The sequence below is a fragment of the Microcoleus sp. SVA1B4 genome, from assembly GCF_036700545.1.
GTDB lineage: Bacteria > Cyanobacteriota > Cyanobacteriia > Cyanobacteriales > Microcoleaceae > Microcoleus.
The window spans coordinates 1-45635 of the sequence record NZ_JAUBPB010000058.1; the positions used below are offsets into that span (position 1 = coordinate 1).

At 46.9% G+C, this 45635-nt stretch carries 30 protein-coding genes, 1 pseudogene and 1 riboswitch; of the genes and pseudogenes, 11 read left to right on the forward strand and 20 right to left on the reverse strand.

Going from position 1 to position 45635, the window contains the following annotated elements:
* Positions 1-9 precede the first annotated feature (9 nt).
* Positions 10-7746 (forward strand): Calx-beta domain-containing protein, encoded by a 7737-nt coding sequence (locus tag QT987_RS22335; RefSeq protein WP_333244477.1) that lies wholly within the window; start codon positions 10-12, stop codon positions 7744-7746.
* Between the two features lie 267 nt (positions 7747-8013).
* On the opposite strand, the gene dprA is transcribed toward QT987_RS22335, so the two are convergent.
* The 3 genes from dprA to QT987_RS22350 form a co-directional block, all read right to left on the reverse strand.
* Positions 8014-9165: a DNA-processing protein DprA gene (gene dprA / locus QT987_RS22340; protein ID WP_333244480.1), complete on the reverse strand. Its 1152-nt coding sequence runs from the start codon at positions 9163-9165 to the stop codon at positions 8014-8016.
* A 366-nt stretch (positions 9166-9531) separates the two neighbouring features.
* Positions 9532-10185 (reverse strand): YdcF family protein, encoded by a 654-nt coding sequence (locus QT987_RS22345; RefSeq protein WP_333244485.1) that lies wholly within the window; start codon positions 10183-10185, stop codon positions 9532-9534.
* 111 nt (positions 10186-10296) lie between these two features.
* Positions 10297-10944 (reverse strand): DUF2301 domain-containing membrane protein, encoded by a 648-nt coding sequence (locus tag QT987_RS22350; protein WP_333244488.1) that lies wholly within the window; start codon positions 10942-10944, stop codon positions 10297-10299.
* Positions 10945-11023: 79 nt separating this feature from the next.
* Here QT987_RS22350 and QT987_RS22355 point away from each other — a divergent pair, with 79 nt between their 5' ends.
* On the forward strand, positions 11024-11701 hold the full coding sequence (locus QT987_RS22355) for a calcium-binding protein (RefSeq protein ID WP_333244491.1): 678 nt from the start codon (positions 11024-11026) through the stop codon (positions 11699-11701).
* A 142-nt stretch (positions 11702-11843) separates the two neighbouring features.
* Here QT987_RS22355 and QT987_RS22360 read toward each other — a convergent pair whose 3' ends face one another.
* Both QT987_RS22360 and QT987_RS22365 read right to left on the reverse strand, forming a co-directional pair.
* On the reverse strand, positions 11844-12599 hold the full coding sequence (locus tag QT987_RS22360) for a DUF561 domain-containing protein (RefSeq protein WP_333244494.1): 756 nt from the start codon (positions 12597-12599) through the stop codon (positions 11844-11846).
* A gap of 81 nt (positions 12600-12680) precedes the next feature.
* Entirely contained in the window at positions 12681-13484 is an 804-nt protein-coding gene (locus QT987_RS22365) for a creatininase family protein (RefSeq protein WP_333244496.1), read from the reverse strand.
* 182 nt (positions 13485-13666) lie between these two features.
* Between QT987_RS22365 and QT987_RS22370 the strand changes: the two genes are divergently transcribed.
* Positions 13667-19024: a PAS domain S-box protein gene (locus tag QT987_RS22370; RefSeq protein ID WP_333244499.1), complete on the forward strand. Its 5358-nt coding sequence runs from the start codon at positions 13667-13669 to the stop codon at positions 19022-19024.
* A 385-nt stretch (positions 19025-19409) separates the two neighbouring features.
* Here QT987_RS22370 and QT987_RS22375 read toward each other — a convergent pair whose 3' ends face one another.
* A complete protein-coding gene (locus tag QT987_RS22375) occupies positions 19410-19721 on the reverse strand; it encodes a WGxxGxxG family protein (protein ID WP_333244502.1) in 312 nt (103 codons plus the stop codon).
* A gap of 322 nt (positions 19722-20043) precedes the next feature.
* Here QT987_RS22375 and QT987_RS22380 point away from each other — a divergent pair, with 322 nt between their 5' ends.
* The gene (locus QT987_RS22380; RefSeq protein WP_333084286.1) at positions 20044-20688 is read left to right on the forward strand and encodes a hypothetical protein; all 645 of its coding nucleotides are present in this window, start codon (positions 20044-20046) and stop codon (positions 20686-20688) included.
* A gap of 20 nt (positions 20689-20708) precedes the next feature.
* The gene (locus QT987_RS22385; RefSeq protein ID WP_333244505.1) at positions 20709-21458 is read left to right on the forward strand and encodes a pentapeptide repeat-containing protein; all 750 of its coding nucleotides are present in this window, start codon (positions 20709-20711) and stop codon (positions 21456-21458) included.
* 388 nt (positions 21459-21846) lie between these two features.
* On the opposite strand, the gene QT987_RS22390 is transcribed toward QT987_RS22385, so the two are convergent.
* Positions 21847-22374 (reverse strand): hypothetical protein, encoded by a 528-nt coding sequence (locus QT987_RS22390; protein ID WP_333244507.1) that lies wholly within the window; start codon positions 22372-22374, stop codon positions 21847-21849.
* A gap of 662 nt (positions 22375-23036) precedes the next feature.
* Between QT987_RS22390 and pyrE the strand changes: the two genes are divergently transcribed.
* From pyrE to QT987_RS22415, 5 genes are all read left to right on the forward strand, one after another.
* Positions 23037-23612 carry an orotate phosphoribosyltransferase gene (gene pyrE / locus QT987_RS22395; RefSeq protein ID WP_333244510.1) on the forward strand — a complete coding sequence of 192 codons (576 nt, stop codon included), beginning with the start codon at positions 23037-23039 and terminating at the stop codon, positions 23610-23612.
* A 124-nt stretch (positions 23613-23736) separates the two neighbouring features.
* The gene (locus QT987_RS22400) at positions 23737-24789 is read left to right on the forward strand and encodes a restriction endonuclease (RefSeq protein ID WP_333244513.1); all 1053 of its coding nucleotides are present in this window, start codon (positions 23737-23739) and stop codon (positions 24787-24789) included.
* A gap of 53 nt (positions 24790-24842) precedes the next feature.
* The gene (gene dcm / locus QT987_RS22405) at positions 24843-26129 is read left to right on the forward strand and encodes a DNA (cytosine-5-)-methyltransferase (RefSeq protein ID WP_333244516.1); all 1287 of its coding nucleotides are present in this window, start codon (positions 24843-24845) and stop codon (positions 26127-26129) included.
* Between the two features lie 326 nt (positions 26130-26455).
* The gene (locus tag QT987_RS22410; RefSeq protein ID WP_333244519.1) at positions 26456-26932 is read left to right on the forward strand and encodes a hypothetical protein; all 477 of its coding nucleotides are present in this window, start codon (positions 26456-26458) and stop codon (positions 26930-26932) included.
* Positions 26933-27109: 177 nt separating this feature from the next.
* On the forward strand, positions 27110-27277 hold the full coding sequence (locus tag QT987_RS22415; RefSeq protein ID WP_333244522.1) for a DNA cytosine methyltransferase: 168 nt from the start codon (positions 27110-27112) through the stop codon (positions 27275-27277).
* A gap of 497 nt (positions 27278-27774) precedes the next feature.
* Here the strand turns inward: QT987_RS22415 and thiC are convergent, their stop codons facing one another.
* From thiC to QT987_RS22445, 6 genes are all read right to left on the reverse strand, one after another.
* Positions 27775-29148 carry a phosphomethylpyrimidine synthase ThiC gene (thiC, locus tag QT987_RS22420; RefSeq protein ID WP_190741580.1) on the reverse strand — a complete coding sequence of 458 codons (1374 nt, stop codon included), beginning with the start codon at positions 29146-29148 and terminating at the stop codon, positions 27775-27777.
* A 7-nt stretch (positions 29149-29155) separates the two neighbouring features.
* A riboswitch (TPP riboswitch) is annotated at positions 29156-29252 on the reverse strand.
* 154 nt (positions 29253-29406) lie between these two features.
* The gene (locus QT987_RS22425; protein ID WP_333244524.1) at positions 29407-30225 is read right to left on the reverse strand and encodes a Uma2 family endonuclease; all 819 of its coding nucleotides are present in this window, start codon (positions 30223-30225) and stop codon (positions 29407-29409) included.
* Between the two features lie 115 nt (positions 30226-30340).
* Positions 30341-30901 carry a Uma2 family endonuclease gene (locus tag QT987_RS22430; RefSeq protein WP_333244527.1) on the reverse strand — a complete coding sequence of 187 codons (561 nt, stop codon included), beginning with the start codon at positions 30899-30901 and terminating at the stop codon, positions 30341-30343.
* Between the two features lie 319 nt (positions 30902-31220).
* Complete coding sequence (locus QT987_RS22435; protein WP_333244530.1) at positions 31221-33404, reverse strand: tetratricopeptide repeat protein; 2184 nt, start codon at positions 33402-33404, stop codon at positions 31221-31223.
* Positions 33405-33656: 252 nt separating this feature from the next.
* On the reverse strand, positions 33657-34529 hold the full coding sequence (locus tag QT987_RS22440) for a 6-carboxytetrahydropterin synthase (protein ID WP_333244533.1): 873 nt from the start codon (positions 34527-34529) through the stop codon (positions 33657-33659).
* 110 nt (positions 34530-34639) lie between these two features.
* The gene (locus QT987_RS22445) at positions 34640-34900 is read right to left on the reverse strand and encodes a hypothetical protein (RefSeq protein WP_333244536.1); all 261 of its coding nucleotides are present in this window, start codon (positions 34898-34900) and stop codon (positions 34640-34642) included.
* A gap of 65 nt (positions 34901-34965) precedes the next feature.
* On the opposite strand from QT987_RS22445, the gene QT987_RS22450 reads away from it, so the two are divergent.
* Entirely contained in the window at positions 34966-36465 is a 1500-nt protein-coding gene (locus QT987_RS22450; RefSeq protein ID WP_333244540.1) for a cyclic nucleotide-binding domain-containing protein, read from the forward strand.
* 152 nt (positions 36466-36617) lie between these two features.
* On the opposite strand, the gene QT987_RS22455 is transcribed toward QT987_RS22450, so the two are convergent.
* The 7 genes and pseudogenes from QT987_RS22455 to QT987_RS22485 form a co-directional block, all read right to left on the reverse strand.
* On the reverse strand, positions 36618-37298 hold the full coding sequence (locus QT987_RS22455; RefSeq protein WP_333244543.1) for a J domain-containing protein: 681 nt from the start codon (positions 37296-37298) through the stop codon (positions 36618-36620).
* 559 nt (positions 37299-37857) lie between these two features.
* A complete protein-coding gene (gene cysK / locus QT987_RS22460) occupies positions 37858-38820 on the reverse strand; it encodes a cysteine synthase A (protein WP_333244546.1) in 963 nt (320 codons plus the stop codon).
* Positions 38821-38878: 58 nt separating this feature from the next.
* A complete protein-coding gene (locus QT987_RS22465; protein ID WP_015176708.1) occupies positions 38879-39319 on the reverse strand; it encodes an RrF2 family transcriptional regulator in 441 nt (146 codons plus the stop codon).
* Between the two features lie 401 nt (positions 39320-39720).
* Positions 39721-41982 (reverse strand): iron uptake porin, encoded by a 2262-nt coding sequence (locus tag QT987_RS22470; protein WP_333244550.1) that lies wholly within the window; start codon positions 41980-41982, stop codon positions 39721-39723.
* 292 nt (positions 41983-42274) lie between these two features.
* On the reverse strand, positions 42275-43927 hold the full coding sequence (locus QT987_RS22475; RefSeq protein ID WP_333244553.1) for an HD domain-containing phosphohydrolase: 1653 nt from the start codon (positions 43925-43927) through the stop codon (positions 42275-42277).
* A gap of 141 nt (positions 43928-44068) precedes the next feature.
* Positions 44069-44350: a 4a-hydroxytetrahydrobiopterin dehydratase gene (locus QT987_RS22480; RefSeq protein ID WP_333055205.1), complete on the reverse strand. Its 282-nt coding sequence runs from the start codon at positions 44348-44350 to the stop codon at positions 44069-44071.
* A gap of 901 nt (positions 44351-45251) precedes the next feature.
* Positions 45252-45635 (reverse strand): annotated as a pseudogene (locus QT987_RS22485) (photosystem II D2 protein (photosystem q(a) protein)); the annotation flags it as partial.

Consider the following 45635-nt stretch of genomic DNA (forward strand, 5'->3'; position numbering starts at 1 on the left):
CAAAGTTTGATGGCCGGGGTAAAACCGGGTACGGAAGTAGTTGTTTTGGATGGGAACCGAGATGCGATCGACCAAATCACTCAAATTTTAGCTCTTCGTACCAATATTGACAGCATTCACATAGTTTCTCACGGTGCTCCGGGTAGCTTGCAATTGGGTAATGGCTGCTTGAGTTTAGATAATGTGGAAACTTATTCCGAGAAATTGCAGCAGTGGCGGAGTGCTTTAACTGTTGATGCGGACATTCTGATTTACGGTTGCAATGTCGCATCAGCCTCTGGCGCTTACCCGAAAGTCCGCCAGGGAATGAATTCCCTTTCTCAAAGCTCAAGTCGGTTGAAACCGACTGCTTACCCGAAAGTCCGCCAGGGAATGAATTCCCTTTCTCAAAGCTCAAGTCGGTTGAAACCGACTGGGAACAACCTCAATAAACAGTCCCTGAGCGAGGACTTTCGCTATGAGACGGGGGTTGAAACGAACGGCGGAACCGACGAACACGCTGTAGATGTCGCATCAGCCTCTGGCGCTTACCCGAAAGTCCGCCAGGGAATGAATTCCCAGGCTCAAAGCTCAAGTCGGTTGAAACCGACTGAAAACAACCTCAATAAACAGTCCCTGAGCGAGGACTTTCGCTATGAGACGGGGGTTTCAACCCCTGGCGGATCTGATGAATACGCCATAGATGATCAACACGCCAGAGATGATCAACACGCCAGAGATATAGACGGTGTAGCCTTCATCCAACGAATTGCCCAACTCACAAATTCAAACGTTGCGGCTTCCCAAAACCTCACCGGAAGTGTAGCCAAAGGAGGCGACTGGGAATTAGAAGTGACCACCGGGAAAATAGAAACGCCGCTGGTATTTGAACCCGAAGTATTAGCGGGTTACGAGTATGTTTTGAACACCTTCGGTGCGGCCACAAATATTGGCGCGGGGACAAATCCCTACGGTATTGCTACGGGAGATTTTGACCTGGATGGCCAACCCGATCTAGCTGTAACAAACCAAGGATCTGACACCGTTTCTATCCTGTTAGGCAATGGCACTGGTGGCTTCGATCCTGCGCCTATTCCTACCTTGGCGGTGTCATATCCCACATCGATCGCGATCGGCAATTTTAACAACGATAATTTCCCCGACTTGGCAGTAGTGGGTAGCGGCACTGGTGGCGCCCTCTCAATTTTCTTAGGAAATGGTACGGGCGGTTTTGGCAGCCCGACTCCATATCCTACAGGAGTATCTCCTATCTCGGTTGCAGTTGGGAAGTTTAACGACGACAACTTTTCAGACGTAGCAGTAGTCAATTCAAGCCCTGGCAGTGCCTCTGGTGGTGTCACAATTTTGCTGGCAAATAGCAGTGGCAGCGGGGCATTGAATTTCAACACTAACTTGAGCGCGCAGTCACTTCCCGCTTTCATGACAGTGGGGGACTTTAACGGAGATACTTTTTCCGATTTAGCTGTGCCGAACAGTGTCTCTAACACCATTTCTGTTTTTTTAGCGAATGGCACTGGCGGTTTTGGTGCAGCTACTAATTTGGGGGCTGGGCAAAATCCAAATTCGATCGCCAATGGGGACTTTAACGGAGACAATTTCCTCGACTTAGCCGTAGTTAACACCGGCTCTAACAATGTGTCAATTCTATTGGGAAATGGCACGGGCAGCTTTGGGGCGGTCACTAATTTTAGCGCGGGGACAGGGCTGCAAGGCATTGTTGCAAATGACTTTAGCGGAGACGGCAAACTTGACTTAGCAGTAGGAGGCACCAACGGCGCTGCAATTTTAGTAGGCAATGGCAGTGGCGGTTTTAGTGCACCCATTAACTTTGCTGCGGGGACAGATCCAAACTCCATTATTGCCGGCAACTTTAATGCTGACACTCTCCCGGATTTGGCCGTAGCGAACAGCGGTTCAGGCAACGTTTCGATTCTGCTGAATACACCCACTAAGGTATCCTTCGTTACTCCCAAAATAGGTAACACTTACAACGTTAATGAAGGCACGACCGACACAGTAATTACGGTTCCCGTTACTATCAGCGGTGGCACATTAAGTGATGTAAATGTACCAATTGTCATCGATCCCAGCAGCACGGCTACTCTAGGTGCAGACTACACTCTTTCAACTACATCCCTTACTTTTTCTGCTGGCACTACGACTTTAACGCAGGATATTTCAGTTACCATCAAGGCTGACAATATCGTTGACAGTAACGAACAGTTAGTTCTCAATTTGGGTGCGATTACAGGCGGTGTTGCCGACGGTACGAGTCAAGTGAAAGTGGCTATATTGGACAGGAATAGTTCTTACTCAATTGTCGCCGACAATCCCACCGTTACCGAAGGGAATTCGGGCGCTACTCCTGCCACATTTACTATTACTCGTAATGGCAGCACTGAACTTTGGAGTACCGTAGATTATGCCATTACCGGCACTGCGACAAACGGCACTGATTACAACAATATTGGCGGCACTTCTGGCGCAACTGCTGCCACTGGCAAAATCAGTTTTGCTGCGGGAGAAACATCCAAGACTATTACTTTGGATGTGTTGGGAGATGGCAATATAGAACCGGATGAAACTGTTGCCATTACTTTATCAAATTCAGTTTCACCGGGTGGCGCACCGACTATTGCGACGGCTACCGCTACCACAACTATTACTAATGATGATACTGCCGGCATCACTGTCAGTCCAAAAGCAATATCAACAACCGAAGCTGGTGGCAAGGCAGAATTTACAGTCAAACTCAACGCTCAACCCACTGCTGACGTTACCATCGGTTTGAGGAGTGACAATGTTGAAGAAGGAACAGTTTCAACTAATAGCTTAACTTTCACTCCTGCTAACTACAATCAACCGCAACCAATAACAATCAGTGGTGTTGACGATTTAGTAGCTGATGGCCCTCAACCTTACAAAATTGTCACGGCTGCTGCTGTCAGCACCGATCCTAATTACAATAACCTCGATCCTGATGATGTCGATGTCACCAACAGTGACGATGAAACTCCGGGAATTACGGTGAATCCGACGGCGGGATTAACTACTGGTGAAGATGGCACTAAGGCTAACTTTACTGTGGTTTTGAATACTAAGCCGACTGCTAATGTGACTATCGGTTTGAACAGTGACAATGTTGCAGAGGGAACAGTTTCGGTTAATAGCTTAACTTTCACTCCGGTTAACTGGGATACACCGCAGCCGGTGACAGTAACAGGGGTTAATGATAGTATTGCTGACGGCGATATTAACTACAAAATTGTCACAGCGCTTGCTGTTAGCGACGATCCGAATTATAAGCTAGATGCAGCGGATGTTAGCCTTAGCAATAAGGACAATGATACGGCTGGTATTTCTATTACTCCCACGGCAACAACTGCTACAGAAGGCGGCGCAAATGGCAGTTATGCGCTCAAGTTAACGTCGGAGCCGATCGCTCCTGTTACCATTAACTTTAATGCCGGAAGTGAAATAAATGCGATCGCGCCTATTATCTTTGACAGCACGAATTGGAATGTTGCCAAAACAGTCACTGTCACCGCTACCGACGATAGCAAAGCCGAAGGTACGCACAGCGGGACGATCGCTCACACTGTTACCAGTACCGACACTAAGTATAGCGGCACAACAATTCAGGATGTAAATGTAGCGATTACCGACAACGACACAGTAGGTGTCAGCATTTCTCCCACGCAAACAACTGCTACAGAAGGCGGCGCGGATGGCAATTATGGGATCAAGTTAACGTCGCAGCCTTACGCCCCTGTTACTATCACTCTCACAACAGGTAATCAGATTCAGGCGATCGCCCCTGTGAATTTCACTACCGATAATTGGAATGTCGTTCAACCCGTTACGGTGAAAGCTGTTGATGATACCGTTGTCGAAGGCGCGCACAGCGGTACTATCACTCACAGTGTGAGTGGTGGTGATGCTAAGTATAATGTGGTTGTGGTTCCAGGGGTGACAGTGGCGATTACGGATAACGATGTAGCGCCAACTCCGCCGCCGACAACTGGTACGACAACGCCGACGCCGACAACTGGTACGACAACGCCGACGCCGACAACTGAGACTCCAACTCCGACGCCGACAACTGGTACGACAACGCCGACGCCGACAACTGGTACGACAACTCCGACGCCGACAACTGAGACTCCAACTCCGACGCCGACAACTGAGACTCCAACTCCGACGCCGACAACTGAGACTCCAACTCCGACGCCGACAACTGGTACGACAACGCCGACGCCGACAACTGGTACGACAACTCCGACGCCGACAACTGAGACTCCAACTCCGACGCCGACAACTGAGACTCCAACTCCGACGCCGACAACTGAGACTCCAACTCCGACGCCACTCACTACAGGAACAGGCGGCACAAACAAATTCCCGATCGGATTACCGAAATCTAATGAAACTCCTTTGGGAATAACGGAACCTAACAATCAGATTCTTAGTATTCCCACGGTAAATTTTTCCCCAGCTACTTACCAAGTCAATGAAAGTCGCACAGGAACCGTTCAGAAACAAATTACCATCACTCGCACTGGGGATCTAAGCAACTTTTCCACGGTGTGGCTAGAACCTCCTACTGGTTCAGCGAGTGGGGGAATAGATTGGAACTTTGGCCCCAATTTCTCTCCTCAACTCACCTTTAACCCAGGCGAAAATAGCAAAACTTTGACAATTGACATCTTACCGGATGGTCAATTTGAGGGAACAGAAGAAATCGTGTTTCGGATCGCCAGTGGGGATAATAATGTCAATATCGGCACCCAAAACACTGCTACCTTGCAAATTTTGGATGCTGAGGGGCCTCCTACAATTAATTTTTCCCCAGCTACTTACCAAGTCAATGAAAGTCCCACAGGAATGGTTCAGAGGCAAATTACCCTCACTCGCACTGGGAATCTAAACAACTTTTCCACGGTGTACCTAGAACCTCCTACGGGTTCAGCGACTTTCGGAACAGATTGGAATACCCCCAATTTCTCTCCTCAACTCACATTTAACCCAGGCGAAAACCGCAAAACTTTCACAATTGACATTTTTGGGGATGGTCAATTTGAGGGAACAGAAGAAATTGCGTTTCGGATCACCAATGGGGATAATGCCATTATTGGTCTCCAAAATACTGCTACCTTGCAAATTTTGGATGCTCAGGGGCCTCCTACAATTAATTTTTCCGAAGCTACTTACCAGGTCAATGAAAGTCCCACAGGAATGGTTCAGAGGCAAATTACCCTCACTCGCACTGGGAATCTAAACAACTTTTCCACGGTGTACCTAGAACCTCCTACGGGTTCAGCGACTTTCGGAACAGATTGGAATACCCCCAATTTCTCTCCTCAACTCACATTTAACCCAGGCGAAAACCGCAAAACTTTCACAATTGACATTTTTGGGGATGGTCAATTTGAGGGAACAGAAGAAATTGCGTTTCGGATCACCAATGGGGATAATGCCATTATTGGTCTCCAAAATACTGCTACCTTGCAAATTTTGGATGCTCAGGGGCCTCCTACAATTAATTTTTCCGAAGCTACTTACCAGGTCAATGAAAGTCGCACAGGAATCGTTCAGAAACAAATTACCCTCACTCGCACTGGGAATCTAAACAACTTTTCCAGGGTGTACCTAGAACTTCCTACTGGTTCAGCGACTTTCAGAACTGATTGGGACGTTCCGCCCAATTTCTCTGGTGAACTCACCTTTAACCCAGGCGAAAATACCAAAACTTTCACAATTGACATTTTTCCGGATGCTCAATTTGAGGGAACAGAAGAAATTGCGTTTCGGATCACCAATCGGGATAATTCCATTATTGGCACCCAAAACACTGCCACTCTGAAAATTATCGATGCTGAATCTACACTCAACAACCGCCCGCCGGTGGTGACTAATTCCATCAGGAATCAAGGTCTTGGCATTTTCCGCAGCGACTTCAATTTGACTCTTTCTCCAGACACCTTTACTGATTATGATCCAGGTGACAGCCTCACTTACTCGTACTCCATAACTCCAGACCCGAACTTCCTCCCCATCGGGCTGACTCTCGACCCCAATACCGGCACCATCATTCCACCCGATTGGCTTAAGTTCGACCCGAATACGCTGACCTTTAGCGTGGATTTCGATGTGGCAAATGTCCCCTCAAACATCTATTTCCCAATTAAGGTGACAGCAACGGACAATGCTGGTGCCAGTGTCAGCGACGAATTTATCCTGGCATTCAATGCCATTCAGGGCCTTGCAATTGACGGTTATATCTCCGGTGCTACTGTGTTCCTAGACGCCAACAAAAACGGCATACTCGACACCAACGAACCATCCACCACCACTAACAGCAAGGGTGAGTTCAATCTCAACATCCCCTTCGACATTTTCGACACCAACAAAAACGGAGAAATCGACCCATCAGAAGGCAATTTAGTTGTCACAGGAGGCACTGACACCGCCACCGGCTTACCCCTAGAAACACCACTCACCGCACCACCAGATGCAAGTGTAGTAACACTCCTAACCAGTTTAGTCGCCGACTTAACCGACAAAGAAATTGCACCCGAAGAAGCTCAATCTTTAGTCAAAGCCGCCCTTTCTCTCCCCGCTGAAGTTGACCTAACTAGCTTAGATCCAATAGCAGCGACCAACAACAACCAACCAGGGGGAGTCGAAGTCTTATCCGCAATGGTGAAAGTCCAAAACTTCATCACCCAAACTAGCGGTTTGATTGACGGTGCATCCAGTGCAGCTAACAACGATATTGTCAAAGCTGTTGTCAGCTCAATTACCAATCAAATTCAATCCGGTACAGTCTTAAACCTGAGTAATGCAGCAGCCTTAGAACCAATCATTCAGCAAGCTGCCGCGAAAATCCAGCAAATAGACCCCAGTTTCAACTCTCAACAAGTCACCCAAATTACATCGCAATCCGCGACAGTAATGGCAACAGCCAATCAGCGCATTGATGCGGCTGTCTCCAACCCAACAGCAACATCAATTCCTGAATCACTTGCCCGCCTCCAACAAGTAGCCTTGGGCCCAACCACTCAAGAATTCAAAGAAGTTGGTACCGGAAATAAACCTATTTCCCAGCTAGTTGCTGACAATACTGGTACTGCTTTAGATAGCCGAATTGAAGCTGTAATCTTGCCTGTTGGGATTGCAACTCCGGTTGTCAGCGGTGATGCTGATTTGGGCAGCAATTCCCCGAATGCAATTCTCGGTACAAATGGCGACGATATCCTGAGTGGCGACAGCGGGAATAATGTCTTGATGGGCATGAGGGGCAATGATTCCCTCGATGGAAGTCTGGGGAATGATACTATTTTTGGTGGCAAAGGTAGCGATACAATCCTGGGAAGTAGCGGTGATGATGTCTTATTTGGCAACCGTGGTGCTGACATTTTGAATGGTGATGAGGGTAATGATATTCTTTACGGAGGTAAGGGAGATGATTTACTGACTGGCGGTTTGGGAATTGATACTTTGGTAGGAGGGATGGGAGTAGATAAGTTCCTACTCTCTACCAATTCCGGTACTGATACGATTACTGATTTTGAAGTCGGTCAAGACTTGTTAGTATTGGGTAACGGGTTGAGTTTCTCGCAATTGGCGATTGCTCAAGATAGCGGTGCAACATTAATCCGGTTTGCTCAAACAGGGGAGATTTTAGCTTCTCTCAGTGGTGTTTCTGCTAGCAGTATCAGTGCTGCTAATTTCGGATTGATTTAAGAGCGATTTCGGATCAAACAATTGTTCTAATAGTTCGCTCGATCCCCCCTAGCCAAGGGCGGGCACGGGGAGTAGGGGTCGCACCGCCCCTACTAAGGGGGGGACAAGAGTATTCAAAGTCAACCCCTACTCCCCTTATTAAGGGGGATTTAGGGGGCTCGAAACTTAAACAACAATGAAAAATACAGAGTCTTCTCTTCAATCCGCGCAGGCGGATTTTGTCTGTGTAGACGCGGTTTCAACCGCCGAATAACCTAACTTTTCACATCAGCAGCGCTGATATCGCATTCCTGGTAACTGCGAAACTAATCCCAACAATTCCAACTGCAAAAGTATACTAGAAACTCTTCCCGCTTCTAATCCCGCTGCTTCCACAATTGTATCAAAAGAAATCGGCTCAGATACGATCGCACTTAACACCTTAGCCAATTCCGGCTCCAACGGCGGCCCTTGCTTCTCAACCGTCGGATTTGGGGGAAACAACGACAACTGCTCGGCTCTATCCAATTTTGGCATAGCTCCGAGCATTTCCAACAACCTGTCTTCGCTTAACATTCGATCGCTACCCGGCAGAATCGGATGAGCACCTTTACTCAGCAACTCCAAACATCCAAAAGAACGCTCATCATCCAATCTGCCCGTCAAAACATACACATCCCGGCAAAAATCATTCGCTTGATAAGCCGTAATTAAAGCACCAGATTTATGCGGAGCTTCTATCACGATTGTAGCGCGACTTAAGCCAGCAATTATGCGATTTCGACGCGGAAAATTAGTTTTATTCGGTTGAGTACCCGCCGGATATTCGCTAATTACCAATCCCTGCTGCAAAATGCGATCGCACAACCTCTCATTTTGTTTAGGATATACAATATCTACTCCCGTCCCCACTACTGCGAAAGTCCTTCCTCCCGCCTCCAAACAGCCTGTATGAGCCTCTGTATCAATACCAGCAGCCAATCCCGAAACCACAGTAAAATCACTTTTAGCCAAAGCCGTACTAATTTTGCGAGTCCACCTTCTGCCGTATTCCGTAGGGCTGCGAGTACCAACTATTGCCACTGTCGGCGTAATTCCTTGATTCTCTTTTACATCTACTAAACCACGATAATACAACACTGGTGGCGGATTGGGAATTTCCAATAATAAGCGGGGATAATCTGGATCGGCAGGCGTCCAAAAACAGGGATTTTTTATAAGATGTTTTTCGATAAATTCTTCTGGATTCAGTTTAGTGCGTTCTTGCACAATGGTTTCAATTATCTGCTTGCCGAACCCTTCGATTCGCATTAAATCTACTGGTTTTGCCGTCCAAGCTTCTGCCAAACTATTGAAATTTTGCTGCAATCTTTGCAACAAAATCGGCCCGATACCGTTAATTTGCGACCATGCTAACCAGTAAGCGCGTTCTTCTAACAAGGAGTTACCCTCAACTTATCTGAGAATAATTTTATCATCTTCGGTGGAATGAATATAGTAGGGAAACGCCACTGCCGTCTCCTGTATTCCTTGGGTAGGGAAATGGCACTGCCGTGTCCTGTATTTTCACAGATGCCCGAGTAAAGAAATGGCACTGCCGTGTCCTGTATTTCCACAGATGTAAAACTTTTATATAGCAATCCTAAATCATTTGTGAATTTCTTACTCCCTCCCCTTACCAAGGGGAGGGTTGGGGTGGGGTTAAAAATTTACGACTCCTGCAAGAATTGCTATATAGATTTTTTTGCGAACCGCGAAGGCGCTAATAACGCGAAGAAAATTAAGAGGGAAGTTGACAATTACTGGCTAAGCTTTCCAATCTACAAAACGGGCATAAATATAAGCAATGATTTCTCCGATTACTGTCCGAAAACCTTCGCTAGATTTCCACCATTCTTGGGAATTGTAATCTTGCGGTTCCGCCGCTATAATCCCGACTTTAATCTCAGGATTCAGCACTTCTTTAAATACAATCCAACTTCTGCGGGCGTGAGGGCCAAAAGAATAAAGATTAATTGAGTTAACTTTTAAATCGGAAGTAGAAAACCAATCCCGAAGTGCGATCGCAGAAGCAGCAGTGCGGTGTTTCACAACACTCGCGGCTGGTACTGCTATTACTTGGTTTTGATCAAATCCTAGCGCAATACAAGTCGCGGCAGTTAGTGCGGCATAATTTTTATATTCAGCGAGATAGTAGCCTTTACTTAAAGGAACTCCTGTGGTAATTAATTGGCTGTATTCGCCTTTTTTGAATTCGGCGATCGCACTTTCGATCGCATAATCCGGCAACCAGCCTTCGACAACCAATATATCTGCTTTAATCGGCGCATTTACAGCCAAAAATGGATGGATATTTGTAATAATTAAGAGCATTAAAATTATCAACCCCGCGCTTGCAATTACCCAACCTTCCCTAGTAATTGCCCAGATTTCTCGACGACGGATTAAACGAATTCTCATTTTAGAGCATAAGGAAGTTCGGCAAAGGATTATGTAACGGATGTAACGGATGAAAGGGAAAGGGATCAGTAAAAGTGTCCAATTCCCTATGCCCCATGCCCCATTCCCAAATTATTGGTGTTTGAGATACTCAAAAACGCTTTTATCCCCGATATCCTGCGGCATTGGTTGAAAGAACTTACGCACAGCAAAGATGATAAACAAAGCCGCCCAAATAGCCAGCAAAAACTGTTCATTTTCGGTAGACAAAAAACCGAAAATATGTCCTAAAATTAAGAGAGGAACTCCAGGAGTCAAAAACTTAGTTTCTAGGCGATTAAAGCAGAATGCTTCCTTAAAATAAATGCCATTTAAGGCGGCAAAAGTAAAGCCAATTCCCCACAACGTGGCGGGATGTTCGTACACTGCTAAAGCTAGAGGTTGGCTGCTTTGTAGGGCCACAAACAATGCTGCCGCGCCGCCGATCGCCCAAAACGCCTGTAGTGTTCGATGCAGCGCGATCATGTAAATGTGAATAGTTGCCAAGCTGACGCCTAAAGCTATCCAGAAACAAGCAAAAACAGGCGTTACAGCTTGGATTGCCATCGGGTTGTCGCCCTGTTGCAGCACCAGAGTAGTGCCGATCGCAAAACACAGCGCCGCCACCCCCAATCCGGCGCGGTAAATCAACACTCCCGTGCGATCGTTTTGAGTAATCGTAAACTCGCCGAATTGTCCTTGATAGACTGGCGATTCATCAGGTGATTTCAGTAGTTGCATTACAGCTTCCTCCTATCAGACACAATGTACTTCTGCCAAGATATACTTTATTGATAAACCGAGCCAGCGAGACCGAGCGATGCCTAAATTTAACAAGCCTAAACTTAACCAGCCTAAAGTTAACAAATCTAAAGTTAACAAATCTAAAGTGGACGATCGCCCAGAGCAAAGCCAATCCCTTCCTTCACAATCCGAACTTCCTCCAGTTCAGCTTGATGAAACCATTGTAGCAGGCAGAAGACCGAAACCGGTCAACGACTTTCAGAGGCTGCTGGAGGAATTATCCGAATTGAGAGCGGGGTTCGATCCAGAAATGTTAGCGCATCTCGATGAAAATCTCCCATTTAATACCAAGCAATTTGAAACTAAAATCAGTAAGATTTTGGGGTCAAAAAATATTGATTTCAGCCTAAAAAATTCCGTCAAATATCTAGACTACATCAAGCAAAATATTCAACTCCCCTGCCACGTTACCGGCATAGAAGAGTTTGAATGGGAAGAAGAATATACAATGGGTTCGGGCAGCAAAAAAGAATATGCACGGCTCAAAAAAACTCAACCTTCTTATACTGATAGATTCACAATTAATCAGTTGGATGATTTGGTGATTCAGGAAGAAGGCATATTTGTGGAAGTGCAGCGCCTCAGCGATCGCCAAAAGTTTATGTTGCCTTTATCTGAGTTAGAATCAGTTGATGTAATCTCCCGCAACAATCAGTTATTAGATGATTATGCCGTGTGGTTTATCAATTATTAAGGAAGAGTGGAAAAGTGAAAGAGTGGGGGAGTGGAAGAGGCGAAGACTGGGAGAAGGGGAAGAGCGAGGGATGGGAAAAATCTTCCTTCTTCCTTCTTCCTTCTTCCTTCTTCCTTCTTCCTTCTTCCTTCTTCCTTCTTAATTAAATGGAAGCCGGCAAGTGCGATCGCGAAACCAAAGCCAAAGCTTCAACCAAACTGCGAACAGCCGCAATCATCGCCACTTCGCTATTAAGTTGGCTGACAGCAGAACCGACACCAACACCAGCAGCACCGGCTCCAATAGCGAGCGGTGCGGTGACGCTGGAGATGCCGGAAGCGCAGAGTACGGGGACGGATACGGCGCGGGAAATTTCAAAGGCTGCGGCCAAAGTAGGCGCTGCTTTTTCAATTAATCCCAAGGTGCCAGCGTGAATTGGTTGAGCGCTGGTGCCACCTTCGGTTTGGATGATATTAGCCCCAGCTTTGACTAATTCAATTGCTAATTGCACTTGTTTGTCGAGGGTCAAAATGTGGGGAACTGTCACAGAAAGAGTGATGTTTGGAAATAGCGATCGAGTTTCGCGAGTCAACTGCAAAACTTCCTCAGCTTCAAAGCGGCGGCCTTCTGCGTAGAAAGCATCAAAGTTACCAATTTCAATCAAATCAGCGCCAGCTTCTACCGCAGGCACAAACTTTTCCGGTTCCACGGCAGATACACAAATTGGCAAACTTGTCAACTGTTTTGCCATCAATACCAAATCGCGATCGGCAGCAATATCAACAAAGGAAGCACCGCCGAGATCCGCTGCTTTGACGACAGCAGCAACGTTGGCGGCATCAAAATTATTTAAACCGCTGATAATTTTCAGGGCGCGACCTTGCTCAAAAGCGCGCTGCAATTTAGAATTTACACTCATCGTTAGTTTTCCAACTCAAAAAATTTCTTAGACTCATTTTGACACAAATTAGAAGAATTTTTGATTTTTAATTCTTAATTTTTAGTTACTACGAGGCTGTCGAAATTTGTAAACATCTTTGATAACTTGTGCCCAGCCGTCAGAGAGAGATTCGAGAATACGAGCTCCCTTTTCTTTCGTCGCCACCGTCGCATCGCCCAACACACCGCTTTCAGTCAACTCTCGCGTCAGCCAAGCAAAAGGCAAATTCCCTTCCATACTCAGCAAACTGTCTGTTGGTAAACCCTGCGGGTACTCGCAAACGGCCAGTTCCATTTTCACCTGTTCGGGCAAAATTGCCAACATCAAACTCGTTTCTGCATCACCCGCGTGAATCCCCAACTCCAACTCCTTGGCAGTTAATAATTCAGCAGCCACATTAGGAACGCGCCAAACAAACAGCGGAAAAACCGAAAAATCCTGATATTTTTGATGAATATCCCGCGCCGCAATTTCCATCACCTGTGGCTGTCCGCCGTGACCATTCATTAACACTAATTTCCGAAAGCCAGCCTGATAAATACTGTCTGCAATTTCACTGATTACTACTAAAAGCGTCTGAGCATTGAGCATAATTGTACCGGGAAAATGGCAGTGTTCGTTCGACTTGCCATAGTACAAAGGTGGCAAAGCATAGGCGGGAATATTTGCCTCTAACTTTGCCAGGGCTTTGCCTGTAACTGCCGCGCTAATTGCCGCATCTACAATTAAAGGCAAATGAGGGCCGTGCTGTTCGATCGCACCTAGCGGCAGAATTATCACAGTATTTTCCTTATCCGGCATAGACTGAATTTCTCTCCAAGTCAGATATGGAAAAAAGCGCGATTCTGGAATGAAATTGTGCATAAGGCGGCGACAAGAGTAAAGGCAACTAAGGCAATCCACTAGCCTGAAAAATAAAAAGTAATTACCAAGATAGATAACTAATTTTGTCTCTGGGTAAATGCTATAATTTGTAGCAGATGGTTGAAGAGGGCGCTGATATACGCTCGCCAGCTCAGACCGAAAGACATAGAGACCACTAATTGATGGAAGCTTGGCACACCCCACAAACTAATTTAACCGACATTCCGATCGCCGATGAACTGTCGCGCCGCATCCCTCGATCGCACGATCAAAAAGCAGAAAACCGAGCGCTGCAAACGCTGGCTCGACAATTGGCAACCTCACCCCACACGCTGCTCAAAACACTGGTGGCGATCGCTCAAGATTTGTGCGACGCAGGAAGCGTCGGAGTCTGCTTGCTAGAAGAAAATGCAACTTCCGAACAAATCTTTCGGTGGGAGGCCTTAGCGGGAGCGTGGGAAGCAGCAGAACATAGAAACACACCCCGCAAATTGCGTTTGTCGGGAACCCCGATCGATCGCCAAACTCCTCAGCTTTACTTCGCTCCAGAACAATACTTCACCGACTTACAGCAGCTAGTAGAATTGCCGATCGCCGAAGCGTTAGTCGTGCCACTGCAAGCAGAAAATCAATCGCTGGGGGCAATATGGATTGTATCTCACGATTCCGATCGCCAATTCGATGCCGAAGACTTGCAGATCGCGATCGCCCTAGCAGACTTTGCCGTTGCCGCCATACAAATCGATCGCGCCAATCAAACCAAAGAAGCTTTGCGAGAAAGCCAAGAACGCTGGCAGCTAGCCTGTGCCGGCAACAACGACGGCATTTGGGATCACAACCTGCAAACAAATTGCCAGATTCTGAGCGATCGGTGTTTAGAGATTTTGGAACGTCAGCCCGAAGAAGTCAAGGAGTTCAGCCAATTTTTGAGCTACATTCATCCCGATGATTTGGAGATAATGCAAATCAATTGGCAGCAGCACTTGCGTCGAGAAACCTCACATTACTGCTGCGAGTACCGGGTTCGCTGTCCAGACGGCCGCTACAAATGGGTTTTAGCAAGAGGGCGAGCAATTTGGGACGAGTCAGGCAATCCCCTGCGGGCTGTGGGTTCCGTGACAGATATCACGGATCGCAAACAAACTGAAATTGCCTTGAAACAAAGCGAAGAACGTTTGAGCGTCGCCATCGAAGGCTCAGGCATGGCAACCTGGGATTTTGACGTGCGAACACATCGAGTAATTTGGTCGGCGACCCATTTCAGCATTTTGGGCTGCGAACAGACACCGGGCGGCGAAGCAAGCGCGGCTGTTTGGCAAAACTGCGTGCATCCAGATGACTTCAAGCAAGTCATGCAAGCAGCCAAAACAGCTCGCCAAACGCGATCGCTCTACTCCCCCGAATACCGGATCATCCGCGCCGACAACGGAGAAATCCGCTGGTTGAGCGCGTTCGGGCGCTATCTCTACGACGCAGCAGGCGAAGCAGTGCGGTTTATCGGAGTATTATTTGATGCTACCGATCGCAAAAAAGCCGAGCTCGCCCTACAAGAGAGCGAACAAACCGTGCGGCGTCAACTTGTAGAGATAGAGTCGCTCTACCAAACAACTCCCGTGGGTTTAGCCGTTTTAGACACAGATTTGCGGTTCGTGCGGATCAACCAGCGGTTTGCCCAAATGAACGGCTTGGCCGTACAAAGGCACATCGGCCATACCCTGCGCGAAATTGTCCCCGACTGGGCAGACACAGCCGAACCTTTGTTGGGACACCTTCTAGACACCGGAGAACCGATCCGGAATTATGAACTCACCGGTGCAACTAGGGATCAACCCACAGTTGTTCGCACTTGGCTCCAGAATTGGTGGCCGCTCAGAGACAGGGGCCCAGAGATTGTGGGGATTCATATCGTGGTACAGGAAATTACCGCTCGCAAAATGGCCGAACTCGCCTTGCAAGAAAGCTACAACCGTTTCCAATTAGCTACAAGGGCGATCGACGGCATGGTGTTTGAGTGGGATTTGGCAGCAAACTCAGTTTACCGTTCCGAGGGACTGTGCTCGATCGTCGGTGTCTACCCAGAGGATGCAACGGCAACACCAGAGTGGTGGAGAGAACGCATCCATCCGGTCGATTTGGCACGCATCCAAGCCGGGGGGCAATCAATCTTGACTATTCCCGATCGCTATGAAATCGAGTACCGAGTCCGGCACGAAGATGGGCGCTGGATCGATGTTTCGGAACGCGGCTGTTTGATCCGCAACCAGCAAGGTGAAGCGACCAAAATAGTCGGCTTCACCAGCAACATTACCCCGCGCAAACAAGCAGAAGCAGCACTGTGCGATCGTGAAACCCACCTGCAGTTGATTCTCGACAGCGCCAAAGACTACGCCATCTTCACCCTCGACATCGGCGGACAGGTTACCAGTTGGAACGCAGGGGCCCAGAGATTGCTGGGCTATTCCGAAACTGAAATCGTCGGGCAGCACGGACGCATCATCTTTACTCCAGAAGACTCTGCTGCCCGAAAGCCGGAAGCAGAAATGCACATCGCCCTGACTCAGGGAAAGGCAGAAAACGAGCGCTGGCACCTCCGCAAAGACGGCAGCAGCTTGTGGGGCAGCGGGCTGGTGATGCCCCTGCGCGACGCAGACGGCGAGGTGCAAGGTTTCCTGAAAATTATGCAGGACAAAACCGAGCGCCGGCAAATAGAAGAAGCACTGCGGCACAGCGAAAATCTCTATCGCACCCTCGCCGATGGTGTCCCGGAATTAATGTGGATCAACACCGCCGACGGCAGGTTAGAGTTTTGCAACCAACACTGGAAAACCTATACCGGCATGAGGCCAGAATTGCCGATGCTTGCGCCGGTGCTGCAATTATTTCATCCTGATGATCTGCCAGCAGTTGTCGCCACGCGCACTCCTGCGATTGCAGCCGGGGAAGCCTACGAATTCGAGTGTCGGGTACGCAGGTTTGATGGTAATTACCGCTGGCATCTAGCGCGACTTGTACCCGTCAAAGACAGGAAGGGAAAGGTGGTGCAATGGGCTGGTATCGGCATTGATATTGACGATCGCAAACGAGCAGAAGAAAGCTTAGCAGAAAGCGACCGCCGCTTTCGCTTCCTAGCTGAGTCGCTGCCCCACCTGCTTTGGAACGTAAGTTCCGGCGGGGAAATTCGCTTTACCAATCAACAACAATGGTTGGAATATCTGGGAATGTCTTACGAGGAAGCGGCTCAAAGCAATTGGCAATCCCTAGTCCCGCCCTCGGATTTGGCAGAATCTTGGGCCCGCTGGGAAGAATGTCAAATCACCGGAGAAGTTTATCAAATTGAGCTGCGCCTGCGGCGGGCAGTAGACCAGATGGAACGCTGGCATTTGTCCCGCGCCGTGCCAATTCGCGACGCAGCGGGCCAGATTGTCGAGTGGATCGGCACAAACACCGATATTCACGATCGCAAACAAGCCCAACTCAACGAGCAGTTTCTCTCCGATCTCGAAGCCCGCTTGCGACAGCGCTTCAACCCCACAGAAATGTTGTGGGAAGCCATGAAAAGTCTGGGAGAATATTTAAAGGTCGATCGCTGCATCTGGCACGAAATCGATTTAGAAGCCGATCGGGCAATTGTCCACCAAGACTGGCACCAGTCCGACCTGGCCAGCACCGTCGGCACCTATCAAATCTCAGACTTTAAGACGCCAGAACTGAAAGCTCTCTCTATGGCAGGTCAAACCCTTGTCATCTCAGATATCGCTAATGACCCGCATACAGGGCATTTATTCGATAACTACGGTGCCGTGTCGATTCGTGCTTTGGTCGATGTTCCCTGCCTTCAGGAAGGGCGCTGGGTGGCTCTTTTGCTGGTGACATCAAGGGTGGTTCGGCACTGGCGGCCCGATGAAGTTTGGCTGATGCAAGAAGTGGTGGCTCGCCTCTGGACGGTGATCCTGCACGCGCGAGCTCTGCATGAGCTGCACGAAAGCGAGGCTCGGTTCCGCGCTCTAGCTGACAACATCGCTCAGTTGGCTTGGATGACAGATGCTGCTGGGGGGATTTTCTGGTATAACAAACGCTGGTTTGACTACACAGGCACCACCCTAGAAGAAATGCTAGGCTGGGGCTGGCAAAAGGTACACCACCCGGAACACCTCGATCGCGTTGTGGAAAAATTTAGGCGCTGCCTTGAAACAGGCGAACTCTGGGAAGATACTTTCCCCTTGCGCGGCAAAGACGGATCGTACCGCTGGTTTCTCTCCCGCGCCGTGCCGATTCACGACGAGCAAAACAATCTGCTGCGCTGGTGTGGCACTAACACCGATATTACCGATCGCAAAGTTGCAGAAGCGGAACGGGAACGCCTTCTAGCCCGCGAAAAGGCAGCGCGGGAAGAGGCAGAACGCGCTAACCGCGTCAAAGACGAATTTTTGGCTGTTTTGTCCCACGAATTGCGGACTCCCTTAAACCCGATTATGGGCTGGGCGAAGCTGCTGCAATCGAATCTTCTGACACCCCAAAAGCAGCGTTATGCCTTAGAGACGATCGAGCGCAACGCCAAACTGCAAACCCAGCTTATCGAAGATTTGCTCGACGTGTCGGGGATTCTGCAAGGCAAGGTTAGCTTGAATATTGCACCTGTGGATTTAGCCGAGGTCATCGGCGCTGCTATTGAAACGGTGCGTCTGGCGGCCCAAGTCAAGTCGATTCAAATCACCACTCAATTTGCACCGGATCTGGGCCCGGTGTTGGGCGATGCGGGCAGACTTCAGCAGGTAGTCTGGAATTTGCTGTCAAATGCCGTCAAGTTCACCCCGCCGTCGGGCAAAATCCAAGTCGTTCTCGATCGGGTTGACACTAAGGCCCAAATTACTGTAACTGATACTGGAAAAGGTATCGAACCTGATTTTCTGCCCTATGTATTCGACTACTTCCGGCAAGCTGACAGCTCGATGACGCGCAAGTTTGGCGGATTGGGTTTAGGATTGGCGATCGTCCGCCATCTCGTCGAACTCCACGGCGGCACGGTGAAATCAGACAGTCCCGGCGAAGGACAAGGTGCAACCTTGACTGTCAGGATACCTCTGATGCCGATCCAGTCTCAGACAAGTCCTGCGGGAACTGCGTCGCCGGATCAATCCTTCAATTTGAGCGGTGTCAAGGTGTTAGCGGTGGATGATGAGGCCGATGCGCTAGATTTAGTGGTTTTTCTGCTTGAGGAGTGTGGGGCAAGTGTTACAGCAGTTGCTAACGCGGCCGATGCCTTGGCGGTTTTAACTGAGTCTGTGCCGGATTTGCTGTTGAGCGATATTGGAATGCCCGATACCGACGGTTATATGTTGATGCGACAGGTTCGGGCTCTGGCGCCCGACAAAGGGGGACGGATTCCGGCGATCGCCCTCACGGCTTATGCTGGAGAAATTGACTATCAGCAGGCCCTGGCTGCGGGGTTCCAGCGACACATTTGTAAGCCTTTAGACCCCGAAAAGTTGGTGCAGGCGGTTTGGGAGGTACTCGATCGATCGGGCAAAAACCTTATTTAAAGTCTTTTTGTGTCTGAAAAGTCTTTATTTAATGAACCGCGAAGACGCAAAGAACGCAAAGGAAGAAGGGAAGAAGATAGGAAGAAGTTAATAATCTCAATTCCGCTTATATCTGAGATATTGCACCATTGTCAGGAACAGGCTTTCCGGCCTGTTCCACAAAAAGTGAATTTTCTTGTGGAACAGGCCGGAAAGCCTGTTCATAAAAATCTGATTGACAATGGTACAATATTTCAGATGTAACCAATTTTATTGTCGATCGATCGCGCATCATCTCCAATAAAAAAACCCCACAGATGGAGGTTTTTTGATGATTATTGGTACTGATCGGACAGGTTAAAACATCCTGTCCCTGCATGATGCCCACAGCCCTAAGACTCAATTCTTAGCGGTAGTCAGTACGCACGGCGGGCTCGCGTTCACTCGTTGTACTTGTATAGCGGACATTTTCTTCACGTTTGCGGGGAATCAAACCCAACAAACCAGACAAGCCTAGCAGTCCCAACCATCCCCAATCAAAATCGCGATCTGTTTCAGCATTGTAGACATCGGAGCGAGGAGTGGTGGTGGTTGTAGTGTTGTTAGTACCGCCAGTTGTATCTGTCTGAGCTGAAGCAGGCAGATGAGCTGGTGCTAGGGCTAAACCAGCAGCTATAATACCTGCACCGATTGCTTTGGATAAATCAGAACGTTTCATAATTCAAATGCTCTCTGTTGGCTAAAATCTTTAACTATCAAAACTATATCGATTGGCTTTTAAAGTTAAATCCACCTCTAGCAGTAAAGATGGTTATGTTCCACCTATAACTACAGATTGATATCAAATTTTTAGCAGGCACACAAAATGAAATATTGCTCGCGGAGGCACTCCGGTACTAGAAATAGGGGGTCTGGCACCTCACTCGGTTATGACGCACTCCGGCAGTCCCGACAATAGACAAGGTGTTGTTTACAAAAAAAGGTAAACTCAGATATTGCACAGACAACTGTTGGAAGTCGATCGACGGAGATAGAAACTTTTGGGTATAGAGCTACGCAGCTACGTATTTCTAGACAACTTGCAGCCACAGCACGCAGCATACATCGGCACAGTCGCCGCCGGATTCTTGCCGCTGCCAGGGGATGCGTCGCTGTGGATAGAAATCTCGCCCGGTATCGAAATTAACCGAATTACCGATGTCGCCCTCAAATCTGCCTCCGTGCGCCCCGGAGTACAGATAGTCGAACGCTTGTACGGACTTCTGGAAGTACACTCGAGTCAGCAGGGGGAAACGCGGGCCGCAGGTAAAGCAATTCTAGAATTCATCGGAGTCCGCAGAGAAGAATGTATCAAACCACGAGTGATTTCCAGTCAAATTATTCGCAATATTGATGCCCACCAAACACAATTAATCAACCGCACCCGGCGCGGACAGTTGCTGCTGGCGGGACAAACGCTTTACGTCTTGGAAGTAGAACCCGCGGCCTATGCAGCGCTGGCGGCTAATGAAGCAGAAAAAGGCGCATCTATTAACATCTTAGAGGTTCAGGCTGTAGGCAGTTTCGGACGGCTTTACCTCGGCGGCGCAGAACGAGATATTATAGCAGGTTCCCAGGCAGCAATTGCGGCGGTGGAAAGCGTGACGGGTCGAGAAAATCCAGCAATTTTTGGTCGCAAGGAATAGCCGTTTAAGGAGAGGCAATTATGGCAAACACACAGCATTTAGCGCTGTTAAAAAAAGGTGCAGTTAGTTGGATTGAATGGAGAAATCTCAACCCAAATATAGAACCGGATCTCAGTGAAGCTAACCTCGCCGAAGCAAATCTCAGAGGTGCGTATCTTTGGCGATCGAACCTTTTTAAAACAGATTTGTTTAAGGCTAAATTAATTGCGGCAAACCTTGCTGAATCTAATCTTAGTTTAGCAAATCTTGCCGGAGCGCAACTGCTGGAAGCTAATTTAATTAAAGCTAATTTAACTGGAACCAACCTCCAAGCGGCTGACTTCAGAGGATCTGATTTGAGCGGTGCTAATTTAATTGGCGCGGACATTAGCGGTGCCAATCTCCAACAAACCGATTTTGGAGAGGCGAATTTAATCGGTGCGGTGATGTTTCGAGTTAATGCGATGGGCGCGAACCTCAACTGTGCTAATCTCAGTCAAGCCAATCTGACTCAAGCCGAATTGATTGAAGCACATTGCTATGCAGCCAATTTCTCTAAAGCTAACCTCGCAGAAGCTCACTTCACTGCAGCATATCTTTTCCGGGCAAATCTCTGTTTTGCACAGTTGAGCGCGGCAGATTTCCGGTGGACAAACCTTGGCAAAGCTGATTTGAGAGGGGCTAATTTGACTGGGGCAAATCTCCGAGGAGCGAACTTGGCGGGAGCTAATTTGGGCGAAGCTATTTTGAAAGGAACAATCATGCCTGATGGCAGCATTGTTTCATCATAAGTTTGAGCAACGGAGGACACGGCATTGCCGTTTCCCTACCCCAAAATAATCGATGGCGCTCGCGAGAGATGTAACTATCGCCCGATTAATTGCAGGAAACGGCATTGCCCATTGGTGTCAACAAACACGTTAAACCGATATTCCGACAGGGGTTGAAACCCCTGCCTCAAAGCTGAAGTCCTCGCTTCAGAGGACTAAGGAATTATTCAGTCCTCTTTGAGAGGACTTTCGCTATAAGCCCCGTGGAATTCATTCCCTGGCGGACTGCCGGGTAGGCGGGAGGACTAGCGGACGAAAAGCTTAATTTGACACGCCTGGGGCATTGCCGTGTCCTGACTGTGGGTAATATTAATTAGGATGCAACCGGAAACTTATACCGAACTGGCAGTTAATTTCTACCAGGGGGCGATACTTGATAAAGTCCTCTAACGGGCCCTGGATCAGTCGGTGAATCTTGCTGCTGTCTTGGAAGTGTAAACTGATCTTGGAGTCCGGCGGGAGTAGGGAAACAGCCGCTTGGTTGAGGTCCTAGCTGGCAAGCAGCAGGGAGTGCCATGATTGAGGCATCGAAGGGATTGACTGCATCTGGGACGCGGAGAATCGGGTCGCTGGAAACTTGTCGCTGCATGACTCGTCGGTAAAGGCCGCTGAGGCGACTGGCATCCCGCTCGATTTCTTTTTCGGGAAAGGCAACGACGCCGCTGGGGGAACCGATGCCTAAATAGTCGCCCAAGTAACCTTGCAAGCTGACGTTGTGGTAAAAGTCTCCTGAAGCTTCAAAGTATTGTCGGTTGAAGTCGTCGGCAATCGGGTGAAATCGCTCTGTTTGTGCTTGAGCTGGTTTGACGTATGCCATTGCGGCAGAGGCGACAGCGAGAATCAACGCGCCGCTTAGGCTTTTTAACTTTTGACTCATATATTTGGGCCTCCTTAATTAATTCCGATTCCAATTTGACACTCCCTGACCTAAAGGACAGGGATTCTTAATTCAGCGACTGACCTTAAAATGTTGCGTCCTTTCGGCAATCCTTAAACTTTTCAACCGTGCAATTGCACCAATTGACGAGCTTAACTCACAACCACCCCAGAGGGTCTATCTCCAAAAGCGTACTAGGATACGAACCTAGAGTTCGGGTGTGCCCCACCCTACTTGATTGAAACAAATTATTGATTTTCTGGTGGGTGAGAATGCGTTGATTCCCCAGCTCTATTTTACAAGGTTTTCGCTACCCTTCTTTTTGCTTTTAAAAAGCTTTCAGGTTCGAGGGTGCCGACTAAAAGCCGCTTCACAACCGCCCACCTTGGGAATTACAACCATGTGTATTCTATCAAAAAGCCGTCAATCGATTTTAGATTTTAGATTTTAGAATTGAAGCATTGACCGCACGGATAAATACGTTCGGCAAGTTTCATCGGAGACAGGTTTTTTATTTCTGGGTCCTGAGTTGGCGCGTTGGAATGAATCCGGGGGCTTTTATCCTGGATGCCTTCGGTCAAGCGAAAGACGGGATTTTCAACCCAATTTTTTGATAAACTGATTATCGGCGGATTATTTGTGTTTTTTATAGGGTGTGAGTTATGGATGCTGCGGATTTAAAGGTGTTGCGCGATCGACTTCTAGATTTGCTGTGCGAGTTTGCCTATCGCGAAGGCGATTTTGTGCTGTCTTCAGGGCAGAAAAGTTCTTATTACATTAACTGCAAACCGGTGACGCTGCACGCTGAAGGTGCTTTGGCAACGGGACGTTTGCTGTTGTCGATGCTGTCGTCGGATGTGCAAGCTGTGGGCGGTTTGACTTTGGGTGCTGACCCGATTGTAACTGCTGTGAGTGTGGTTTCGGCTTTGGAAGGTCGATCGATTCCGGCGCTAATTGTCAGAAAGGAGACGAAGGGACACGGGACAATGGCGTACATTGAGGGGCCGCTGTTGCCAGAGGGGACGAATGTGGCGGTTTTGGAGGATGTGGTGACGACGGGTAAGTCGGCGATGCAGGCGGTGGAAAGGCTGCGGGCGGCTGGTTATAAAGTCGATCGCGTTTTGTCGCTGATTGACAGGGAGCAAGGTGGTGCGGAGTTTTATCAATCTGTTGGATTGGACTTTGAAACAGTTTTTACGATTAATGATCTTCAAAAGTGGATGGCTAGCAAAAAATAGGGACAAGTGCGATCGCCAGCCTCCTCCCCAGAAGAATCGCGTCAACGGCCGCCGAACATTTAATAGCGAGAAGGGGGGGCGATCTCATCAAACTCACAGCACTTAGTATCACACCAAACCAAAAATGTCAACTCAAAATTACAGAAGAACAGTTGAAGAAATCCGTGAGTTAGCTTCTATGTTTTGGCCTTCCGACTTATCTCAAAAGGAAGCCGAACTCAGTGTCATACCAAAATTGATAGAAACTCAAGAGCAATTTATTGCTATTCTTAGCGTCCCTGTTTCGGAGTTAAGCGGATTATTTCAAATAGTAGAAGCTTCAACACTTTCTGCAAATATGTTCCTGAAACATTTAATTGTACTGGCGGACTTTGGGGGAGAAATGATAAAAAGAGTGAATAGTCAGTTTAATTCTATGTTTCCCTTAAAGAGATTAGATTACCTTTGGAACCTGCAAACTTACTCTTATCAATTCACTTTTCTACCAGCATCAGGTCAACTAACCAATAATAAACTAGGGATTGACGGTAAAAAAATACTCCAAAATCAATCTCTCTCTTTGGCACATAAAGATTTAATAGCAATTCTTTTGTTCGGCGCTAGTTCACTGAATGAAAAAAGCGCTGAGGTTCTAGCTAAATGTGAAATTGGTAATTACTTAGGTCAACCCGATAAATTAAATAAGTTTATTAAACAACGATATATCTGGGTTAGCCGGATCACCTCTGGGTCACAATCCAACACTTTAGGTCAAATCGCTCAAAACTTTGTCAAAGAATACTTACAAGATAATTTAGGGGTTATAGATATAGCTATTAGACCTAACGGTCATTTACCCGGCGTTAGACATACTGACCAAGAAAGCGAAAAAGGACTAACAACATTTGATTTAGTTCTTTCTAAACAAGATAAGTATGTTGCAATAGAGATTAGCTTTCAGGTAACAACAAATAGCGTAATTGAACGTAAAGCTGGACAAGCAAGAGCTAGATTTGAGCAGATTGAAAAGGCAGGTTATAAAATGGCTTATGTCATTGATGGCGCTGGTAACTTTGAGAGGGAAAATGCAATCAGAACCTTGTGTACGTATAGTCATTGCACTGTTGCATTTTCCCACAATGAACTTAATGTACTTTGCGAGTTTTTGAGGGATTACTTTGTCCCTAACAATGAGTAAAGAGATGCTATACTTAAGAAAGGGTGTTAAAATTTAAACTAACTAAAATTATTATGCAAAAAATCCGTTTTATTGACTTATTCTCAGGAATAGGTGGCATGAGATTAGCGTTTGAATCCGCCGCTCGTTCCTTGAATCTGGAAACAGAATGCGTATTAAGCAGCGAAATCAATCCCGACGCTCAGTTAGTTTACCAGAAAAACTTTGCCGACACACCTTTAGGCGACATCCGATTAATTGACAAACTCCCTGAACATGAAATTTTACTAGCGGGATTTCCTTGTCAGTCTTTCTCCTATGCTGGCAAGAAAGAGGGATTTGGAGACACCAGAGGCACCCTATTTTTTGAGATTGCAAGGTTAATTGATACCTTTAAACCTCAAGCATTTATTTTCGAGAACGTGCGGGGGCTTGTCAGCCACGACGGCGGCAGAACCCTCGAAACTATTAAGGGCGAAATCAAAAGCCGAGGTTACAGCTTCGATTATTTTTTGCTCAACAGCTCTAACTTTAGTTTACCTCAGAACCGCGTTCGAGTTTACCTAGTAGGAATTTTAAATGCTTCGCCCCAATTTAAGCTAATTACCGACGTAGGCCCAAAAGATTCGCATTCCTCTAGTCATCAACAGCTATCGTTATTTTCCCCGTTAAGTAAACCTGTCACAGTTGCAGATATTTTGGAAGACAATCCCGAGCCAAAATATGATTGTTCGCCAGAATTTGTTAAAGCCTTGAAACACATAGTTAACAATGATTTCAGCCGACTGCACGGTAGGCGGCTAATTGACTATCGCGGTGGCAATTCGATTCATTCTTGGGAACTGGGTTTGCGAGGCGAGTGCAGTTTAGACGAAATTGAATTAATGAATCTTTTTATATTGAAAAGGCGCAATAAAGAATTTGGATCTGACCAAGATGGCAAGCTATTAACTAAAGAGCAAATAGCTACTTTTTTTGCTCATCCTAATCTCGATGAAATGCTGGATTCCTTGGTAACAAAAAAGTACCTGCAACGGAACAACAATCAATACAAACCTGTATCCGGTAACTTTTCCTTTGAAGTATATAAATTTCTCGATCCGCAGAAAATTTCGGTAACAATTGTTGCCAGTGATGCTAATAGATTAGGAGTATACTATCATAACCGAGTCCGCAGGATTACTCCCCGCGAGGCGGCGCGGTTACAAGGTTTTTCGGATAGTTTTATTCTGCATCCTAATGATGATAAAGCTTATCATCAACTGGGTAATAGTGTAAGTATTAATGTAGTTAAAGCGGTTGCTCTAGAAGTTATCCAGAATGTTTTGTGCTCTACCAAACAAAAAGTTAGCGCCTGGTGAATTGGGAAGGGTGGGCGGAGTGTTTCCGCTCACCCTAGCAACTAGCTTTGCGCTACAGGTTCCTTAGCCAAAAAATTATCTAATTCCGCCAAAGCATCGGCATCAAGGTTAGATCGGTGTTTTATGGGGTGGGATTAGAAACTATGTCTGCTCTAATTTTATCAAAATCAGCTCAGGCACTTGGAGGACAAGGGAAAATAAAGTTTTCGGTGCTAAACAAGCGCAAGCTTTCAGGTTCAGAATCTATACCAATCGGCTGATTTTAGCAGAGCGAAATTATAACCTGAGTGAGATATTAACTAGAGAAGATTGTTTTAATATGTTAGATGACGACGCAAGGAGAAGCAGTAATGATTTTACCTGCATCTATTAAAGAGAAATGGAAACTACTGGCAACAGCCTTTATTTTTCCTCTGACACTAATTGGTGTTGGCATTCAGCCACAACCGATTCAAGCACAACAAAATCCATCGAAGACTAATGTTGCTGCTTTGCCAGATGGTATTTACCTGTACGGAGATTCGCCACAGCCAAACCAACTTCTTCAAAACTATATCGTGTTTCAACGCCAGGACGATCGCGTCGTTGGTGCAATCTACGCGCCGCGATCGGATTTTGCGTGCTTCACTGGTAAAATTCAGGGAAATACACTGTACGGGAAGGCAATCTCAGCCGGAAAAGTTCAAACAGTTGAAATCAATACTCAGCTAACAAATCTGCATTCTATTCGCGCAATTAGCTCAAACGATCGCCGCATTCTTTCAACGTGCCAACAGACAGCGCGAGCTAACATCTCCAGGTAAATCTTTTACTTAGCTAAAATGGTGCATGAGGCTGGCGGTGCGTTACACGGCGTTAACGCACCCTACGAATTGAAAATTTCTCGTTTCTCGTTACCAGGCTCTGCCTGGTAATGAAGATATAGAGGCTCTGCCTCCCTTAAAAAATAGTACAAAATATGAGTTTTTACCGCCAACTTAATGGCCCTGAAAAAAATCCGTTTTATTGGCTTATTCTCAGGAAGAGACGGCATTAGATTAGCGTTTGAATCCGCCGCTGGTTCCTTGAATCTGGAAACAGAATTCGTATTAAGCAGCGAAATCAATCCCGACGCTCAGTTAGTTTACCAGTACAGGGTAGGCCGCTAATTGACTATCGCGGTGGCAATTCGATTCATTCTTGGGCACTGGGTTTGCGAGGCGAGTGGAGTTTATACGAAATTGAGTTGATGAAGAGTTTTATCTTGAAAAGGCGAAATAAATAATTTGGGCATGACGCAGATGGCAAGCTATTAACTAAACAGCAAATAGCTACTTTTTTGGCTCATCCCAATCTCGATAAAATTCTGGATTCCTTGGTAACAAAAAAGTACCTGCAAGGGAACATAGCAATTCTCCTTTTCGGAAACTCCTTTTAATATAGAAATCCTTGCAGGAGTCGTAAATTTTTTACCCCACCCCAACCCTCCCCTTACCAAGGGGAGGGAGTAAGAAATTCACAAATGATTTAGGATTGCTATATAACCTTAAGTAAGGTGCGCCCTCAGCACGCTAATTTTGGGCGGGCTGGATGCCCGCCCCACAAGAAACGAAACAGCTTTACGATTAAGTAAGGTGGACAATGCCCACCCTACAAATTAATCCAATTAGCTTTGGGCGACAGGTTCCTTAGCCAAAAACTTCTCTAATTCCGTCAAAGCATCGGCATCAACCTTAGTCTGCATCGGACAGAACTTAGGCCCGCACATTGAACAGAATTCAGCAGTTTTGTAAATATCTGCCGGCAAAGTTTCGTCGTGATATTCCTTTGCCCGTTCTGGATCTAATGACAGCTCAAATTGACGGTTCCAATCGAAATTGTAACGCGCTTTCGAGAGTTCATCATCGCGATCGCGCGCACCCGGACGGCCCCGTGCAATATCTGCAGCGTGAGCCGCGATTTTGTAAGCAATCAGCCCGTTTCGGACATCCTCAGCATTCGGCAATCCTAAGTGTTCCTTCGGCGTCACGTAACACAGCATTGCAGTACCGTACCAACCAGCCATCGCTGCCCCAATTGCTGAGGTAATGTGGTCGTATCCAGGCGCAATATCTGTCACCAACGGCCCTAAAACATAGAAGGGTGCTTCGGAACATTCCTCCATTTGTTTCTTGACATTAAACTCAATTTGATCCATCGGAACGTGGCCTGGGCCTTCCACCATTACCTGCACATCATGTTCCCAAGCTTTGCGAGTTAATTGTCCCAAAGTTTTGAGTTCAGCTAATTGAGCCTCGTCAGAAGCATCGTGAGTGCAACCGGGACGCAGAGAATCTCCCAAACTAAACGAAACATCATATTTTTTGAAGATTTCAATGATGTCGTTAAAGTGAGTGTAGAGGGGATTTTGTTTGTGGTGATGCAGCATCCACCGCGCCAAAATGCCGCCGCCGCGAGAGACGATTCCAGTCAGCCGATTTTTTACCAACGGCAAATGCTCGATCAGAATTCCGGCGTGAATTGTTTGGTAATCAACACCTTGTTGAGCGTGTTTGTCAATGATGTGAAGAAAGTCATTGGGGGTCAGACTTTCCATATTACCATGAACGCTTTCTAGTGCTTGGTAAATGGGTACAGTACCGATCGGCACTGGTGAAGCTTTGATAATCGTAGTGCGGATTTCATCCAAGTTGCCGCCACCGGTGGACAAGTCCATCACGGTATCAGCGCCGTATTTCACTGCTAGTTTAAGCTTGTCAACTTCTTCTTCCATATTGGAAGAGTTGGGAGATGCACCGATATTAGCATTGACTTTGCATTTAGACGCAATACCGATCGCCATCGGTTCCAAATTCGGGTGATTGATATTAGCGGGAATAATCATCCGTCCCCGCGCTACTTCGGCGCGGATAAGTTCTGGCGGGAGATTCTCTCGCTTAGCAACAAAGTGCATTTCCTCAGTAATTACACCTTGGCGGGCGTAGTGCATTTGAGATACATTGCTTTGGCCCTGACGCTTAGCGATCCATTCGGTACGCATATTTAATTTCCTTGATAAACAGCTTCCCTCCGCTGGTATTACCCAGACTCAGGTTCTAAGGGTGTTTTCTCAGCCCGGATATTCGGGCACCCCTAGCTAAGCTGTTGATTGTATCACCGATTTCTGTGCGCCACGGCAGCAACTAAGGAAATCTTAATATTGGGATATAGATGAGGGGAGCGATCGCCCTTTTGGGGCTTCTGATATTTGTGCTGTTTAAAAAGTGGGATTGTACCCCATTTAACAATCTAAAAACCATCACACCTCATCAGGATTAATCCCCATTTCGCGCAATTTTGCTGCTAGGCGATCGGCGCGTTGTTTTTCTTCCTCCGCCCGAAGGCTTTCTTGTTGCGCGCGAAGGCTTTCTCGTTGGGCCCGCAGGTGTTCTTCTGCCGCACGTTCCTCTCCAATTAACAGCAAATTCCCTTCACTATCCCACCAACGCAACCAAGGTAAATTCATCTCATCATATTCACCTTGCCAAATTCCCAACTCAACTCCAAGCTGAGGAATTGGATAGCGACCGCGCTCATTTACACTCATGCGCTGATAGCAATTGTCTTCTAAATGATACATTTCTACAGCAGCTTTTTTCACTTCATAAATGCCGTAGTAAGGCACGCGAATCGCCTGTTCGTAAACCCAAAATTTTCCCACCTTTTGTTCTTCTGCTTGACCGGGTTCTGGTGGCGGCGTTCTATCTCGCTCTTCTGCACCGTTCCCCGACACAAATTCCAAAACAATCAGCGGTGCAACGTATTCTTTCCACAATACATAAGAACGTCGCACCTCACCATTTAATAGTGGGGGAACATTCGGCACATAAAACCAATCGGGCGCTTCGGCACCGCGTTCTAGTGGGTCAGTTAAACGCCAATAAATCCCACAATCTTGACCGATACGATAGCGTCCGTCTGGATGAAGTCGTTGCAAAATTGGTCGGAGTGAATCAGTGAGAATAATGCTTTGAGGAAGTTCTTGAAAGTTTTTCACAAAAGTACCGTCCGACTCTGGTAATTCAGTGTGATCTGGGAGATGGGTGACTTCCAATTCAAATGATTTGGCAATAGTCATAAAACTTGCGCTGATTTGAGGAATTAAACTTATTATAGTAGAACGAAGCAGCGAAATTTGCCGAATTCAAGTCGCCCCCTAAATTGGTAAAATTTAATAATAGAAAAATTTTTTATTAACCCAATATAAAATCAACATTCACTTCAAATTCGGGAAAAGCCAGCGGCGCAACTTGTTGACCGCGCCAAAACTTGAGCATTAAACTATAACCGTTCGGGCCGGGCTGACGGTAGACTTCCAAACAATTTTCAACTAAATCTACCAGCCAAACTTCCTGAATGAGCGATCGCGCGTAAATCGATCCTTTCACATCTCTATCATAATCAACCGTACTATCTGAAACCTCAACTAACAGCAAAACTTCAGACGATACTGGATGGGCTGTGGCGTAGTAATCAGCACGAGATTGCAGCAATACAACATCCGGTTGAGGTTCAGTGCGCTCAGTCAACTGGATAGGGTCTTGGACACCCAGAGTGGCCCGATCTTCTGGAATGAGGCTGAAGCGCCTGGTGAGACGCTTAACAGAACTTGCATGACGAGTACCAATTGCAGCCATTTTAACAATCTCTCCTTCTATAAGTTCTACCCGATCGCCCTCTGAGAGAATACCCGCCTCAGTCATCAAATGATATTCTTTTACTGTAAATAACCGTTTTTGAAGCTGAACAGACATATAACTATTCTCCTTGTTTGCAGCTTACCTAAATTTACCATAAAAAAAAACGCCCCAAACAGAGCGGAAAAAAGAGGAAAAATTTAGATAAGAATCCTTAGACAAAAAGCATTTAAAGGCCCGCTATCAAGTCTCGTTAAATACTCGTCAACAACGGGAGGGATGCACCTATAAATTTTGAACAACCGGATTGGGACTGAATTTAATAGTCGTGGACGCATAAATACCAAAAAAACCGGGTTTTTACCAGTTTTAAAGGTCGGGATGCAGTATTTTCGCAAAAAACCCGGTTTCTGACCACCCGTGCGTCCAGGACTATTTAAGTCTCTTTTTCACCCGATTCATTTCCGTGTGTATCCTGTTTTAATTCCGATACAATTGCGCCTCGATCGCGCCAAGCTTCCGCATTGTCAGGTTTGATGGCAATAGCTCGATCGTAAGCTGCCATTGCTTCCTCATAGCGCTTTAATGCTGACAAAGCTGTGCCCAAGTGGTGCCAAGCATCGTAGGAGTCTGGCTTAATAGCAATTGCTTTCTCATAAGCTGCGATCGCTTCTTCAGGGCGCTGCAATTTTGCCAAAGATTCGCCTTTGCCAAACCAAGCTTCGTAACACTCGGAATTAAGGGTAATTGCTGATTCGTAAGAGGCAATTGCTGCTTCGTGCTGCGACAGTTTCTCGAAAGCTACGCCTCGGTTGTGCCACACTTCAAAATCCTGCGGTTTAAGGGCGATTGCTTTGTCGTAGGATTCGATCGATTCTTGATATCGTTGCAATTTTCCGAGCACAGCCGCTCTATTGTACCAAACTTCGTATTTGTCTGGCCGGATGCCGATCGCCCGATCGTAAGAATCAATAGCATCGCTGTAGCGGAGTAGTCTCCACAGCATATTGCCTCGATTGTACCAAGTTTCGTATCTGTTGGGATTGAGTTCAAGAGCGCGATCGTAAGAATCAACTGCGGCTGCGTACTGCTGTACTTTGGCCAACATCGCGCCTCGGTTGTGCCAAATTTCGCTGTCGGTTGCTTTGATAGCCAGGGCGCGATCGTAACTGGCGATCGCTTCTTCGTAATGCTGCAATTGACCCAACAAAGCCCCTATGCTGTGCCAACAAGCGTATTTTCTGGATTCGCTCAAACTTGCTCGCTCGTAACAGGCGATCGCCTCTTCGTACTTCTGCAATTTTGCTAGCAAATGCGCTTTATTATACCATGCTTCGTAGTTATCCGGTTTAATAGATATTGATTGGTCGTAACAGGCGAGTGCTTCTTCCGGGCGCTGCAATTTTATTAACACATTTCCGCGCCAATACCAAGCCTCATGCAAAAATTTATTCGCTAAAACAGCTTTTTCCAAACAGACTAATGCTTCATCATAATTGCCTTGAAAATAAAGCCCTTCGGCTTGCTTGATATAATCGTCAGCAATCAAATTTTCATTGCTAGCCGGCGCTGTTTGCGAATTTTGGGAATTGTTTAAAGCCGGTTGATGTGCGATTTTGAGAGCTTCTTTGGCAACAACTGCGGGAACTTGGGCAATTTCTTGAACAATTTGAGATTTTTTATCGTCAACTTCTCTCAGCAAAACTTGCAGGTGCATAATAAATTGAGATTTGAGAGTCTCAATTTGCTCCACCGAAGATTTGGAAAGTTCAGTTTCTCTAGTTAAAAAATCAATGGATTGTTTAGCTGCACCCATTTGCGCGGCTAATTCATCCCTCAACTTTTGATTCAATTGGCTAGAATTTATGAGTTCTGATTCCAATACACCAATACCCTGCAATCGTTTATTGGCATCAGCCACCAACTGTTTGATTATCAGCCGTCGCATCATCCAAAAAAATGCAATTGTCACCGGTGGAAATACAGTACCAAGAATTAGTAAAATATTGAGCAGAGTTATGGTACTATTAAAACTATATCCAGATTCAGCACTGCCACTAGACGGGGAGATAAAAGCGAAAACCTCGCGAACTTGAGGATTGCTTTCAGCCCCGGTTTCGATTAATTTAGCTAGCCAGGTTTCTTGTAAAGATTTTGTTAGTTCATCGTCGGATGCAGCCGGAGGATTCGCCTTGGTTTTTGCACTAGCAGATACATCCGGTTGAGTGGCAGCTACGAGCAAACCTGTCGGCGATTTTACAGCAATTCGCGGAGAAAATTGTTCGTGAGCGATCGTCTCAGGCTCGCTAATTGACTCAGCCCGACGGGATACAGTAATATTTGGGGAAAATTGTTCGTGGGCGATCGTCTCAGGCTCGCTAATTGACTCAGCCGGACGCGATTCAGTATTATTTACGGCATCAACAAAGTTGCTAGCCTGCGGTGTCTCAGGAGAAATAGGATGTGCAGCAGGATTGGCGCTAGTATTAGCAGTTAAATTGTGGGATGCGAGGGCAGCCAGAGTCAAGAGAGCTAGATTAGAGACGCGCATAAACGTCAACTCATTTACATTTAGGAGAAATTGGTGCTTGGTTGTCAGCGATCGGGCGATCGACCTCATACTCTCAGCAGTTAGAATAGCTGACTAGAGGAATGCTGACTTACTATCTCCAAAATACGCGCGCAGCCTGACTTTTCAGGAAAAGTGCCAATAATTCTGGCTGTGGAACTTTTGTCCAAAAATATATTCTCGCGCCTAATCCGGTTGAAAAACTCTCGGAATCATCATTAGGCTGGTAGGGCGGGCTTCACCAATCTGCACAATTAGCCAAAGATCCGGGTGAACCCGCCCCAAACGATGCGATTTTTAAATCTAAACCTTAGCTAAAATCGCTTCCGGCTGCTGACTTTGTGCCGCCACTTCTTCTAAATCAGCACCGTAAATTTCACAGCTATTATTCGGACTTTCAATCAGCTTAATTTTGTGCAACTCGGCGCCCAATTCCCGAACGGGCGATCGCAATAATTGCCCGATCCGAACAGCAATATTCTCCGCAGTCGGCACAACATTCTCAAAATAAGCAATATCCTTATTTAAAAAAGTGTGATCGAAAGGTTCAACAACATAATCGTCAATGGCTTTTTGCAAAGCTCCCAAATCAGCAATCATGCCAGTCCGCGCATCAATTTCCCCTTTAACAGTCACCTCTAAATGATAATTGTGACCGTGACCGTTGGGACGAGCACATTTGCCGTAAATTTCCGAGTTTTCTTCAAAGCTCAAATCGGGACGAGCCAACCGATGGGCCGCGCTAAAATGAGTGGACAAAGTTAAATAAGCTTCCATTCCGTTTCCTAAATATTCAGCCCAAAGTTCGGGATGTTCAAACAATTGAATTTTGCTCAGAGGTAAATGAGGGGCTAGCCGCAGCCAAATTTGCCGTGCTATGTTTTCAGTAGTTGGCAGAGTCTGCTCAAATTCCGGCCACGCTTCGTTGAGAAAGGAAAAATCGAGATCCTTGGTAACTTCCCGTTTGATGACGTGCTTGACATCAGACAGGTTGAGCACCATGCCGTACTCGTCGAGTTTTCCTATCATGGAAACGTAAAGGACGTAATTGTGTCCGTGTCCCGGTGCGCGAGCAGTTGGGCCAAACCGTTCAAAGTTCTCGGCTTCGCTTAACTCCGGCAGCCAGTACCGGTGACTAGCCGAAAACTGTGCCCGACGATTGATGATGCACTGCATAAAAGTCAAGTAGGGTAAGTTTGTTAAGTTCTGTAAAGGACTCGCTTCTTAAGGATAAACTAATTTTTGCTGGAATTTTTCGATTATTAGAGGGTGCTGTAAATGAATTTCTACCAATTTTCCAAATATTGGCAACAAGTCGTCGATCGAGCCGCCGGGCCCATTTTACGCCACAACACAGATATCCGGCCGAAAATACCGCTACAAAATAGTTTTTCGCCATCATTTGCTAACTCATCAGTTACGAGCATTTGAGAAAGTACGCGCGTGCGGATATATCCGGTTCGCGAAGCGTTCCCGAAGGGTAGGGAATCGACCTTTTTGCCACACAGGACACTCCACAGTTGGAGTTTTTCGCCTAAGCTCTGCAATAGTTAGCAGTTTGCGGTTCAGTTGCGCTCAAAACTAATCACCAATTACCCATTACCCAATATTAATGAATTCGATTACTGCACGAGCCGATCGCTTTTTTGAACATTTTTCGGGTGCGATGACAACCCCACTCTTCTATATCGGGGACACTCATCTGTCCATCAGTGCGATCGTCAAACTCATAATCTTAGCTATATTTGCCTTGATTATAGCTAAGATTATTAGTGAAGGAATCAAGCGCAGTTTGCTAGTTCGGATGGGATTGGATCGCGGCAGTCGAGAAGCAATTTCCACTATAATTAGCTATATTTTAGCAACCCTTGGCTGTATATTTGTCCTGCAAGGTGCCGGCCTCAACCTCACTTCTCTCACCGTCTTAGCTGGGGTTGTCGGTATTGGTTTCGGCTTCGGCTTGCAAAATCTAGCCAGCAACTTTATCAGCGGTCTCACCCTGCTATTTGAACACCAAATTAGAGTCGGAGATTTTATTGAAATAGACAATTTATTAGGAACAGTAGAAACTATTTCAATCCGCTCTACAATTATCAAAACAATTGACGGACTATTTGTGATTATACCAAATATTAAATTTGTCGAAACTAACATTATTAACTGGAGTTACAGAGACCCCAGATGTCGCCTCCACATCCCCGTCGGCGTTGCTTACGGATCTGACCCAGTAATAGTTACGGAAGCACTATTAATTGCGGCGCGGATGGAATCGAATGTCTTGTCCCATCCTTCTCCTAAAGTATGGTTTCGCGGTTTTGGAGATAACGCTTTAAATTTTGAACTTTTAGTTTGGATTGACCAGCCACAGGAAAGCGATGCTATTAAAAGTGCAGTAAATTTTTTAATAGATTACGAGTTTCGCCACCGAAATATCGAAATCCCTTTTCCACAGCGGGATTTGTGGCTGCGAAATCCGCAAGAGTTAACTCATTTTTTTCACAATAACAAAGACGAGAATTCCAACGGCAAAGTATTTCCGCATAATACCAAATATTCAGCAGATTTAAAATCTAATTCCACACTTTCTGAACCTAAAAATTCCGTACCTAAATCCCCTAATAATTGGACGCTGCGAGATTTGTTGCGGCGAGTAACTTATTTTGAACAGTGTACGGATTTAGAACTGCGGCAGTTAATTGAATATGGCTACCGACAACTGTTTCCAGCGGGACAGGTTGTATGTAAGGAAAATGACCCTGGCGATTCTTTTTATATTATTCTTTCGGGTACTGTAGAAGTTCTTTCTCAAAAAGCAGGTCAGTATATTGCTACGCTTCATGAGGGCGAGTTTTTTGGGGAAATATCTTTGCTGTTGGGTACTCCGAGAACGGCGACTGTTAAAACTAGCGAAGATGCAATTTTGTTTGTGGTGGAACGTCACGATTTGCAAAAACTTTTAAGAGAACAACCCAATTTAGCCGATCAGATTGCTCAAAAATTGTCGGAACGCCAGCAAGCTTTGAGAGACTTGGGATTGTTGGATGGCGACTCTCTGGGACAAACTCCTTTTATTAAAATTCGCAAGCGCATTCAAGTTCTTTTTGGAATTTGAAAGAGGGAAGTTCGGCAACGAGCAATGTACGGGATGTAAAGGATAGAAGGAAGAAGGAAGAGGGAAGTTCGGCAACGGATTTTGTAACGGATGTAACGGATGTAAAGGATAGAAGGAAGAAGGAAGAGGGAAGAGGGAACAATCTGCTTTTATTAAACTTTAATTTTTAATTCCTCCTGCGCTTCCCGCCGCAGTCTAGCGGCAATTCTAAACAGTTCTTGACCGGTGTGCAAGTGGCGATCGTCATAATTGAGGGTAAATAAATACAATTCTTCTATGCCGTCTCCGACTTGATTGATACAGTAGTAGAGATGGGCCGCAACTCCGGCTACATTAGATGGATTAGGCATGGATGTAAAAAAGTTATGAGCTTTTTTGAGAAACTCGCGGCTGGTTTCGATATAAAGTTGAAACTTTTCTATCAGTTCGTCATCAAACGGATCTGCTGACAATTCGTCTATTTCCTTTTTAAGTGGTTTCAAGATGCTGTTCAGCATTCTATTGACGGGTTTGTATACTTTAATCAGCCACTGTTCCATTAGTTCATCCGCCTCCCTTGCTGTTTGTTTTTGCTGGCGGCTGACGTTTGGTGCGCTGGGTGATTGCTGTTCGGTTTGCTCGGAAAGTTGGCGATCGTAAGATTGTCTGTGCTGGGGGTCTCCTAATATTTCATAGGCTGCATTGAGGCGGACAATCTCTTCGTGACCCGCTATGTCGCTGCGGCTGTCTGGATGAAATAATTTGACTAAACGGCGGTATGCTTGTTTAATCTCGGCTTGTGTTGCGGTTGGGCTAATTTTTAGGGTTTTGTAGTGATTGATAACGGAAGACACGCTGTTATTTCCTTGAAATCTAGATAATCGGGTAAAAAGTGCTTGACAAAAATATCATTTTTTGCTAAATTTTTAAGTATTTATCTGATATAAATGTCAAAAATTGTCAGTAAAAAACCTCAGTTTTCAACTTATCATAAATCTATTTTAGAAAAACATTGAGGCTTTTGAGGGGGCAAATCGATCGACATTGAGGACTCCTATAGCGCTGCTCCCGCCAACAGTTAGCCCTTCTTTTCTTTGCTCTTCCTTCGCCACAAAAGCGCTCAGCGCCCGCTTCGCTAACACGCCGAAAGCGGTTAGTTCAAAAAAAAGCTCCTTCAGAAATTCGGCATCATATCAAATCCAGTAGCATCGTCCTGTATTCATCTCTGTATTCTCTCCCTCTGCGTTCTGGAGCGCCCTCTGCGGTTAAATCATTCCGATGCAACCGGAAACGATATCATTCGCGATCGAGAAAGCTACAATCTATCGCCATTCTTTAATCTACTCAAAAGCCAAGCAGAGCGTACAGTCTACGCCCTGCTCTCTATTTCTGCGACTTGGGCCGGAGGCTAGCCTAGTTAAGGGCCATCGCCAGATTGAGTTCGGGATCTTGGAACAAAGGAGTGCTGAGATAGCGTTCGCCGAAGCTAGGCTGAATCATCACAATCAATTTCCCTGCATTTTCGGGACGCTTGCCGACTTTCACCGCCGCACATAGTGCCGCACCGCTGGAAATACCCGACAAAAGTCCTTCTTCTCTGGCTAATCGACGGCCATAGGCGATCGCCTCGTCATCGGTAACAACTATAATTTCGTCGATCGAATCCACATTCAGCACCGGCGGCACAAAACCAGCACCGATACCTTGAATTTTGTGAGGCCCAGGCTTTCCGCCCGACAGTATCTGACTGTTGGCCGGCTCAACTGCGATCGCCTTAAACTCGGGTTTCCGGGACTTAATCACCTCCGAGATACCCGTAATCGTACCGCCAGTCCCAACCCCAGAAATCAGGAAATCCACTTCGCCGTCTGTATCTTCCCAAATTTCCTCAGCCGTTGTCGAACGGTGAACCTGGGGGTTCGCTGGATTCCGAAACTGCTGCAACATATAGGCATTGGGAGTTTTGTCCACAATCTCTTGAGCGCGACGGATGCAGCCGCTCATGCCCTCAATTCCGGGAGTCAGTTCTAGTTGGGCCCCGTAAGCGCGCAACATCGATCGGCGTTCCGTGCTCATCGTATCCGGCATGGTCAAAATCAACTGGTAGCCCTTAGCCGCCGCCACCATTGCTAAAGCAATTCCGGTATTGCCAGAAGTCGGTTCTACCAAAACCGTTTTTCCCGGAGCAATCAGCCCTTCGGCCTCGGCTTGATTGACCATATTCACACCGATCCGGTCTTTCACCGATGCTGCCGGATTCATGCCTTCGAGTTTTACCACAATCCGAGCCACGCAGCCCTCGGCTTGGGGAATGCGGTTGAGTTGCACCAAGGGCGTCCGCCCTACCAATTCTGTAATGTCGCCAGCAATACGCATAATCTTTGTCAGTTTGTGGTTGAAAGTAAATGTTAATTCCTAGTTGGCAATATTTTAACTAGATGTAATACATGATATCGAGCTGCCGTCTGCCATTGCGCTTTTCGCACAGATCCTGTAGCGTATATTTTTGCAAAACTGAGTTGGCAATCGATCGAGCTTCTTGCCAAACTTCCCAAATCACCGCACTTTCTACAGTTTGAGCGGGCGAGTCTTTTTCAGAGCGATCGAACTCTGAGCCTTCGAGACAGTTGATAATTTCTAGGAGTGTAATTTTCCACGGTTCCCTCGCCAAGATATAACCTCCCTTAGCTCCTCGCTGGCTACGAATCAGCCCGCAGCGTCTCATGGTAGCCAGCAACTGCTCTAAATATCGATCGGGAATATTTTGCTGAGCCGCTATCTGGCGAATTTGCAGAGGCTCGCCTTCATCGTAGCAATCGGCAAGCTCCAGCAAAGCTAAGATTGCGTATTCGCTTTTACAGGAGAGTTCTACCATAATTGCTTCCAATACCAGAATTATCAACTCCGAAGTCAGATTTTAAAATTCTCCTCAATGTTGAGTTCCAAATTCTAACTCCTAACTTTACTTTTTATTATACCCCGGTTTTCCACTGAACTTAATCGACTTTCATCACTTGATCGTTGGAACGCGATCGGCAATCTGAACCCAACAAACCCAGTTTCTCGTTTTGGCTCCCTCCGCTTCCACCACAGCCTTACCTCAAGAAACCTGGTTGTCTGCCTCTATGACTGATAATTTTTAATTTTTAATATATTCTTGGCGCCCCCTTCCGGCCGCAAACAAAAAAGCCCTGCGCTAGGCAGGGCTAAACTTGGCCTTTAGAGTGGCCAGCAGAGAGGTTATGTTATAACCTCCCTGCCTCCTCTAACCCGCTCTTAGAACGTGAAAGTAGTTCTCAGAGTACCAATGATGATGTCATCATTACGGTCATCTTGATTAGGATTTGTCACCCAAATCACGCCCGGAGTAACAGAAATGTTGTCCGAGAGCTGAAACTTGTAGAACCCTTCAACGTGATAGGAATCATCGTTGCGGAAGCTCCGCAAACTGCTTGCAGCTTCAAGTTTATCCAAGTAAGGCTCACGACCTACCACGAACCCTAGCAAGTTGCCTTCTTTCCCTAAATCAGGCAAAGCCAAGGTAACAGCGTAGTTCCAGATTCTCGCATCGCCGATGCCGATAATGCGGGCATTGGTTAAACCAGCCCAGCCACCAAGGATAAACCTCGGGCTCAGCCGCAACGAAGCCTGAGCACCGTAGGAGTTGCTGACAACTTTGCGAGCATTGAAGCCGTCAAAGCCTTCGCTCAAACCGTTGAGAGAATTAGCCACGCCGGTACCGGTGAAACCGCCGAGACTGCCTGGCCCATTCGATAAAGCATTGTCAAACCCAAAGTTACCTCTGCTAAAGTAACCGTGGTTGTAGTTGAATGCAACTTGCAAGTTGCGTCCGGGGGTAAAAGTCAACTGACCCATCGCCGCGTAGTCGCCGTTCGTCAAGCCTGCACCCCTAGCCGGACTGGCTGCATTTGACGCCAAATAACCGAAGGACAGAGAAGTCGGGCCGAACACGCCGCCCAGCAAGCCCCTGCCACCGAAGGCATAGTCAAAGCCGATACCTGCGCCACCGCCCAAACGATAAATCGGGTTCCGCTGCCCAAAGGTGCTCAATGACCCGTTACCGCCGTCAAAGTCTTCAAAATAAGGGTTGACAGTCGGCATAATGTCGTCCCAAACGCCAGCGTTAGCTATCAGGCTAACGTTCAGTCGCTGACCGACGGGGAACTTGTACAGCAAGGTGTCGAGGGCAACAACGTTGTCGGTTCTGCCGACAAAATTCCAAGTTTGAGTGCCTTCGCTGGTAGCCCCAAGGTTAAATCTTTGACCGTTGCCGACTTGAAGCCTGGTCAGCAGCAAGTCTCTGCCGGTGAAGCTAGTGTTTAAATTGAGACGCACCCGTTGTTGGAAGACAGCTTCGTTATTGTTGCTGCCGATTCTTTCGCCGTCTCTGCCAAAAACGCTAACGTCGCTACTAAAGTCGTCGCTGAGAGCAAAAATTGCTTCCCCAGTCAGCTTTGTAGTGGTGGAGAATTGGTTGGCTTCGAGTTCGGCTGTCCGAGATTCCAAAGCATCGACGCGACCGCGCAGGGTTGCCAGTTCCGCTGCAAATTCTTCTTGGAGCCGTTGGAGGGCTGCCAAGTCATCTCTCGTAGCGAAGTTGCCAGTGCCACCTCTAATTAGCTCGCTTACCTTGTCTAAGCAAGCATTTAAACCGGCTGCGAATTCGTAGCGAGTCATGGCCCGGTTGCCGCGGAAAGTTCCGTCGGGATAACCGGCAATACAGCCGTAGCGCTCGACTAGGGATTGCAGTGCTTGGAATGCCCAGTCTGTGGGCCGCACGTCGGAGAGTTGGGAAACAGAGGTAACTTGACCTTGAGTTTCGCCCCCGGCAGCACCTTCGCTGCTGTACTCGTTGAGCTGTTCTAATGTGGCGGCTGGGTTTTGCTCTTGTGGTGCGACAGTTTGAGCTAAAGATTCAGCCGGTTGTGGCAAACTTTGTTCTGCCGACTCTGCCACTGCCGGGGCTGGAGTTTCTAATTGAACTGCACCGATTTGCTCTGGGAGAGCGGTAGCTGCCGGGGCTGGAATTTCTAGTTGGGCTGCCGGGGCAGAATTTTCTACTGGTTGAGCTACTGTTTGCTCAACTGCGGCTAAAGATTCACTTGTAGGTTGTGATGCCGCTTGGGGTTCTACCTCAGCAGGGGCTGTGTTGGCTCCGACGATCGCACTTTCAGTTGTAGGCGTGGCCAAATCTGCCATCGCTGCCTGGGTTTCGCTGCCAGCGACTTGGGAAATTTCTTCTACTGGCTCGGAGGCTGCAGTTGTTTCGGAAACAGCAGCTAAAGCATTTAGTTTCGCTTCGGAGGTTTCAGCGGTTTCTGCAGTTGTTTCGGAAACAGCAGCTAAAGCATTTAGTTTCGCTTCGGAGGTTTCAGCGGTTTCTGCTTTGGCTGCAGCGGGATTGAGCGCATCAGCAGCCTGCTGAGCGTCTGCTGCCATCGCGCTCGAAGAAACTACTAGGGTAGCTCCTAAGACTGCTGGGCTGATTAGTAAGTAACTCCACAAAAATTTCGACATATTCACTCTCATCCTCACACCGATTACAGAGAAACTTTTCTAGTCTTCTATGTGGTCAGTCGTTGCTCAACTAGCATACTCTAAAAAGAGACCTAAAATTCACTTTTTCTTTTGATTCTTTTGGGCTGACTGAGTATATAGATGTGACTGACGGCTGCAGAAAGCCTGTTTTTAAACCTTTACTCAACGGCGTCAAAACCATGCCATGATTGGGCTGTGGATTGATTTGACGGATGACACTAGACAGCACCCGATTGCCTATTTACTTTTTAGCACAGCACGCCCGACTCGTCTAGGCTGATTCGACTTTAACATCCAAGCTGTGTCCCAGAACGCTAAAGACTTGGCGGTGATCGAACAATTCTAACAAATCAGCGTTGATTTTATTGTGAGCTGCTTCTTGCCGCAAAATTTTCATCGCTGCCTCTGTTCGCAGAGCTCGCTTGTAGGGGCGATCGCCTGCTGTCAGGGCGTCGTAAATATCCGCGATCGTCATCAATTGTGCTTGAATTGGAATTTCTGACTTGTTTAAACCTCGCGGATAGCCTGTGCCGTCGAGTTTTTCGTGATGTCCGTAGGCAATGTCTGGAACATTTTTTAAATCTTTTGTCCAAGGAATTTGTTTCAGAAACTCGTAAGTGTGAGTTACGTGAAATTCTATTGCCGAGCGTTCTTCCGGCGTCAGGTTGCCCCTCGACACCATCAGTTGCAATATCTCGTCTGGGTTCAGCAGGGGTTTCTTTGCCCCATCGATATCTCTGTAAGTTTGTCGAGAAATCTCTCGCAGTTGAGCTAGGGGTTCTGCTGCCAAAATGTGAGGCTCGTTTGCCTCTAGCAGCACTTCCCAGTATTCTGCTAATCTGGTTTTCGCCTCTGCTAGCTTAGTGTCTAGCTGTTCGATTTGCTGGCAGTGAGCGCACTCTGGCTCCTGGATCTGGTGTTTTCGGTAGGCTGAATGCTCCAGCAAGTATTTATATTTAGACTGGACGCATTCCATTTCCAGCGTCCGTTGAGCTAAGCCAAAGCGGTGGCGAATGATTTCTAGCTGTGCGGGGTAGAGCTTTTTCTGTTTGGTCAAAACTGCTTCGGGCACTCCTATTTTGCCAAAATCGTGCAGCAGGGCGGCGTAGCGAAGTTCTTGAATTTGGCGGTTGTTAAAGTAAATAGAGCGCAGTCGTCCGCTGCTGACGGTGTTTACTTCTTCTGACAGGCGTACTGTCAGGGCTGCTACTCGTTCTGAATGGCCGTAGGTACAGGGGTCTCTGGCTTCTATGACTTGCACCGAGGCTTTGACGAAGCCCTCGAACAAGTGTTCTATGCTGTCTTGGAGTTGATTGCGCTCGATCGAGATTGCTGCTTGAGAAGCGAGCGATCGAACTATCCTTTCTTCCCACTCGGAATACTGCTGCGTCGATTCCCAGGCATTGTCTGCTGTCAGCACCGTATCTGGCTTTGTTTTGCGGTTGATCAGTTGCAGTACACCTATTGTCTCCCCCTGTCGGTTTTGCATCGGCAGTACCATTACCGAGCAAGTGCGGTAATCAATATCCCTGTCAAAACTGCTATCTAGCCGATAGGGTACGCCGGGGGGTAAGTCGTAGGCATCAGACAGGTTCAAACTTTGACCTGTTATTGCCACGTATCCCGCCAAGCTTTTGTCTGTCAGTGGCAGAGCAAACTCTTTAAACGACAGGCTGGGTTTAGAAGCGTTTTGGGCTACCTTGAACAGCAGCTTAGGTGTTTCGTCGCTGTGATCTACTAAGTAAACGCTGCCAGCATCGCTGTAGGTAATTTCCCTACTTTTGGATAAAATTAAGTTTAACAAGTCGCCCAAATCTTGGGCGCTCGACAGAGCAGCGCCAATATCTAAAAGCTTTTCTATCAGATCGGTTTTTTCGGCTGCAGCAGACTCGTTCTTGAACTCTGGCTTTTCAAATACGATCATGGTCGGATGATGGGGAATAGCCTGTTATACATTGAACGTTGGGCCTCTCGACTTTTTCACACCCGATTTTAACCCCAAGTCGATTTTTTATTTGCGAGCTTTTCTCTAGCGGGGACTCTTGTTGGGTCAACTGGCACTCTTTTAATCTAGCGCAGAAATCTCTTGGGCTAGCGCAAAGTCTTTCTCAGTTAAGCCTCCGGCATCGTGGGTTGTTAAGTTAACTGTAACTTTGTTGTAGGAGATTTCTATGTCGGGGTGATGTCCTGCGGCTTCTGAGGGGGCGACCAACTTATTTACAAAGGCGATCGCTTCGATAAAATCTTTAAATAAACGGGTAGAGCGCAGTTGTTTACCTTCAATTGTCCAGCCTGACAATTGACTGACGCGATCTTGAATTTCAGTATTATTAATTAGCTCAGCCATATTTTTTTTTCTTTGGGATTAGCAATGGCAGATTAACTGCCAACGTTTAGAAACCCTGACCAAAAACTATCCGCTCTCACCAATAGCGTTTAGTCTCAAGTTTTAATACTTAAGATTTAACACTATTTGAGGTGAGAGCGGTCTAGCGGGTCTTCAGATTAGAACCTGACTGCCGGGAGAATCCCTAGCTCAGCCTGGTTCCCCGTGGAAGTCGTTTCCCGTTGGAGACGACGGCTGACTGCTAGTGAGCGGCCCCGGCGCACAGCCGGTAGTTTCCAATCTGATGACCCATGCGTTTACTACTTTCTATCATGGGCATCACCTCCAGGTTTAGCTAAATGGCTTTATATTGGAACGCACATCACCTAAATACAAGATTTAAGGTGATGATTTGTGCGCTAGCCATTGCCAGCGTGACCAGAAGAACTTGCGTTCTGAGTATCGTTCTAGTATTCACAATTATTAGAATAACACAAGGAATTAGAAGTGGGGGATGCAAATTGAGATTTTTGCAAGATCGGGGGAATTTACTGCTGCTGCAAGCTCTTTGATCGATCTCTACAGCAAGCGGGCGATCGTAGTTTCAGCCATGTGCCGATATGTTGTTCTTCAGAATCCGGGCTGTGCGGTTATCAGGTGCATGGCCACTCTGGGGGCTGGGAAAGGTCGATCGATTTCTTGCCAGATGGAGAGTTCACCATATATAGACACGAGTTGTTCTAGCTACAGGCAGAGTTGGTTTTTGTACAAAATCAACTTTTTTTAGGGCGCTAATTCGATCGAATCCTGCAAACAAAAAGCTCCCGCCACCAGGCAGGAGCTTTTTAAGCATTAAGGGTAAAGCCTAAAGTGCTTTATCTTACCCTTTTAAAAAGTTGGAATTTTTGATATTTCGCGCTGATTACAGTGCGTTACCGCGAGGCAGAACTTCTTCAGGGAAGATGAAGTTTTCGTGAGGTTGGTCTGTCGGAGCCATCCAAGCACGAATGCCTTCGTTAAGCAGAATGTTCTTAGTGTAGAACGTTTCAAACTCAGGATCTTCAGCAGCGCGTAATTCTTGTGATACGAAGTCATAGGCGCGCAGGTTTAATGCTAAACCGACAATGCCAATGGAGCTCATCCACAAGCCTGTGACAGGTACGAACAGCATGAAGAAGTGCAACCAGCGTTTGTTGGAGAAGGCAATTCCGAAGATTTGCGACCAAAAGCGGTTGGCTGTAACCATCGAGTAGGTTTCTTCTGACTGAGTTGGGTTGAAGGCGCGGAAGGTGTTTGAGCCTTCGCC

Bases quoted from the DNA above. Each gene is read 5' to 3' on its own strand.
- QT987_RS22335 (WP_333244477.1), top strand. From the start codon at position 10: ATGGCCGGGGTAAAACCGGGTACGGAAGTAGTTGTTTTGGATGGGAAC.
- QT987_RS22345 (WP_333244485.1), bottom strand. From the start codon at position 10,185: ATGAGAATTCGTTTAATCCGTCGTCGAGAAATCTGGGCAATTACTAGG.
- QT987_RS22350 (WP_333244488.1), bottom strand. From the start codon at position 10,944: ATGCAACTACTGAAATCACCTGATGAATCGCCAGTCTATCAAGGACAA.
- QT987_RS22355 (WP_333244491.1), top strand. From the start codon at position 11,024: ATGCCTAAATTTAACAAGCCTAAACTTAACCAGCCTAAAGTTAACAAA.
- QT987_RS22360 (WP_333244494.1), bottom strand. From the start codon at position 12,599: ATGAGTGTAAATTCTAAATTGCAGCGCGCTTTTGAGCAAGGTCGCGCC.
- QT987_RS22365 (WP_333244496.1), bottom strand. From the start codon at position 13,484: ATGCACAATTTCATTCCAGAATCGCGCTTTTTTCCATATCTGACTTGG.
- QT987_RS22370 (WP_333244499.1), top strand. From the start codon at position 13,667: ATGGAAGCTTGGCACACCCCACAAACTAATTTAACCGACATTCCGATC.
- QT987_RS22375 (WP_333244502.1), bottom strand. From the start codon at position 19,721: ATGAAACGTTCTGATTTATCCAAAGCAATCGGTGCAGGTATTATAGCT.
- QT987_RS22385 (WP_333244505.1), top strand. From the start codon at position 20,709: ATGGCAAACACACAGCATTTAGCGCTGTTAAAAAAAGGTGCAGTTAGT.
- QT987_RS22390 (WP_333244507.1), bottom strand. From the start codon at position 22,374: ATGAGTCAAAAGTTAAAAAGCCTAAGCGGCGCGTTGATTCTCGCTGTC.
- pyrE (WP_333244510.1), top strand. From the start codon at position 23,037: ATGGATGCTGCGGATTTAAAGGTGTTGCGCGATCGACTTCTAGATTTG.
- QT987_RS22400 (WP_333244513.1), top strand. From the start codon at position 23,737: ATGTCAACTCAAAATTACAGAAGAACAGTTGAAGAAATCCGTGAGTTA.
- dcm (WP_333244516.1), top strand. From the start codon at position 24,843: ATGCAAAAAATCCGTTTTATTGACTTATTCTCAGGAATAGGTGGCATG.
- QT987_RS22410 (WP_333244519.1), top strand. From the start codon at position 26,456: ATGACGACGCAAGGAGAAGCAGTAATGATTTTACCTGCATCTATTAAA.
- QT987_RS22415 (WP_333244522.1), top strand. From the start codon at position 27,110: ATGGCCCTGAAAAAAATCCGTTTTATTGGCTTATTCTCAGGAAGAGAC.
- thiC (WP_190741580.1), bottom strand. From the start codon at position 29,148: ATGCGTACCGAATGGATCGCTAAGCGTCAGGGCCAAAGCAATGTATCT.
- QT987_RS22425 (WP_333244524.1), bottom strand. From the start codon at position 30,225: ATGACTATTGCCAAATCATTTGAATTGGAAGTCACCCATCTCCCAGAT.
- QT987_RS22430 (WP_333244527.1), bottom strand. From the start codon at position 30,901: ATGTCTGTTCAGCTTCAAAAACGGTTATTTACAGTAAAAGAATATCAT.
- QT987_RS22435 (WP_333244530.1), bottom strand. From the start codon at position 33,404: ATGAGGTCGATCGCCCGATCGCTGACAACCAAGCACCAATTTCTCCTA.
- QT987_RS22440 (WP_333244533.1), bottom strand. From the start codon at position 34,529: ATGCAGTGCATCATCAATCGTCGGGCACAGTTTTCGGCTAGTCACCGG.
- QT987_RS22450 (WP_333244540.1), top strand. From the start codon at position 34,966: ATGAATTCGATTACTGCACGAGCCGATCGCTTTTTTGAACATTTTTCG.
- cysK (WP_333244546.1), bottom strand. From the start codon at position 38,820: ATGCGTATTGCTGGCGACATTACAGAATTGGTAGGGCGGACGCCCTTG.
- QT987_RS22465 (WP_015176708.1), bottom strand. From the start codon at position 39,319: ATGGTAGAACTCTCCTGTAAAAGCGAATACGCAATCTTAGCTTTGCTG.
- QT987_RS22470 (WP_333244550.1), bottom strand. From the start codon at position 41,982: ATGTCGAAATTTTTGTGGAGTTACTTACTAATCAGCCCAGCAGTCTTA.
- QT987_RS22475 (WP_333244553.1), bottom strand. From the start codon at position 43,927: ATGATCGTATTTGAAAAGCCAGAGTTCAAGAACGAGTCTGCTGCAGCC.
- QT987_RS22480 (WP_333055205.1), bottom strand. From the start codon at position 44,350: ATGGCTGAGCTAATTAATAATACTGAAATTCAAGATCGCGTCAGTCAA.